The sequence below is a fragment of the Bradyrhizobium sp. RDM12 genome (assembly GCF_051917485.1).
Taxonomy (GTDB): domain Bacteria; phylum Pseudomonadota; class Alphaproteobacteria; order Rhizobiales; family Xanthobacteraceae; genus Bradyrhizobium.
On the sequence record NZ_CM133064.1, the window covers coordinates 6,185,978 to 6,243,648 of the forward strand.

General features: G+C 63.6%; 50 protein-coding genes and 11 pseudogenes (2 of these 61 running past the window's edge). 28 read left to right on the top strand and 33 right to left on the bottom strand.

Annotation, left to right across the window (positions count from 1 at the left end; all coding sequences use genetic code 11):
- Positions 1-198 (top strand): IS630 family transposase gene (locus ACTGJ9_RS30345; protein ID WP_456674052.1) (it extends 764 nt beyond the left edge of the window). Within the gene, positions 1-198 belong to an annotated coding region that runs on past the window's edge; the region does not span the whole gene.
- A gap of 7 nt (positions 199-205) precedes the next feature.
- Here ACTGJ9_RS30345 and ACTGJ9_RS30350 read toward each other — a convergent pair.
- Together ACTGJ9_RS30350 and ACTGJ9_RS30355 are read right to left on the bottom strand one after the other, a co-directional pair.
- Positions 206-829 (bottom strand): hypothetical protein, encoded by a 624-nt coding sequence (locus tag ACTGJ9_RS30350; RefSeq protein WP_456674053.1) that lies wholly within the window; start codon positions 827-829, stop codon positions 206-208.
- Between the two features lie 15 nt (positions 830-844).
- On the bottom strand, positions 845-1,720 hold the full coding sequence (locus ACTGJ9_RS30355) for an alpha/beta hydrolase (RefSeq protein ID WP_456674054.1): 876 nt from the start codon (positions 1,718-1,720) through the stop codon (positions 845-847).
- A 217-nt stretch (positions 1,721-1,937) separates the two neighbouring features.
- Here ACTGJ9_RS30355 and ACTGJ9_RS30360 point away from each other — a divergent pair, with 217 nt between their 5' ends.
- A complete protein-coding gene (locus ACTGJ9_RS30360; protein ID WP_456674055.1) occupies positions 1,938-2,657 on the top strand; it encodes a FadR/GntR family transcriptional regulator in 720 nt (239 codons plus the stop codon).
- A 14-nt stretch (positions 2,658-2,671) separates the two neighbouring features.
- Here the strand turns inward: ACTGJ9_RS30360 and ACTGJ9_RS30365 are convergent, their stop codons facing one another.
- From ACTGJ9_RS30365 to ACTGJ9_RS30455, 19 genes and pseudogenes are all read right to left on the bottom strand, one after another.
- Entirely contained in the window at positions 2,672-3,532 is an 861-nt protein-coding gene (locus ACTGJ9_RS30365) for an ABC transporter permease (RefSeq protein ID WP_456674056.1), read from the bottom strand.
- A gap of 8 nt (positions 3,533-3,540) precedes the next feature.
- Positions 3,541-4,485 (bottom strand): ABC transporter permease, encoded by a 945-nt coding sequence (locus ACTGJ9_RS30370; RefSeq protein ID WP_456674057.1) that lies wholly within the window; start codon positions 4,483-4,485, stop codon positions 3,541-3,543.
- 81 nt (positions 4,486-4,566) lie between these two features.
- Positions 4,567-6,159, bottom strand: a complete 1,593-nt coding sequence (locus ACTGJ9_RS30375) for an ABC transporter substrate-binding protein (protein WP_456674058.1) — start codon at positions 6,157-6,159, stop codon at positions 4,567-4,569.
- An 82-nt stretch (positions 6,160-6,241) separates the two neighbouring features.
- Complete coding sequence (locus ACTGJ9_RS30380) at positions 6,242-6,700, bottom strand: RidA family protein (RefSeq protein WP_456674059.1); 459 nt, start codon at positions 6,698-6,700, stop codon at positions 6,242-6,244.
- Positions 6,693-7,679 (bottom strand): NAD-dependent epimerase/dehydratase family protein, encoded by a 987-nt coding sequence (locus tag ACTGJ9_RS30385; RefSeq protein WP_456674060.1) that lies wholly within the window; start codon positions 7,677-7,679, stop codon positions 6,693-6,695. The genes ACTGJ9_RS30380 and ACTGJ9_RS30385 overlap by 8 nt, the downstream gene beginning before the upstream one ends.
- Positions 7,660-8,643: an ABC transporter ATP-binding protein gene (locus ACTGJ9_RS30390; protein ID WP_456678680.1), complete on the bottom strand. Its 984-nt coding sequence runs from the start codon at positions 8,641-8,643 to the stop codon at positions 7,660-7,662. The genes ACTGJ9_RS30385 and ACTGJ9_RS30390 overlap by 20 nt, the downstream gene beginning before the upstream one ends.
- Complete coding sequence (locus ACTGJ9_RS30395; RefSeq protein WP_456674061.1) at positions 8,643-9,656, bottom strand: ABC transporter ATP-binding protein; 1,014 nt, start codon at positions 9,654-9,656, stop codon at positions 8,643-8,645. The genes ACTGJ9_RS30390 and ACTGJ9_RS30395 overlap by 1 nt, the downstream gene beginning before the upstream one ends.
- Before the next feature lie 19 nt (positions 9,657-9,675).
- On the bottom strand, positions 9,676-10,809 hold the full coding sequence (locus ACTGJ9_RS30400) for a mandelate racemase/muconate lactonizing enzyme family protein (RefSeq protein ID WP_456674062.1): 1,134 nt from the start codon (positions 10,807-10,809) through the stop codon (positions 9,676-9,678).
- A 1,085-nt stretch (positions 10,810-11,894) separates the two neighbouring features.
- Positions 11,895-12,017, bottom strand: a pseudogene (locus ACTGJ9_RS30405) (mandelate racemase/muconate lactonizing enzyme family protein); the annotation flags it as partial.
- Between the two features lie 39 nt (positions 12,018-12,056).
- Positions 12,057-12,701: a hypothetical protein gene (locus tag ACTGJ9_RS30410; RefSeq protein ID WP_456678681.1), complete on the bottom strand. Its 645-nt coding sequence runs from the start codon at positions 12,699-12,701 to the stop codon at positions 12,057-12,059.
- Positions 12,641-12,997: pseudogene (locus ACTGJ9_RS30415) on the bottom strand (tagatose 1,6-diphosphate aldolase); the annotation flags it as partial. The gene ACTGJ9_RS30410 and the pseudogene ACTGJ9_RS30415, both read right to left, overlap by 61 nt.
- Positions 12,998-13,090: 93 nt before the next feature.
- Positions 13,091-14,050 (bottom strand): sugar kinase, encoded by a 960-nt coding sequence (locus tag ACTGJ9_RS30420; protein WP_456674063.1) that lies wholly within the window; start codon positions 14,048-14,050, stop codon positions 13,091-13,093.
- A pseudogene (locus ACTGJ9_RS30425) lies at positions 14,047-15,124 on the bottom strand (ABC transporter ATP-binding protein). The gene ACTGJ9_RS30420 and the pseudogene ACTGJ9_RS30425 overlap by 4 nt, the downstream one beginning before the upstream one ends.
- Positions 15,125-15,130: 6 nt before the next feature.
- A complete protein-coding gene (locus ACTGJ9_RS30430; protein ID WP_456678682.1) occupies positions 15,131-15,907 on the bottom strand; it encodes an alcohol dehydrogenase catalytic domain-containing protein in 777 nt (258 codons plus the stop codon).
- A complete protein-coding gene (locus ACTGJ9_RS30435) occupies positions 15,810-16,106 on the bottom strand; it encodes an alcohol dehydrogenase catalytic domain-containing protein (protein WP_456674064.1) in 297 nt (98 codons plus the stop codon). Before ACTGJ9_RS30435 ends, ACTGJ9_RS30430 begins: the two co-directional genes overlap by 98 nt.
- 37 nt (positions 16,107-16,143) lie before the next feature.
- On the bottom strand, positions 16,144-16,629 hold the full coding sequence (locus tag ACTGJ9_RS30440) for a carbohydrate ABC transporter permease (protein ID WP_456674065.1): 486 nt from the start codon (positions 16,627-16,629) through the stop codon (positions 16,144-16,146).
- A gap of 14 nt (positions 16,630-16,643) precedes the next feature.
- Positions 16,644-16,970, bottom strand: coding sequence for a hypothetical protein (locus tag ACTGJ9_RS30445; protein WP_456674066.1), 327 nt, complete (start codon positions 16,968-16,970; stop codon positions 16,644-16,646).
- 4 nt (positions 16,971-16,974) lie between these two features.
- Positions 16,975-17,862, bottom strand: a complete 888-nt coding sequence (locus tag ACTGJ9_RS30450; protein WP_456674067.1) for a carbohydrate ABC transporter permease — start codon at positions 17,860-17,862, stop codon at positions 16,975-16,977.
- Between the two features lie 59 nt (positions 17,863-17,921).
- Positions 17,922-19,187: an ABC transporter substrate-binding protein gene (locus ACTGJ9_RS30455; protein WP_456674068.1), complete on the bottom strand. Its 1,266-nt coding sequence runs from the start codon at positions 19,185-19,187 to the stop codon at positions 17,922-17,924.
- Positions 19,188-19,215: 28 nt separating this feature from the next.
- Here ACTGJ9_RS30455 and ACTGJ9_RS30460 point away from each other — a divergent pair, with 28 nt between their 5' ends.
- Together ACTGJ9_RS30460 and ACTGJ9_RS30465 are read left to right on the top strand one after the other, a co-directional pair.
- Complete coding sequence (locus tag ACTGJ9_RS30460; protein WP_456674069.1) at positions 19,216-19,872, top strand: substrate-binding domain-containing protein; 657 nt, start codon at positions 19,216-19,218, stop codon at positions 19,870-19,872.
- A gap of 192 nt (positions 19,873-20,064) precedes the next feature.
- Positions 20,065-20,616, top strand: coding sequence for an SDR family NAD(P)-dependent oxidoreductase (locus ACTGJ9_RS30465; RefSeq protein WP_456674070.1), 552 nt, complete (start codon positions 20,065-20,067; stop codon positions 20,614-20,616).
- A gap of 887 nt (positions 20,617-21,503) precedes the next feature.
- On the opposite strand, the gene ACTGJ9_RS30470 is transcribed toward ACTGJ9_RS30465, so the two are convergent.
- The 9 genes and pseudogenes from ACTGJ9_RS30470 to ACTGJ9_RS30510 form a co-directional block, all read right to left on the bottom strand.
- Positions 21,504-21,707 carry a hypothetical protein gene (locus ACTGJ9_RS30470; protein WP_456674071.1) on the bottom strand — a complete coding sequence of 68 codons (204 nt, stop codon included), beginning with the start codon at positions 21,705-21,707 and terminating at the stop codon, positions 21,504-21,506.
- A 142-nt stretch (positions 21,708-21,849) separates the two neighbouring features.
- Positions 21,850-23,520 (bottom strand): sulfatase-like hydrolase/transferase, encoded by a 1,671-nt coding sequence (locus tag ACTGJ9_RS30475; protein ID WP_456674072.1) that lies wholly within the window; start codon positions 23,518-23,520, stop codon positions 21,850-21,852.
- 144 nt (positions 23,521-23,664) lie between these two features.
- A complete protein-coding gene (locus ACTGJ9_RS30480) occupies positions 23,665-24,243 on the bottom strand; it encodes a pyridoxamine 5'-phosphate oxidase family protein (protein ID WP_456674073.1) in 579 nt (192 codons plus the stop codon).
- Positions 24,244-24,311: 68 nt separating this feature from the next.
- A complete protein-coding gene (locus tag ACTGJ9_RS30485) occupies positions 24,312-24,890 on the bottom strand; it encodes a histidine phosphatase family protein (RefSeq protein ID WP_456678683.1) in 579 nt (192 codons plus the stop codon).
- 55 nt (positions 24,891-24,945) lie between these two features.
- Positions 24,946-26,033: pseudogene (locus ACTGJ9_RS30490) on the bottom strand (ABC transporter ATP-binding protein).
- Positions 26,034-26,041: 8 nt separating this feature from the next.
- Positions 26,042-26,875: a carbohydrate ABC transporter permease gene (locus tag ACTGJ9_RS30495; RefSeq protein ID WP_456674074.1), complete on the bottom strand. Its 834-nt coding sequence runs from the start codon at positions 26,873-26,875 to the stop codon at positions 26,042-26,044.
- A 10-nt stretch (positions 26,876-26,885) separates the two neighbouring features.
- Complete coding sequence (locus ACTGJ9_RS30500; protein WP_456678684.1) at positions 26,886-27,803, bottom strand: carbohydrate ABC transporter permease; 918 nt, start codon at positions 27,801-27,803, stop codon at positions 26,886-26,888.
- A 171-nt stretch (positions 27,804-27,974) separates the two neighbouring features.
- Positions 27,975-29,237 (bottom strand): ABC transporter substrate-binding protein, encoded by a 1,263-nt coding sequence (locus ACTGJ9_RS30505; RefSeq protein WP_456674075.1) that lies wholly within the window; start codon positions 29,235-29,237, stop codon positions 27,975-27,977.
- A 1-nt stretch (position 29,238) separates the two neighbouring features.
- Positions 29,239-30,183, bottom strand: coding sequence for an N-acetylmuramic acid 6-phosphate etherase (locus ACTGJ9_RS30510; protein WP_456674076.1), 945 nt, complete (start codon positions 30,181-30,183; stop codon positions 29,239-29,241).
- Between the two features lie 119 nt (positions 30,184-30,302).
- Between ACTGJ9_RS30510 and ACTGJ9_RS30515 the strand changes: the two are divergent.
- The 5 genes and pseudogenes from ACTGJ9_RS30515 to ACTGJ9_RS30535 all read left to right on the top strand — a co-directional run bounded on the left by ACTGJ9_RS30515 (position 30,303) and on the right by ACTGJ9_RS30535 (position 35,204).
- Positions 30,303-31,153: pseudogene (locus ACTGJ9_RS30515) on the top strand (glucosamine kinase nucleotide-binding domain-containing protein).
- Positions 31,154-31,191: 38 nt separating this feature from the next.
- Positions 31,192-31,899 carry a GntR family transcriptional regulator gene (locus ACTGJ9_RS30520; RefSeq protein ID WP_456674077.1) on the top strand — a complete coding sequence of 236 codons (708 nt, stop codon included), beginning with the start codon at positions 31,192-31,194 and terminating at the stop codon, positions 31,897-31,899.
- The gene (locus ACTGJ9_RS30525; RefSeq protein WP_456674078.1) at positions 31,896-32,921 is read left to right on the top strand and encodes an SIS domain-containing protein; all 1,026 of its coding nucleotides are present in this window, start codon (positions 31,896-31,898) and stop codon (positions 32,919-32,921) included. Before ACTGJ9_RS30520 ends, ACTGJ9_RS30525 begins: the two co-directional genes overlap by 4 nt.
- Positions 32,921-34,057, top strand: coding sequence for an N-acetylglucosamine-6-phosphate deacetylase (gene nagA, locus ACTGJ9_RS30530; RefSeq protein ID WP_456674079.1), 1,137 nt, complete (start codon positions 32,921-32,923; stop codon positions 34,055-34,057). Before ACTGJ9_RS30525 ends, nagA begins: the two co-directional genes overlap by 1 nt.
- 112 nt (positions 34,058-34,169) lie before the next feature.
- On the top strand, positions 34,170-35,204 hold the full coding sequence (locus ACTGJ9_RS30535; protein WP_456674080.1) for a Gfo/Idh/MocA family protein: 1,035 nt from the start codon (positions 34,170-34,172) through the stop codon (positions 35,202-35,204).
- Here ACTGJ9_RS30535 and ACTGJ9_RS30540 read toward each other — a convergent pair.
- From ACTGJ9_RS30540 to ACTGJ9_RS30550, 3 genes and pseudogenes are all read right to left on the bottom strand, one after another.
- Positions 35,123-35,596 (bottom strand): PfkB family carbohydrate kinase, encoded by a 474-nt coding sequence (locus ACTGJ9_RS30540; RefSeq protein WP_456674081.1) that lies wholly within the window; start codon positions 35,594-35,596, stop codon positions 35,123-35,125. The genes ACTGJ9_RS30535 and ACTGJ9_RS30540 overlap by 82 nt on opposite strands.
- A 115-nt stretch (positions 35,597-35,711) precedes the next feature.
- Entirely contained in the window at positions 35,712-36,167 is a 456-nt protein-coding gene (locus tag ACTGJ9_RS30545; RefSeq protein ID WP_456674082.1) for an RbsD/FucU family protein, read from the bottom strand.
- 78 nt (positions 36,168-36,245) lie between these two features.
- A pseudogene (locus ACTGJ9_RS30550) lies at positions 36,246-36,519 on the bottom strand (aldehyde dehydrogenase family protein); the annotation flags it as partial.
- Between the two features lie 274 nt (positions 36,520-36,793).
- Between ACTGJ9_RS30550 and ACTGJ9_RS30555 the strand changes: the two are divergent.
- The 19 genes and pseudogenes from ACTGJ9_RS30555 to ACTGJ9_RS30645 form a co-directional block, all read left to right on the top strand.
- On the top strand, positions 36,794-38,044 hold the full coding sequence (locus ACTGJ9_RS30555) for an ABC transporter substrate-binding protein (protein ID WP_200468655.1): 1,251 nt from the start codon (positions 36,794-36,796) through the stop codon (positions 38,042-38,044).
- Positions 38,045-38,175: 131 nt separating this feature from the next.
- Positions 38,176-39,002, top strand: a pseudogene (locus tag ACTGJ9_RS30560) (AraC family transcriptional regulator).
- A 177-nt stretch (positions 39,003-39,179) separates the two neighbouring features.
- Entirely contained in the window at positions 39,180-40,190 is a 1,011-nt protein-coding gene (locus ACTGJ9_RS30565) for a branched-chain amino acid ABC transporter permease (protein ID WP_456674083.1), read from the top strand.
- Position 40,191: 1 nt separating this feature from the next.
- Complete coding sequence (locus ACTGJ9_RS30570; RefSeq protein WP_456674084.1) at positions 40,192-41,280, top strand: branched-chain amino acid ABC transporter permease; 1,089 nt, start codon at positions 40,192-40,194, stop codon at positions 41,278-41,280.
- Entirely contained in the window at positions 41,273-42,055 is a 783-nt protein-coding gene (locus tag ACTGJ9_RS30575) for an ABC transporter ATP-binding protein (protein ID WP_456674085.1), read from the top strand. The genes ACTGJ9_RS30570 and ACTGJ9_RS30575 overlap by 8 nt, the downstream gene beginning before the upstream one ends.
- On the top strand, positions 42,048-44,264 hold the full coding sequence (locus tag ACTGJ9_RS30580) for a Tm-1-like ATP-binding domain-containing protein (protein ID WP_456674086.1): 2,217 nt from the start codon (positions 42,048-42,050) through the stop codon (positions 44,262-44,264). Before ACTGJ9_RS30575 ends, ACTGJ9_RS30580 begins: the two co-directional genes overlap by 8 nt.
- Before the next feature lie 3 nt (positions 44,265-44,267).
- Complete coding sequence (locus ACTGJ9_RS30585; protein WP_456674087.1) at positions 44,268-45,101, top strand: phosphoenolpyruvate hydrolase family protein; 834 nt, start codon at positions 44,268-44,270, stop codon at positions 45,099-45,101.
- A 26-nt stretch (positions 45,102-45,127) separates the two neighbouring features.
- Positions 45,128-48,032: pseudogene (locus ACTGJ9_RS30590) on the top strand (flotillin family protein).
- Between the two features lie 10 nt (positions 48,033-48,042).
- Complete coding sequence (locus ACTGJ9_RS30595; RefSeq protein ID WP_456674088.1) at positions 48,043-48,480, top strand: SRPBCC family protein; 438 nt, start codon at positions 48,043-48,045, stop codon at positions 48,478-48,480.
- A 5-nt stretch (positions 48,481-48,485) separates the two neighbouring features.
- Positions 48,486-48,929: an SRPBCC family protein gene (locus ACTGJ9_RS30600; protein WP_456674089.1), complete on the top strand. Its 444-nt coding sequence runs from the start codon at positions 48,486-48,488 to the stop codon at positions 48,927-48,929.
- Positions 48,930-49,745: an FAD binding domain-containing protein gene (locus ACTGJ9_RS30605; protein ID WP_456674090.1), complete on the top strand. Its 816-nt coding sequence runs from the start codon at positions 48,930-48,932 to the stop codon at positions 49,743-49,745.
- A 6-nt stretch (positions 49,746-49,751) separates the two neighbouring features.
- Positions 49,752-50,227: pseudogene (locus tag ACTGJ9_RS30610) on the top strand ((2Fe-2S)-binding protein).
- A 12-nt stretch (positions 50,228-50,239) separates the two neighbouring features.
- Positions 50,240-51,835 carry a xanthine dehydrogenase family protein molybdopterin-binding subunit gene (locus ACTGJ9_RS30615; RefSeq protein WP_456674091.1) on the top strand — a complete coding sequence of 532 codons (1,596 nt, stop codon included), beginning with the start codon at positions 50,240-50,242 and terminating at the stop codon, positions 51,833-51,835.
- Positions 51,836-52,855 carry a xanthine dehydrogenase family protein molybdopterin-binding subunit gene (locus tag ACTGJ9_RS30620; protein ID WP_456674092.1) on the top strand — a complete coding sequence of 340 codons (1,020 nt, stop codon included), beginning with the start codon at positions 51,836-51,838 and terminating at the stop codon, positions 52,853-52,855.
- Positions 52,856-52,867: 12 nt separating this feature from the next.
- Positions 52,868-53,748: pseudogene (locus ACTGJ9_RS30625) on the top strand (AAA family ATPase).
- Positions 53,745-54,865: pseudogene (locus tag ACTGJ9_RS30630) on the top strand (vWA domain-containing protein). The pseudogenes ACTGJ9_RS30625 and ACTGJ9_RS30630 overlap by 4 nt, the downstream one beginning before the upstream one ends.
- Positions 54,862-55,743 carry an amidohydrolase family protein gene (locus ACTGJ9_RS30635; RefSeq protein ID WP_456674093.1) on the top strand — a complete coding sequence of 294 codons (882 nt, stop codon included), beginning with the start codon at positions 54,862-54,864 and terminating at the stop codon, positions 55,741-55,743. The pseudogene ACTGJ9_RS30630 and the gene ACTGJ9_RS30635 overlap by 4 nt, the downstream one beginning before the upstream one ends.
- Before the next feature lie 29 nt (positions 55,744-55,772).
- Positions 55,773-56,621 carry an MBL fold metallo-hydrolase gene (locus ACTGJ9_RS30640; protein WP_456674094.1) on the top strand — a complete coding sequence of 283 codons (849 nt, stop codon included), beginning with the start codon at positions 55,773-55,775 and terminating at the stop codon, positions 56,619-56,621.
- 21 nt (positions 56,622-56,642) lie between these two features.
- A protein-coding gene (locus tag ACTGJ9_RS30645) for an isochorismatase family protein (protein ID WP_456674095.1) crosses the window boundary here: on the top strand, positions 56,643-57,671 show its 5' portion. The gene runs 549 nt beyond the window's last position; 1,029 of the gene's 1,578 nt are visible here — the first part of the coding sequence; it begins with the start codon at positions 56,643-56,645; its stop codon lies beyond the right edge, outside the window.

The following is a 57,671-nucleotide window of genomic DNA, read 5'->3' on the forward strand; positions in this document are numbered from 1 at the left end:
CCGCCCTACAGCCCCGACCTCAACCCAATCGAGAATGCGTTCGCCAAGCTCAAAGCAAATTTGCGAAAGGCCGCCGAACGTACGGTCAATGGTCTCTGGGACGCTATTGGTCGCATCGTCGACACCTACACACCCACAGAATCCACAAACTACTTCGCAGCCGCAGGATATTTGCAACCTGATCGGCTAACGCTCTAGAGTGGCTTCAGATGACGCGCTCACCGAACAATCGCACGTTTGCGGCGCGAGGCTTCGCAGCGTCTTCCGAGGTTGCCGCGATGAATGAGCTACGCCCGCCAGCCAGGTCCGACGGCAGGAGCATGACGCGAATGAACGCGTTGCCCCCACCGCTAATGTTAAGTCCAACGACGGTTTCCTGACCGGATTCGAACCAGGCTTGGCCCGCCTCGATCCGATCGATGCGATCACCAACCTGGGCCAATAGTTGGCCACGCTCAAGCCGTCGAATACCCGGCCCACGATGTCGATGGGCCGGCGTCTGGGCACCCGAGGGCGACTCGACGCGGTCGGCCCGGATCATGCAGCCGCCCCGCGGAACGACGACGAGACGGGACAACAGGATAAACAGGCCCGTTTCGCAGCGCGTCGCCGCCGTGCCCCCCACGACCTCGTAAATCCAAGCAGGATGCGAGCTTTCGATAATGTCGCCCTCGCTGGCAAACGCTCCTTCTCCGGTGGCGATATCGGTGCCGGCAACGGTCACGGCGCCACCTGCCGCGTAGACGAAGGCATGGCCGCCTGGGGCGACCGTGCATCGCGACGCGGGAGCGAGATCGTAGACAGTCATCCGCCACGACTGGCTGCTCATAGTCTTCTCCGAAACTCAGGCTTGCTTCGCCTTTGCCATCACGCTGCGCAGGATCGGGCTTCCCGCCTCCGTGAATTCATTCAGGATATCGAAATGTCCCCAACGCGGCAGCGTGTGGACTTCGGGATTGAGGTGGCTGCGATGAAGATGGTGCGAATAGCGGTAGGTTTGCTCGATCCAGTGCCAGGGCTCGAGGCCGCCGACGAACAGCGTCGTCGGGCAGTTGGCGAAGACTGGCCGGCGCTCGACGTCTCGTCGCACCGCGACGTCTTCGGTCAACCGGACTTCGGCGTTGACGCTGGTTCCCATGACCGGACGCGGATTGTAGATGCCGCTGATCATGACGGCTCCGATGATGAAGGTCGGGTCAATGCCTGCGGCCGCCCAATCATGCGCCATGCATTCGGCGGTGAGATGCGCGCCGGCTGAGTGCCCCGACAGGCTGATCCGGCGCGGGTCGCCGCCGAAGCTGGATGCTTCGCGCCGGACCCAGTCCACGGCAGCAATGGCCGATTCGGCAACACCGTCGAGAGTCGAGGCAGGGCAAAGCTCGTAATTGGCGATAACGGTGGTGATCCCGGCGGCAACCAGCGGCAGGGCCACGAAGGCAAAATTTTGCTTATCTTGTGCTCGCCAGTACCCCCCGTGAAAGAAGATATGGACAGGCGCGGGCGTGTCCCCGGCTGGGGCTGGATAGACATCCAGCTTCCGCAGCGCATGCTCGCCATAGGCCCGATCCGCGTGCCGCTCCAGGCTCGTCAATGCCATCGCGTTGATCGTTGCCCGGCTTGCTTGAGCATCTTTGAAGTTCGGAAATGCCGCCTGCGGGTTGTATTGAAATTCATGCTCGGTCGGGGAGAGTGATGACCAGGACGGCTTTTCGGCGGACATGGGACTTCCTTATTCTCAATCACGATGCTGGCCGGTTTCTTCGCCGCGACGCGAGAAATCAGCCATTGCGCCCTACGCACCCTCCATTCTACTATCAACCAATACTACCCAACTGCAACCAATTCTGACCCGACGCCGACGACTTCTTGCACTTTCAATATGGTAGGCCCGAATGGCATATCCGCGGCTTACGGCAGCAGGACCAAATTAGACCAAAATGATCGAGACGCTGGCCAGACATTCGGACGAAGCGAGCGCGCGTATCAAATCCGATTCCGATAGCGCCGCCATCTACCAGAGCCTGAGAAGTTCTATCGTTGAAGGACGGTTGCGGACTGGCACCCGGCTTCCGACCGAACGTGCACTGGCATCGCGCTTCGGCGCGGCACGCAATACAGTGCGCAAGACGATGAACCTCCTTGTCGATGAGGGGCTGATTGTGCGCCATGTCGGGCGCGGCACATTCGTTGCCCGCAGCCGGGACAAGGGCGCGCCGGCGACGACCGAGGATTCGGAATTCGGCCTCGGCGAGCTACTCGAGGCCCGTCTCATGTTCGAGCCGGCGCTGGCGGAGTTGGTTGCAGAAAGGGCGAGCGAGGAAGACCTTGCCACCCTAACGACCTACCTTCACGCGCTTCGCGACGCCATGACCTGGAGCGAATTCAAAGAAGCCAAATATGCGCTTCATCTCGCGATCGTCCGCGCCTCCCGCAACAGTTTTCTCATTTCGATCTTTGAACGGATCTTGGAGTCGCGACGTAAAGCCGGTTGGAGCCGGCCCTTAAGTCACCCACTTCCGATGAGTGCCGTCCGCGAGGCGGCGGCGCGCGACAATGCGGCAATCGTCGACGCCCTCACCCGGCGAGACGCTGCAACCGCGCGCGAACTCATCCGCAGCTATCTGCTGCGGACGCTGATGTCAGTCAGCGAGAGCTAAACGACTCATAAACGTCAGCGCTGATCCATTCTTCGCTGCAAGCCGCGGCCGACCAGCGTGAGCGCCAGCGCGGTAATCAGGATCGCCAGCCCTGGAAAGGCCGACATCCAGGGCGCCAGCAGAATGTAATCCTTGCCCTGCTGAAGTATCGCGCCCCAATCGGGGGTCGGCGGCTGCACACCAAGGCCAAGAAATCCAAGTGCAGACTGAATTTGCAGCACCAGGGGAAACAGCACCATGCACTGGACCAGGATGAGCGGCAGAACGTTGCGGCTGACGTGGCGGAACAGGATCCAAGGCTCGGACAGCCCGATGCTGCGCGCCGCCTCCACATAGGTCAGCGCGCTCTCGGACATGGCGCCGGAGCGGGCGATCCGAAAGAACACAGGGACGTAGACCACCGTCAGGGCAAAGACGAGGTTGACCGTCTTCGGACCGAGAATGCCGGTCACCATGACGCCGAGAATGATCGGCGGAAAGCTCAGGATCACATCAATGAGGCGGCCCAGCAGCATGTCGATGCGCCCGCCCACGAATCCCGAGATCAGGCCCAAGCTGCCGCCGATCAGCGCTGCCGCGATCAAGGAGGACGCACAGATCGACAAAGTGATGCGCGCGCCATGAAAGACCCTGGCGAACACGTCGCGGCCGACATCGTCCGTGCCGAACAGATGTAGCGCGGATGGCGCCTCCATTGCGCCCTGGACATCGACCGCGGTTGGCGACTTTCCGGTGAACAGGTCGGGAAACAGCGCGATCAGCAGCACAGCGGTAAGTATCACAACACCCAACGCGAGATCCGGCTCGCGGCGCGCGCGACCGACGATCCAGGAGAACCGGCTGGGGCTGGATTGAGCGATGGAGGAAGCATTCATGGCAAAGCCTAGCTCAGGCGGACACGTGGATCGATTATCCGGTAAAGAAGGTCGACGACCAGGTTGACCAGCATCGCGATGACGACGACGACGAGAAGCCCGGCCTGAAGCACGGGATAATCGCGCGTCTCGATCGACGACAGCAGAAGCCTGCCGAGGCCGGGCAGCGCAAACAGGCTCTCGATGATGACGGCACCGCCGAGAATCTGGATCAGGATCAATCCCATGAATGTGATCAGCGGTATCGCGATGTTGCGCAGCACATGCTTGAAGAACACGATCCGCTTCGGCACGCCCTTGGCGACGGCCGTACGCACGTAGTCCTGCCCGAGGGCGGATACGACGCTTTGCCGCACGAACTGGCTATAGGCGGCGGCCTGCAGCAAGGCAAGGCTAAGCACCGGAAGCATAAGTATCGATAGATTGTCGGTCAGCGATTGCGTCGGCGGAGCGTAAACCAAAGGCGGCGACCAGTCGAAAGCAACGGAGACGCCAACCAGCAGCATCAGGCCGATCCAGAAGACCGGCGCCGCGAGGCCAAGCAGATTGAAGGTCTGGATCAGGCGGTCGAGCGCCCGGCCTTCGTAAATCGCCGCGACAACGCCGAGCGGCACGCCGACAAGCGTCGCAAGTAGAAGCGTCGCGGTCGAGAGCTCCAGTGTCACGCCCAGCGCCGACCCAATCATGCCAAGGACCGGCTGACCGCGTGTCCAGCTCGTGCCGAAATCGGCCGTAACGACATGTCTCAACCAACCGAGGTATTGCTGCCACGCAGGCTGATCGAGCCCGAAGAACTCGCGCAGCGCCTTGGCAGCGACAGGATCGCTGGTCTGCCCGAGCATCTGCCCGACGACGTCTCCAGGCACTGAACGCACCAGCAGAAATATCACGATCGATGCGAGCAGAGCCGTGAATATGGATGCGGACAGTCGTTTCGCGAGGTAGTTGGCCATCGAATGCGGCTCTTGAGCCCGGTTGCTTAGCTTCGTATCGGGACGCAAGCAACGGCGCACGCCGCCGCTTGCGTTTCATCATCAGGCGATCCAGGCCCGCGCCAGGCCGTAGTACCACCCGGTCGGATGCTGCTCGTAGTTCCGGACCTTCTCGTTCCGAACGACGATATGGTCGGCCGAGAACAGCATGATCGTCGGCACGCTTTCGGCCATGATCTTCTGGAAGTTGTTGTAGATCTCCCGGCGCTTCGCGGGATCATTTTCGATGCGGCCGTCGTCGAGCAGCTTGCTCGCCGCCTCGTTGTTCCAGTTGCGGAAATCAGCACCTCCCGGCGCTTTGTGGAAGTGCCGATAGAAAAGCAGGTGCGGGTCAGGCACCGTCGCCCAGTCGTTGAACGTGAAACCCATTTGCTTCGACTGGAAGTTCTTCACCCAAACACCGAGCTCGATGCGCTGGATTGCGAGCTTGATGCCGATCTTGGCAAGCTGCTCGCGGAGCGTAACAGCGGCGGCATCCATCCAATCGTATCCGATGATGGTGGTCAGCGTCAGCTCGAAGCCATCCGGATGACCGGCTTCCGCCAGAAGCTTCTTGGCAGCGACAATGTCGACTGACCGGTTTGGCAATTGGTCGAGTGGAACGCCCCAACTCTGCTGCATGCCGGCGACCATGGTTCCGATGACCTTGCCGAGACCGCCGACCGAAGCCCGCATGATCTCCTGTTTGTCGACACCGAGCGCGATGGCCCGGCGCACCCGCTCGTCGTCAAGTGGCTTGAGCTCAGAGCCGAGGTCGATTGCTTTCTGGTTGAACGAGAGCGAGCGCTCGACGACGAGTCCGGCCACGCCTTCGACCTGCTTGAGATCTTGCGGGCGGGTCAGCGTCGCGATGTCGACCCGCTTGTTTCTCAATCCGACCAGGAGGCTCGCCGCATTCGGGACGAACACGAAGTTGATGCGATCGAGATAGGGCAGGCCCAGCTCCCAGTACTCGGGATTGCGTACCAGCGTCGCACTGCTGTTCGGCTTGAATTCGGAAAGCTTGAACGGCCCGGTACCGACGCTCGCCTGGTTGAGTTTGGTCCTGGCATCTGCGTCATCGAAATAACCGGCCGGCACCACGCCGCCATACTTGTTGCCGAGTGTCATGGGCAGCGCCGCGTTGGGCGACGAGATGCTGATCTTGACGGTCGCGTCATCGATCGCCTCGATGCCGGAGATGATGGCGAAGTCACCAGCACCGGGTGAGCCGTTCTTGGGATCCCGGATGTAGTTGTAGCTATAGGCCACATCCTTGGCGGTCATTAACTGACCGGTGTGGAATTTGACGCCCTCGCGCAGACGCACCGTATAGGCGAGCCGATCGCTGGATAAATCGAAACCCTCGGCCAGCAGCGGCATAGCCGTTCCATCCGGGCTTTCGTAGAACAGGCCCTGATACATCAGGACAGTCAGCCGGATACGCGCGTCCGCAGCCTGATGAAAGGGGTCGAGCCCCGGAGGCTCCACCAGCAGGCCCATGCTCAGAGTGCCGCCCGATTTCGCGTCGGACGCCTTGGGACCGTACAGATCACTCGCGCGAGCGGGCCTCAGGATGGCCGCGACTCCGGCCATGCCACCAAGCGCCAGCAATGTGCGTCGGTCCATCAAACCGAAAGCATCGAAACTGACCATTATTTTTGTCCTTCTCGCCAGGAGCTGTGACTTCGAACTCGGGTTTTTCATTGCGCGTCGCCGCCCTCGATTGTCGACCGGCTCACTCGCGGTAAGCCACAACCATCTCGATCTCGACGGCACAATTGCGTGGCAACTCGGCGACACCGACAGCGGAGCGCGCGTGGCGTCCCGCATCGCCGAGGATCTTGCCGAGTAGGTCGGATGCGGCGTCGAGAACCTTCGGCTGGTCGTTGAAGCCGGGCGCGGACGCCACGAACCCCGTGACCTTCAGGACGCGCTCGATACGGTCCAGATTTCCCAGCACCTGTTTCAGGCAGGCGAGCCCCTGCAGAATGCAAATGCGCGCCTCACCGCAAGCTGTATCGAGCGAGACTGCGCCGCCCACCTTGCCCTGCACCCTCACCTCACCGTCGACCTTGGGAAGCTGCCCCGCGACATGCGCAAGGCCGCGATGGAGAGTCACCGGGACGTAGTTGAAGGCGGGCGACGCCGCTTCGGGCAAGCTAATGCCGAGTTCGGTGAGACGCTGTTCAATCATGAGCTTGCTCCAGCTTTGGAACCAGGAGATCGTGGACAAGAGCGCCGAGATCGTAACGAGGCGAAAAGCCCGTCGCCGTCTCGAGCCGTCTGCCGCTGATCAGCGGGAAGAGAAGCGCAGGCGCGATGCGCTCGAACGAGATCCGGGCACCGGGCTTCGCGCGGCGGAGCTCATCGATGACATCGACAATGCTCGCCTCGAAGCCCTTAAGATTATAGACCGGTTCGAGCGACCCGGAATGGCGCAAAACGGCCAGAACCGCGCGGGCGACATCGCCGACGTGCATCAGATCGACCGGTTGATCGTGGAATGCGACCTCTGCGTCCCGGCCATCGCGTGCTGCGGAGAACAGGTCAACGATCGCACTTGCCGCGCCCTGGTACCAGAGTCCCTGCCCGAGCACCAACGGAAGACGCAGGCCGACGATCTCGATGCCGTGCCGCCTCGCCATGAAGACAGATAATGCCTCCGCCAACTGCTTGGTCAGACCGTACCAGGTGGTTGGCGCAGGCTTGTCGTCTTCGTCGACGCGGGCCGCATCGTAATCCGACACCGGCCCGTAAATGACAGTCGAGCTGGTCCAAACGATGCGACGGACGCCGGCGGCGCACGCCGCCTCGATGAGCGTGCCGTGGCCCGCGACGTTGATCGCGAGCGCGGCATCGGCCTCACTCTCGCCGGACCGCATTAGACCAAGCCTGCCGACACTATGCGCGACACAGGATACGGCAGCTTCAGGCTTGAATCGCGAGAAAACTGCGTCGAGCGCAGCCCGGTCGCCGATCGACCCCTCGACTGTCTGATACCGACCGACCAAATCCGAGAGCCTGTCTTCCGCCATCGACGGTCCGAACAGCACCGGAGCGTATCCGGCCTGAACCAGTGCACGCACGACATGCGAACCCACGAAGCCAAGTCCGCCGGCGACCAGGACGGTCCGAACCGGGTGTGGCATCCGCTCAGAGGGAAAGGTCGTCACGGATGCAGGCCTTCCAATGACCGGGAGCGGTTTCGCGCAGCGGCGGGACAGCCTTGGCGCAATCGGGCAGAACGAAGGGGCAGCGCGTCCGGAAGACGCAGCCCGATGGCGGGGCGCTCGGGCTTGGGATCTCGCCCGAGAGTACGATGCGGTCGCCACGCGGCCGCGCTCCAGGCGCCGCATGCATCAACGCGGCCGTGTAAGGGTGAGCGGTCCGGCCGAACAGCGCCGAGTTCTCTGCGAGTTCCATCACCCGCCCGAGGTAGAGCACCATCACCCTATCAGAGATGACTTCCACGACCGACAGATCGTGACTAATGAACATCATTGTCAGCGACAAATCGCGCTGGAGACCCTGCAACAGGTTGAGCACCTCGGCCTGAATCGAGACGTCGAGGGCCGAGACCGGCTCGTCCGCGACAATGAAGCTCGGATTCGAGGCGAGCGCTCGTGCAATCGCCACGCGCTGCCGCTGACCACCCGAGAAGGCCCTCGGATAACGTTTGAGATGCTCGCGTGTGAGGCCAACTTTTTCGAGCAGCAACCCGACTTCCTCGAGCGCTTTCGCCTTGTTCAGACCGCGATGGAGGCGAATGGGCTCGATCAGCGCATCACCGATCGTCATACGCGGATTGAGGCTTGCGAACGGGTCCTGGAAGATCATCTGCATGTGCCGGCGGAAGCGCCGCAGGTCCTGGGGCGCGAGAGCACCCAGATCCTGCCCGGCGTAGCTCACCGTCCCGGCCGTCGGCGTCAGCAGACGCAACGCGAGCCGGCCAATCGTCGACTTGCCTGAGCCGGATTCGCCGACAACGCCGAGGACCTGCCCCTTGTCGAGGGTGAACGAGACCTCTTCGACCGCGCGAACGGCCGGACTGGTGCCGAAATACTTGGTCAAGCCTGTGACCGCCAACAAGGTCTGGCTGGACTTCTGATCATGGAGAAGTTCGGACCGCGCTGGCATCATGATACAAGCTCTCGCCAGCGGAAGCAGCGCGACACGTGGCCTGAACCAACGGCCTCCAATTCCGGCACCTTCTCGCTACACGCGGCGACGGCGATCCCGCAGCGCGCATGAAAGCGGCAGCCTGCCGGCGGATTCAGCGGCGTCGGCAACACGCCCGGAATGGGCGCGAGGCGTGCGCCATGGCCCGCTCCGTGAGGAGCACAGGCAAGTAGCGCCTTCGTATATGGGTGACGCGGATTGGCGAGAACCTCGCCTGCCGGACCCTGCTCCACGATCTGGCTCGCATACATCACCGCCACCTTGTCGGCGATCTCCTCGACGAGCTTCAGGTCATGGGTGACGAAGATCAAAGCCATGCCGCGCTCCTTCTGCAACCGCTTCAGGAGCCCAATGATCTGAGCCTGGACCGTCACGTCGAGCGCCGTGGTCGGCTCGTCGGCGATCAGCAGCGTCGGGTCGCAGGCAAGCGCAATCGCTATCATGACCCGCTGGCGCATGCCGCCGGACAGTTCATGGGGAAATGCATCGACACGCCGCTCCGGATCGCTGATGCCGACATCGCGCAGCAGGGTGATCGCCATCTGTCGCGCCGTGCGGGGGTCGAGCTTCTTGTGGATGCGGATCGGCTCCGCAATCTGATCTCCGATCGGGAACACCGGGTTGAGGCTGGACATCGGATCCTGAAAAATCATCGCGATGTCTCGACCTCGGATACCGGCCATCTCGGCGTCGGACGCAGCCGCAAGATCGAGAGATCGGCCGTCGCGATTGCGGAAGCGGATCTGACCACCCTCGATGCGTCCACCGGTTCTCGCCTTTTGCCGCCCGAGCAGACGCATGACGGTCAGGCCGGTAACCGACTTGCCCGAGCCGGACTCGCCGACGATCGCCAACGTCTCGCCATGGACCACGGAGAGCGTCACGCCATTTACAGCCTTGACGATTCCGGCGTCGGTATAAAACCAAGTCTTCAGGTCATCGATTTCGAGCACGGGCTGGCGCTTGGCCATTCCGCCGTGTTTGATATCCTCAACGGACGGCATGACGCTCGACCGCATCCCAGTCCACATCAATGCCGAGACCAGGAGCATCCGGAACGGCGATGGCACCATCCTCTGGAGTGGGCGGATTCTTCAGGACGGAATCGCGCAGCGGATTCGTTCCGACATCGTATTCGAGAAGCGTCGGCCGCGGAATGTTGTTGGAATGCGGGTAGACCGGCAGTGACGCGACGAAATGGACAGCGGCCGCAAGTCCGACCCCGGTGCCCCAGACATGGGGCGACACGCGTAGATGCTCCATCATAGCTAATTGTGCGACCTGCTTTCCTTGCCAGAAGCCGCCGCAAAGAGATAGGTCTGGCTGCACCACGTCCACGGCACGCTGGTCGATCAGCCTCTTGAAGTCGAAGCTCGTATAAAGCGCCTCACCTGTCGCCAGTGGCACCGGACTCCAGCGCTGGAGCAGTTCGTAGCCGGCGAAATCCTGGGGCGCCAGCGGCTCCTCGACCCAGCCGATTTTATAGGGAGCGATCCGAGTAATGCTCTCTCGCGCGAGGTCGAGCGTATAGTTCGAATTGATATCAACCAGGATTTCGACCTTTTCGCCGAGGATCTGGCGAGCACGAGCGACGCGTTCCTCGTCGTTAGCGGGCGACACACCGATCTTGATCTTGATGGAGCGGTGGCCCGCCTTTGCCATCGCCTCAATCTGCGGCTCGAAATCCCGCGCGCTATTCTCGGTCAGATAACCACCCGAAGCGTAGATCGGAACACGTGCGCTGTGCTTGCCCCCGATCAGCCGGTGGACCGGCTGCCCAAGCTTCTTGCCCGCGGCGTCCTTTGCGGCCATGTCGACGCCGGAAATGCACCAGGTGAGCGGCCCCTGCACGCCGAAATGATAGTGACGCGCCTGCATCAGGGCGAAGCCGGCCTCGACATCGAGTACATGGGTTCCAACCAGATAACCCTTGAGCAACGGCAACATGGCGAGATTGACCTGCGGAATGCCCCAGCATTCGCCGATACCTTCGGTGCCGTCCTCAAGTCGAAGTCGGACCAGCGTTGTAGCCCGTGCGGTCGCAAGCGACTTCGACATGCCGTAGGCTTTGCCCGCTGGCAGCTGCACTTGAACCGCGATGAACTCGATATCGCTGATAAGCATGGCCGACCCTCGCGCCCCGTAGAGCGCGCCCAATTCCGATCAATTCAAGCCAATCGTGAACCAAGTCGGCAACCAATGCAACATCCAAACTGACATCGCACGACAGCGTGGACGCTGTCGCGGCGCCAGAGTTGGTCGTCGCTCGAGGCGACTGCCGCTGGCGGGGATCCGACTGCATTCCTCGCGAGCTTGCGCTCCCTTGGGTTGTCGATCGATCCAAGACTTGCAATGAGCATACGAGGCCTGAACAAGCTTCGGCCGTGGAGCACCGCGGTGCTCCTCCTTATAGCGCTGGTGGCGTCGTCTATCGAAATCACCAGACTCAAAACCAAGATCAGCGAGATATCTCGCCACACGTTTCGCGACCGATGCCGACACTCGTCATCCACTCCGCCCTCGTAGATGCCGGCCCGCCTATTGCGGTTATCGGAGACAGCGTCACAGAAATGGCTCCGCTGCCCGCTCAAGTTTGCGGCCACCTGGTCAATAACGCCGGGATCGGCGGACTAAGCACATCGCTCTTGGCGCAATTTATCTGCCATTGATACCAAGTCGCAAGAGACGATCTACGGCGCATCCGTGCGGGCTAAGGCCGAGAGAGCGGCTGAGGCACGCAAGGCGGCCGACCAGCTTTCTTGCCAGGGTGGGAGCCAGGATGCTTGCATTCCAGGGATCCGCCCAACCGTGCCTACGCTGGGCGACCCATCGAACGCCGGCTACGGCTTCCTCGAGGTGAAGTGCATCGGCTGCGGCACGCACCAAACTGTAACTCGCAGACCGAATTTTATGAATTTTTGTTCACTGATAAGCTTTGTGCATTTTCCTTATCAGTCCGCCAACCGACTCCATGTGCGGCCAAAGGTTAGCAGTGAGCAACTAGACCTAAGTTTCAGGTTGCGTGGAGCATGTGCTTGGTCGCTAACACGCCTCGCACCTCTACCCACAACCGGCCGCCTTGACCGATGTTTATGATCTGAAGTTGGCTTTAGCTAGAGGACGCGATAATTCACAATCATGGAGAGGTCGGGCGAAAGGTCGAGCCCCGGCCCCTCGCCCAGATTTATCGTTCCGCTTTTCACGCTGGCAACACCATCTTCGTCGACAGCGCGAACGAATACGGCGGGACCGAACGAGGTCATCACGGGCGCAGCCAGCGGATAGCGATAGCAGAATGCCTCGATCGAACGGATCGTGAAGCTGTCAGTCATGTTGCTGACCCTGCGAAACCACCCGGAGCTGCCACCATCTCAGTAGCCGCGCGCGAAGTCACCTTCCTGCTTGATATCCGAGAAAACAGGAAAGCGCGCCTTCCATGGGGTGCCCTTGGCCGTGGTCAGCTGGTTGAGCCGTTCGAGCACGGCGAGGCCATCGTGGCGCAGGCTTGCCGAAACTGCCGCACGGTCCGGGAAATTCTTTAGGACCGCATTGAGCCAAATTGTGCGGCCGGCGAGGAAGCCGCTCGCGCCCGCGGCATAGGAATAGCAGAGGACGCGTTCGAATTTTTCCGGCGCTGCGCCGCCCGACAGCAACACCCAGGGAATGCTGCGGTCGCGGCAGATGTCACCGATCGCATCGAACTCCTTCTGGGCGGCCTTGGCTGCCGCGCTGCCGTCGCGAACAGGCAGGCCGTTCGCCGCGAGCGGACTCTCCAGCTTGAGGAGATCGACACCGTATTCGGGCCTGGAGAACTCGCGCACGCTGTCGATGACGAGGCTGGGAGCTTGCCCTGCGATTCCACGTAATCGGCGGTGTGATTGGCACTGCCGAGGAACGGATAGACCAGAAGCTCCAGGACATAAGGAATGTCGTGGCGGGCACAGTCCTCGCCGATCTCTCGCACGAACCGCTTCTGATGCTCGTTCACTGCCGGATCGGCGTCCGGCCGGTACCACGCCAGCACCTTCACGGCGTCGCCGCCCATGGCGCGGATCTTCTCCACGCTCCAGTTGGTAATCGCGCGCGACTTGCGGCCGCCGGCCGTCTCCTCCACGCGGTGCTCTTCCAGCGTCATGATCAGGCCGCAGCGTGGCGGCAGCAGATCGATCGCGGCGGGCACTGCGAAATTTGGGTCGAACAGCATCGAGCTGCAATGCGGAGCGAGGTTCTCGACCAGGAGGCGCTTTTGCCGCCGTGACGTCGGAATATTCGACCTGGTCCCGCGTGATGCCTTTTGCTTTCGCGATAGCATCGAACAATGGCGGCCGCTGATCCAACGCGACCATGCGGAAGTGGCCGTCCTAGTCAGCGAGCCGTGCCAGGCCGCGGTTCTTTCCAATCGTTCTCATGGCTTCGTCCTCATGAATGCGAGACACTCGTTGATATCGGGGATTCCGTTGCGGCCACCGGAGTGGCGGCATTTCATGCCGGCCGCCGCCGCCGAGAACGCCATGGCGGCGCGCACGTCGAGGCTGGCACCGATCGCGAGCGCATAAGCGCCATGGAATACGTCGCCCGCGCCTGTGGTGTCGACGACATCCACCGCGTAAGCCGCCTGCCGGTGCAACTGGCCGTTCTCGTACCAGTTCACGCCGCCCTCGCCGCGCGTGACGGCGATAACGCGGCAGCCGAAGCGCGCAAGGGCTGCGAGAGATTTATCTTTGGCGGAGCCGGCAAAGGCGGCGAGCGCGGGCTCGGAGAAGATAGCGTGATCGGTCAACGGCAGCAGTCGCTCGAATACGTCGGCATCAGCCATGTCACCGTCGAGCACCGTCGGAATGCCGCGCAATTGCGCTTCCCTAAACAACGTCGCGGCACCTTCGACCCAGCGCGGATCGGCCAGCACGGAGGATGCGCGCGCCACGGCTTCGAGCGGAAGCCAGTCTGGGGTTTCCGGGTAAAGACCGCGAAAGTTGACGATCTGCCGCTCGCCGCTGCTATCGACGATAATCCCGGAGACCGACGAGCGGCCATTAGGAAACAGCCGAAAATTCTCGACATCGACGCCTTCGGCGGCGAAGGCGGACTTCATCTCGTGGCCGGCGGCATCATTCCCGGCCCGCCCCCAGAACGCGACGGACGCCCCGAGCTTCGCCACCGCCACGCTCGCATTGGCGGCCATGCCGCCGCCCAGCGTGCCGTACGCGACGGCCTTGATCTTCTCGCTTCCACCCGCGAACGGCCGATCGACGCGCCAGACCTGATCGAGGGCCGAGAGCCCGAGGCAGATCACATGCAGGGGCCTGGCTTTGGACCCGACGTCCGCCAGCGCTATGAGATCGCCGATGTTGGCTGACGTACTCACCGCAGGACCTTTCCGCTGGTGGCATCGAACAGATGCGTCTTGCCCGGCTGCGGGCACAGCGCGACGCGATCGCCGACTTTCGGCCGCAACGACGGGTCGACCCGCGCGATCGCGGAAACACCGGCGAGATCAAAATGGATCAGCGTATCGGAGCCGAGCGGCTCGACCAGCTTGACATCGATGGCAATGCCATCGGCAGCACCGGTGGCGACAGCGAAATGTTCCGGACGAATGCCGAGTACGGCATTGCCGGCCTGGCGCAGGCTACTCGCGGTCTCGCCGTCCACCAGCACCGGCACCACCGTTCCACCTTGCGACAGGATCGCGCGCTCGTCGCGCCACTCGACCGCGAAGAAATTCATGGCGGGCGAGCCGATGAAACCGGCGACGAACTGGTTGGCGGGCCGCTCGTAAACCGTCTCCGGCGTGTCATATTGCTGGATCGTGCCGCTCTGGAGCACCACGATCCGGTCGGCCATGGTCATGGCCTCGATCTGGTCATGGGTGACGAAGACCATGGTGGTCCTCAGCTGCTGCGATAGCGCCTTGATTTCGGCCCGCACCTGCCCGCGCAGCTTTGCGTCGAGGTTGGACAGCGGCTCGTCGAACAGGAACGCCTTGGGATTGCGCACGATAGCGCGGCCCATGGCGACGCGCTGACGCTGGCCGCCGGACAGCTCCTTCGGCTTGCGGTCCAGATAAGGCTCGATGTGCAAAAGCGCAGCGGCGCGCTTCACCCGCGCGTCGATCTCCGCCTTTGGCGTGCCGCGCAGCTCCAGCGCAAACGACATGTTGTCGTAGACGCGCATGTGCGGATAGAGCGCGTAATCCTGGAACACCATCGCAATGTCGCGCTGCGCGGCCCGCACGCCGTTAACGCGCTTGTCGCCGATATAAAGGTCTCCCCGAAATGGGCTCGAGGCCAGTGATGATGCGCAGCAAGGTCGACTTACCGCAGCCGGACGGGCCGACGAACACGACGAATTCATGGTCCGCGATCTCCAGATTGAGATCTGGGATTACGGTGAAATTGCCGTAGCGCTTGGCGAGGTTGCGGATCGAGATCGAGGCCATGATCGCTCAGTCCAGCGCCAGCACAGGCTTGATCAGCTCGCCCTTGGCGAACCGCGCGAAGTTTTCCGGGAGAGCCGAAAGACCGAACTCGCCGTCAACGAGGACGCGGTATTCGTCCTTGTACTTGCGCAGCAGCTCGACATTCGGCTCGAAGTCCGAGACCGGGAAGTAGAAGGTCCGGATCATGTAAAAATCCTTGCGGCGGAACACCTTGCCTTCCTCGATGGTCCAGGGCGCGGCGTTCTCGCCGACCAGCACCAGCGCGCCGCGCGGCAGAACCAGCTCGATGCCGAGATTGCGCGCCGCATGCGCGCCCGAGCATTCCATGATGAGCGCAGATCGCTTCGAGGTGTCGCCGACAGGGTGCGCCTTCGCGCCGAAGGATTGTGCGATCTTCAGCCGCGCCGCATTGGGATCAGCCACATGGATGTCGTTGTAGCGAAGCGCGCGGAGCGCCAGCACGACGCCGAGGCCGACCGGCCCCGCTCCCATGACCAGAACAGGTCCGGCCTCGTTCGCCGGCACTACGCGGCTGACGAAGCGCACGGCGTGGCCCGACGTGCCGATGGTGTCGAGCAGCAGCGGCGCGAGGCTGTCCTCGATATCATCTGGGACGGGCAGCAGGCAGTTTTCCGGCACCGGCACGTATTCGGCATAACCGCCCGGCCTGTTCCATCCGATCAGGCTAGAGATTTCCAGGCACATCTGGGTATCGCCGCGCTTGCACGCCGCGCAGTGTCCGCAATGCAGGGGAATGTAGACGGCGCAGCGGCGGCCGTGCAGGGCAGTGACCGGGCTGCTCGATGACGCCAAAGATCTCGTGGCCGGCGGTGAACTCGGCGCCCTTGTGCCAGAGCTTGAAATCCGAGCCGCACAGCGCCGTTCGCGAGACGCGTACCAGCACCTCGCTGGTGCCGATTTCGGGCATCGCCACACGCTCGATGGTGATGCGATCGTCGCCGTGAAAGACCGCGGCCTGCATAATCGAGTTCGGGCGGGGAGACAAATTCATCAGATACCTAGCCTTTCACCGCACCGAGCGTCAGTCCGGACACCAGCCAGCGCTGGACCAGGGCCGCCAGCACCAGCGGCGGCAGTGCGATCAGCGTTGCGGCCGCCATAAGGGCGCCCCATTGCGTCGAGCCTTCGCCGATGAAATTGAAGGCCGCCGCGATCAGCGTCTTGGTGTCGCCATTGGAGAGCACCAGCGCAAACAGGAAGTAGTTCCACGAGAAGACGAAGGCGAGGATCGCCGAGACCGCGACGCCGGACGCCACCAGCGGCAGCGCGATGCGCCAGAGGATGCGCGTGACACTGCATCCGTCGACTTGCGCTGCCTCGAACACGCTGCGCGGGATAGCATCGAACGACGGCAGCAGCACCCAGATCACGATCGGCAGCGTGATCACGGCGTGGCTGAGGATCAGCGCCGTGTAGGAGCCGATCATGCCGACCTGCCGGAACATGACGTACCATGGCAGCAGGAACAGCGTGCCGGGCGCCATGCGCGCGGCTAGAGTCAGGATCGCCGGCCATGAAATCCGCGTCCAGGAGACGGCGAAGGCGGCGGGGATTCGAACAGCAGTCCAAGCGCGGTCGAGCCAATTGTGACGATGAGGCTGTTGAGCGCGTAGCTCAGGAACGGCGTGGTCCTCGTCAGCTCGACATAGTTTTCCAAGGTCGGCGTGAAGATCAGCGTCGGCGGATAGGCCGTGACCTCGAAGGACGGCTTGAACGAGGACAGCACCATCCAGACCGTCGGCGCCATGATGATGATTCCGGCGAGCACGAGCTGCACCAGGTTGAGCCAGCGGATCCAGCGATCGGTATTGGCAGCGTCCGTCATCACATCACCAGGCGACTGCGCCGCGCAGGCGGTTGAAGGCGAGCACGGCGCCGAACACGATCGCCGTCAGCGTCAGCATCAGGGCGCTGGCATAGCCGATGTTGAAGAATTCGAAGCCGACCCGAAAGCCGTAGATGTTGAGCGTGTTCGAGGCGTTGCCCGGGCCGCCCTGTGTGGTGATGTAGATGATGTCGAAGAAGCGCAGCAGGTCGACGCTGCGCAGGATCGCCGCGGTGACGATGGTCGGCAGCAGCAGCGGCAGCGTGATGCGCTGGAACGTTTTGAACGGCGACGCGCCGTCGATCTGCGCCGCCTCATAGACGCTCGGCGGAAGCGATTGCAGGCCGCCCAGCACGATCAAGGCGACGTAGGGCGTCCACTGCCAGCTGTCGATCAGGGCAACCGTTGGAATGACCAGCGACGGCGAGGCCAGCCAGTCCGACGGCGGCAGGCCGAGTGATTGCAGGATGTAGTTGGCCGCCCCCAGCGAGGGATCGAGGATCACCAGCCACATCATCCCCGCCACCACCGGCGGCATCATGAAGGGCGAGATGAACAGCGAGCGCACGATCCCCGGCAATCGCTTGGCGTGAAACAACACCAGCGCGAGCCAGACGCCGAAGACGAGCTGCAGCACCAGCGACAGCACATAGAGCGCGATCGTGACCCACAGGCCGTGCCAGAACTCGTAGTCGGAGACCAGCTTGGAATAATTGGCGAGGCCTGCGAAGGACTGCTTGCCGGTCGAGGAGAAATTCTGGAAGCCGAGCCAGATCGTATAGACGACGGGAAACGCGATCATCGCGACCGTGAAGACCACAGCGGGCGCCGAGAGCGCCGACATTTCCAGCTTCTGCCGGTCCTGCGCGAGTGTGGCAGCCGCATCAGACATGCGTGCGTTTCCTTGGGAGTGGATGCCGGCAGACTAGAATCCTGCCGGCATGAAAGCCGTTACTTCTGGGCGATCAGCGCATCGAGCGCCTTGTCGGCATCGGCGCAGGCCTCGTCGATCGGCTTCTGCTTCAGGATCAGATCCTGCACCGCCTGGCCGATGAACTCGCGCGATTGCGGATTGGCGACGATGGGATAACCGACCTCGGAGGAGCCCTTGGTGGCGAGCACGTCGAGCGCGGCCTGCCATTCCTTGCGGACCGGCTCTTCCTCGATCCACTTGCGATAGTCAGGGTCCTTGGCGACAGACGGACGCGGCGGGGCAATGCCTAGCAGCGCCATCTTCTTCTGCACCTCGGGGCTGGTCGCCCATTGCACGAAGTACCAGGCCGCATCCGGCTGCTTGCTGTGCGAAGACACGGCCATGCCCCAGCCGATCGTGGTCGGCACCTGGCCGGCCTCGCCCGCCGGGAACGGCAACAGGCCGGTGTCCTTCAACCGCGCGCCGCCGTCCATCACCGTGCGCAATTCGTTCGAGGATTCGAACGCCATCGCCGCGCGGCCGCTGCGATAGAGCGCGGAGATCTGCTGGAAGCTGTAATTGACGACGCCGGGCGGTCCGAAATCGCGCAGCAGCCGGCTATAGGTGTCGAGCGCTTCCTTGCCCTTGGCCGAGCAGAGGTTCGACTTGCCGCTCGCGATATAGCTGCCGCCGATATTGTGCAGCATGTTGCTGAAGGTGTAGGCGACCGCGGGCTTGAGGCCGCGCGAGACGAACGGCGTCACCGCGCTGTCGCAAGCCTTGATCTTCGCGGCCGCAGCTTCGACCTCCTTGATGGTCTTCGGCGCCTCGAGGCCGCACTTCTTGAAGATGTCGGTGCGGTAATAGAAGATTGGACCTTCGATGTTCATCGGCATGCTGGTGAGCTTGCCGCCGAAGGTCGCGGCCTTCAGCAGCGCCTGGCTCAGCCCGGCTGGGTCGTATTCCTTGGCGACCTCGTTCTTGGCCATTGCCGTGAGATCGGCGTACCAGCCGCCGGCGGCGAACTGTTCGCCTTCGCGCGAGGGCAGCGTCATGAACACGTCGACCTCGTCGCTGCCCGCGTTCATGACGGTGACCAGACGCTGGCGCATCTGCTGTTCCTGATAGCCATCGACCTTCAGCGTCATGCCGGTCAGCTTCTCGAAATCGGCCTTGTAGGTCAGCAGCGCCTGCGCGACCGGATTGTTGTTGGCGAGAAAGGTGACAGTCTTGCCCCTGAACTTCATCCAGTCGAAATCGGCGGCGTGCGCCTGCGCGCTGACGGCAATCGCAAGAACGGGCAACGCGACATGCGTCGCGAGGATCCTGGCCTTGCTGCGCGGCGATTGCCATCACGACGGATTGCGCAAGCTGCTCGCCGATAATGCAGTGCCGTTCATCAATGTCGGCATCTACCAGCCGGACCGACCCTATCCCTGCGTCGGTACGGACAACGAAGCGGCGGCCCATCGCGCCGCGGCACATGCCATCGAGCTCGGCCATCGCCGCATCGGAATCGTCTCCGCGCTCCAGCGCAACAATGACCGCGCCAGCGCTCGCGTCGCCGGCTTTCGTCGCACGCTGAGGGAGAAGGGCCTCGACATTCCCGCACAATGGCACGTCGAGGTGCCCTATACGCTGGACGATGCGCGTGAGGCGGCCCGCTATCTCCTGAACCTCAAAGACCGCCCCACGGCTGTCGTCTGCGGCAACGACGTCATCGCCTACGGCGTGCTGCTCGAGGCGGAGCGCGATGGGTTCTCCGTTCCGCGCGACCTATCCGTCGTCGGCTTCGACGACCTCGACTGGAGCCGGCATTTGCGGCCAAGCCTGACCACGATACACGTTCCGACCGGAGAAACCTGGCAGCGCGCCGGCGAATATCTGGTCCGGAGCCTCGCCGGCGAGCAGACCATCATGCATCGCGAGATCGACTTCTCGCTGGTGGTCCGCGAGTCGACGGCTCCGCCTCCGAAATCCCTGAAGTGAGACCTGCCCGATGAATTCGAATTTCTCCCTAGCCCCCGGCTTTCATGCGATCGTGATCGGGGGCGCCGGCGATATTGCCGCAGCAATCAGTAACCAGTTTTGCGATCTCGGCGCGACGGTGACCGCAACCGGCGCCAACGACGCCGATCTCGCCCGCACACCCTCAAGCCGCGCGCGGGCCTCACGCTCGGGATGCTCGACGTTACAGATGATGCGGCCGTCAAATCCTTCGCCAACAAGCACAAGCGGGTCGACGCGCTCGTCAATTGCGCCGGGATTCTCGCACGCGACAAGGAATTCGAGATCGAGACTTTCGTGAAGGTCCTCGACGTCAATCTCACCGGCACCTTCCGGACTTGCATGGCGTTTCGCACAGTGCTTGCCCAGGCGAAGGAATCGATCGTCAACATCGCTTCGATGAACGCGACTTTGGCGCTGCCGCGTATCCCCGCCTATTGCGCCAGCAAGGGTGGCGTCGTGATGTTGACCAAGGCGCTGGCCTTGAAATGGGCCGAAGAGGGCATTCGCGTCAACGCGGTTGCGCCCGGCTATATCGAGACCGCGATCAACGCCGCCGGCCGAACTGATCTCGCGCATTACCAGCGCATTGCCGACCGCACTGCGTTCAAGCGGTGGGGGCAGCCGGCGGACATTGCCGGTGCCGTTGCGTTCCTCTGCATGCCAGCTTCGAGATATGCGACCGGCACCGTCGTCGCTGTGGATGGCGGGTTTCTCGCTGGATGAGCCTATGGGGACAGGACACAATATGCTTCGCAGCTCCGCGCCTTTGCGAACTTAGCTCATACGCGCCGGCGAGGCTCGTCGCCCCATAATCGATCTTTGCCCGCCAAGAGCGCGCGAGTTGGTCTCACAACACGCGGAACATCACAGGTTCCAATTGGCTGAAGCCAGATTTTCTTTGATCTCGCGGTGCACACGTCTTGCACGCGGCACCCTCTGAGCCATCATGGGCGCAATGCAAATCGGCGCGCTAACATATTGATGTTATCTCGCTTTATCGTCTCGTCTGGAACAGCTATTTTTTTTGGGCCGACACAAATTCAAGCCCGACTATTGGGGCATTTTCCAATTATTTCAAGTTCGTAAGTTGATCGCCTGTTCGTCCTTCGATGACGCCGAGTCCCTCTGGCCACGCCTAGGTAGAACGAGCGCCATCGCAATTCTCGCGGCGGTAGAGCAAAGAAACCTGCGGGCGGCGATCCCGAGCTTACATAGCGCACGGCATCGCCATGTTCAGCCTCGGCATCACGGAGATCACAGAGGCGATTCGAACCTTCATCCGGGCCGACGAATCCGACTCGCTGCAGGTCTCGCGCTGGACCTGGCTTCCCGGCGCGGGATGAGCGTGCTCCTGATGGAGTGCCCCGAATGTACGCCTAATTGCGACGTCAATCGCCTGCGGAAGCCTCAAGGCAGATCGGTACTGCATTTGGTACTGCACGCCTCTTGGCTATCGCCAAGTTATTCCGCGGCTAATGCGCTGGCCCAGCTGAAGTCATAATGGGAACTCAATACTTTCATCACTACGACAGCGCCGAGGACGCAGGCGATCTGCACTAACGTCCTCGTCGAGAAAACCTTGTTAAACAGCGCCATATGACATCCCAACCCTAGCGCTGATGACCTAATCCAATTCCGAGCTTACGTGCCTTCTGGCGCAGCGAGCCTTCTGAACGCTTCGTAAGCTTCGCAATTTTAGCGACCGGCGTCTTTGCCTTCGAGTGCGCGCGCAACTCTTTGACATCCGCCTTCGTGTATTCACGACGCCCCGTGTTCTTGGTCGTCGCCTTAGTCCTCTTCTTTGCTTTCTTCACGCAGTGTTCCTTTTGTGAGGCGGCTTTACTAACACGGAAATGGCTTGCGGCAAGCTTAATGGCTCAGTGCGATCTTGGATTAGTTTTCGAGAACCGATTGAGACCTTTCCTGCGCGATTGATGATCCAAGCTGATCTCCAGGCTAGACTGTCCCGTGCCGGACATTTTGAACCAGGTCTATCAGGCCCATATCCACCAATGTGCGGTGGAATCGGCGTTTCCGTTCGGAGGCCGACGCAAAGTAGGTCTCCCCGCAATCATCAAGCAAGCTGGCGCGGGTCGAAAATATCGGATCAGAGAGGAGGCCTGCGCGTTGCAACGCCAAGGTGCCAAGAAAGGCGATGTCGAGGTCCGCCCCTCGTCCGGGCCTGAATTGCTCGGGAGGGGTATTCAAAGCCTCCATCGCATAAAATGTTCGGAACGAACGTCGCGCGTCGGCCGCGAGTTTTAGTTGCCGAGCGATTTGACGAGTCAATACCGGTTGGTGATCGCCATAGTGCACGACGAGAATTGGTCGCTGAGTCCTTTCCAGTTTCAGCTTGAGCTTTTGCCAGGTTGAAGCGGTCTCCGCGAGTCGTGCGTAATATTCGGCGTATCTGCAATCAGGGAGGCGCGCCATAGCGAAAGCGCGCTCGCTTTCAAACCGTCCAGGCGCAACAAGGCGCCTATCATGCGGCCCGTGATTGAAGTTGGTCAGCACGTACAGAAATCGAGGCGCCGCCGGATCATCAAGAATGCTGTTTGCATAGGCATCGATCACCGCCTCCAGAAATAACGTATCGGAGTTTGTCGCCTCGAAACGCCTGGTATCGAAAGGTGGCGGAATGTCGTCGATGAAAATTCGCTCATTCATGCCGATCGAGCTGTAAAATTGATCATAGTTGAGAAAACTGCGACGGCAGCTCGACATTAGCGTTGTCTTATACCCGAGCGAGGTCAGCGAGTGGGTGAGGCTGCTGTGGAATCGACCCGCGCCCTTTCTGAACAGCTGGTACGCACTTGACCCGAAGCTTGCACTTGAAAGGCCGGTCAGTAAGCTGAATTCAGACTGCCACGAACCGCCCCCGAAGATGTCCACATTGAGGCAGCCGTGTTGACCGGCTACCGGGGACAGGAAGCCCTCGACGATTGGCTCAACGGGCAAGCCAAAGATGCGCGGGTCAAAAACCGATTCGTGCTGGATGACGATAATATCGGGAAAGCGGGTCGAGCGCGCTGGCACCGGCTCCTTGAGCGGCAGTGGCTCCATCGCGATGTCACTCAGAGTGAGCCGGCCGAACTGCTGCCAGGATGCGGGGTCGATGAGCGAGGCCATGAACGCCGAGTAGAAACAGCGCGGCTGGGAAAGGTTCAGCCGCCAAGACGCCGCGCCCTTCGCTGCAAAGACGGCGGCGGAACAAATGAGAGCAAGGCCGAATAGGAGAATTCGAAGCTCGATCGAAACCGGCGATCCGGCGGCGTAGAGCAGCACCAAGGCCACTGCAAAAACAAGAACAAGGCTTCCCGTCAGCACACCCAGCATCATGCGTGGGTATTGCGACACAAAAAATGGCACCGTCCCCGCGAACGCGAGCGGCAAATCGGAAACGGTCAGTTTGAGTGCGCTGTGGTCGAATTTGACGATCGATAGTCCGGCAATCGCGATTGCCAGCACACAGGACAGCAGCACCGCCCTCTCAAAATCAGCAACGAAGATCAGCAACAGGGCGACGTTAAATACAAATGCGGTGATTGCAAACAGAAGGTGCTCTGCGCTCCGTTCTGCCAGCACAACGACGCCGATAGCTCCCACAATTGCCAAACCCAACATCATTGCTGCATGATGCTCTGAAAATGCGACTTCTTCAATGAGGCTGAAGTCCTATTGACCGACGCAGGAGATCGCGGCTGCGCCTCAAAACCCGCGGGCGAGGTCGCCCCCGAGCTCGCCCGTGCGGAATAAGCTCGGTCCGCGTGCTCACATCTTGACCGTCACCTTGCGGTTTTCACCGAGATTCGGTTGCTCTCCGGTCAGCCTCGCCTTGGCGAACTCGAACATCGTAGCGGCGGAGCTCGCCGGTCCGTCCCACAACTCCGCTGTGAACGGCTGTATCCGCAACAAAGATACGTCTGGATCGTTGGGGCCGCCCGGCCACCACACCTCGTCGGTCTTTCGCCACACCGCCTTCGTCTTGTCGGGATCGCGCATGACCGAGGCGCGACCGGTGATCGACAGGTAGGCGTTAGCGCTCGAATCGATGAAGACAAGACCGACATCGGGCGCGGCCTCGATTTCGTCCTCCTTGGGACTGTGGATGTCGGTTACGAAGAAAATTGCGCCGGCGTCGCGGTCGGGTCTTGCTTCAAGCGGCCGCGCACGCAGTCCGCCGCCGAACTGCGTCGTCAGCATGCACACGCCGACGTTTTGGATAATGTCCCAGATGCGGTCGACAGGATCTTTCTTGCTCATAATCAAATCGAGCTGCAGTACCCGGAAGTGATCCGTACCGGCGGTGCGCAGCCATTCGAGACTGCGTTGGAATCGGCGGCACGGCACATGACAACCCGGAAACGCCCGATCCGTTCCAAATTGTTGGAACTATCACTGGCTTCGCTTCGCGAAAGTCACAGTTCTTCGAGGCGACGCCACGCATGCAGCACGCGACGGCCATGCGAGCTGAACGCAAAGAAGCAACCACCGCCAGCGGGTTGGTCATGCGCGCGATCGATCTCCAAACCGGAATAATGGCAGTACAAGAGAGTCCCAACGCCACCGTGGCCGACGAAGAGCACGTCTCCCGGCGTGTTGCGCGCCAACACGTGCTCGACCTCGCCGACAATGCGGAGCTGGGCGTCAATCGCTCGTTCCCAGCCACGAATGCTCACGTGGGGTTGTCCGAAGAATTGGTTGGCCGTCGCCTCGAACTGGTCGGGGACGAGAAAACCTGTGGCCGATCGGTCGTTCTCGTGCATTGCCTCGCGCACTTCCACCACGACGCCCAGCTTTGCGGCAATGATCTCAGCGGTCTCGATCGCCTTTCGCTCTCCGCTGGAGATGACCTGGCTGGTACCTGACAGCCTTCCCGCGATCGTCAGGGCTTCCGTCCGTGCTTTCCCGACCTCACTGAGGCCCCAGCACGGAACGGGAATCGACGGATCGATCTTCACCTGAGGATGGGTCAGATAGCGTACGACATTCGTCATCATTGAACGATCACGCCGTCAAACCAACTTGCAATCGGCATCGTATCGCCCCCAATCAATCGGTTTGCGTCGCAACACGAATGCCGGAGGCGTCGAAGACGTGTACGTCGGGAGCCGCCGCAACGAGCGTCACCGTCTCGCCTCGCGACGGCGTCCGGCGGCCGCGTACCTCCGCAACGAACATGCTGCCGTCGGCGCGGCGCAAATAGGCGAACGAAGCCTCGCCAAGCCGTTCGACGAGCTCGACGATGCCTTCGGCGGCGAAGGCACCGTCCACGCCCCGGACAAGATGCTCCGGGCGAACACCGAGCGTCAGCGCGGCGCCGACCTTCAGCGAGGCCACCGGCAGCTCGAGGCTGAGGAATCCGCCACCGGTTGCACGTGCGCGTCCGCCCTCGATGCTTTCGACCTTTGCATCGAAGAAATTCATCGCGGGCGAACCGATGAATCCGGCCACGAACAGGTTAGCGGGTTCATAGTAGAGATCGAGCGGTTTGCCGACCTGCTCGATGCGGCCCTTGTTCATCACCACGATACGGTCGGCGAGCGTCATCGCCTCGACCTGGTCGTGCGTCACATAAACGATCGTCGCTTTCAGCACTCTGTGCAGGTTGGCGATCTCGACGCGGGTCGAGACGCGCAGCGCCGCATCGAGATTGGAGAGCGGTTCATCGAACAGGAAGACGGCGGGCTCGCGGACGATCGCACGTCCGATCGCGACGCGCTGACGCTGGCCAGCCAGAGATCGCGCGGATACCGATCGAGCAGGTCTGCGAGCCGCAGCATGCGGGCGGCTTCCGCAACGCGCCGCTCGCGTTCGGCCGGCGCCACGCCGGCAAATTTCAGACCGAAGGTCATGTTCTTGCGCACATTCATATGCGGATAGAGTGCGTAGGACTGGAACACCATCGCGATGCCGCGCGCGGCAGGAGCGAGCGTATTGACGCATCTCTCCGCGATATGGATGTCACCGCCTGAGGCGCCATCGAGCCCGGCGATCATGCGCAGAAGCGTTGACTTGCCACAGCCTGATGGGCCGACGAGCACGACGAACTCGCCGTCTTCGATGCCCAGGTTGATGTCGTTGAGTACTGTCGTCGCCCCATAACGCTTGTTGAGACGCTCGATGCGCAGATTGGCCATTCAACACCCTATTTGACTGCGCCGGAGGTGAGGCCCGCAATGAGTTGGCGCGAGAGGATCACGTAGATTATGACGACCGGCAGGATCGCCATTGACAGCGCCGCGAGCACGGAATTCCAGTCGGTGATGTACTGGCCAAGAAACTGCTGCACCCCAAGCGTGACTGTATGCGTCGAGTCGCTCGACGTCAGGATCAACGGAAACCAGAGGTCGTTCCAGATCGGCACGATGGTGAAGACGGCAACGGTCGCGATCGCCGGGCGCAGCAGAGGGGCGACCACTTCGAAGAAGATGCGGGTTTCCGGCACGCCGTCGCAGCGCGCGGCGTCCCGCAAGTCCCTGGGGATCTGCTGGATGAATTCGCTCAAGATGAAGATCGACATCGGCAGGCCTTGCGCAACGTAGATGAGGATCAAGGCCGTCAGCGTGTCGTTCAGGCCCGCGGACCGCATCATGTTGAGAATCGCGACGGAGCCAAGCCGGATCGGCACCATGATGCCGAGCGACAGAAACAGAGCCAGCACCGTCGAACCACCAAAGCGGTATTCGGTGAGCGCCCAGGCTGCCATCGCGCCAAACAGCAGCACGAGTGCCATGCTGACGAGGGTCACGATCAGCGAATTTGAATAGTAGGTGAGGATATGGGAGGAGCGAAAAACCTTCTCATAGCCGACGAGGCTGAAGGTTGCGGCGTCCGGCGGAGCAAGCGGGCTGCCGAAGATGGCGCTGCGCACCTTGAACGAATTCATCACGACGAGCAGGATTGGACCGACCGCCAGCAGGCTGTAGGCGATCAGGACGAGATGGACACCAAGGCTCCTTGCGCGCTGCTCCGCCGTCACGCCGCTCCCCTCAAAAAACATAACGGCGGATGCGCCGCTGCACGAGGAAGAGGTAAAGGCAAAGGCCGACGAGAATGATAAAGAACATGACGGTCGCAACCGCAGCGCCCATCGTCGGGTTGCCGAGCTGGAGCTGATTGCCGAAGAAGGTCCGGTAGAAAAACGTGCCGAGAATGTCGGTTGCGAAATTCGGCCCCGCGAGCGCACCCTTGACCGAATAGATCAGATCGAAAGCGTTGAAGTTGGCGACGAAGGTCAAGACCGAGACCAGGCTGATCGTCGGCAGGACGAGCGGAAGCTTGATGTGGAAGAAGATGCGGAATTGTCCGAGCCCGTCGACGCGTGCCGCGTCGATCAACTCTTGTGGGATGTTGAGCAGCGCGGCATAGATCAACATCATCGGGATGCCAACGAATTGCCAGACCGAAATGAGCGACAGGGTTACGAGTGCGCTGGATTCGAGGCCCAGCCAGGGCGCGAACAGTGAGCCCAACCCCACGGACTTCAAGGCGCCGGCAGCCACGCCCCAGAGCGGGGACAGGATCAGGTTCCAGGAGAAGCCGACGATGACCACCGAGAGCATCGTCGGTAAGAACATGACGGTGCGATAAAAGCCCTTGAGCCTCAGGCCCGGCAGGCTCAGCAATCCTGCGAGCGCGATACCGATCGGATTCTGTACACACATGTGCACGGCGAAGAATATCAGATTGTTGCCGAGGGCATTCCAGAATGGCTTCGACCAGAGCGCATCACCGAGCAGCGTCTCGAAGTTGGCCAGCCCGACGAAATACCGGGCTCCAGACGGATCGCTCGTGTAGGTGGAGAGCGCCATCGTCGCGACGAGAGGATAGATCGAGAACAGGGTGTAGATCACGACCGCCGGTCCGAGAAAGAACAGCAGAAGGCCCGCGAGTTTTGCGCGAGGCATCTGGGCCGTGATGTTCGAGACCGATTCAGGCATGACGGAAAGAGGTTGAACCTAGCGTGCGTTATCGTCGCTCTCCGCGCCTGCGGCTCGTGCCGCGAGTCAGCGGAGTATGCAGCAACTATCGAACAGGAAAGTCCCTCTCCCCGCCAGAGCGGAGAGAGGGGACTGGCTTCACTTGGCGGGCTTGTACCACTTGTCGAGGCCGTCCTGCAGCTGCTTGCCGGCAGCATCGGGCGTCAGCTTGCCGTTGACGACCTGCGCGGACACGTTCCAGAGCTCGTTTTCCAGATTCGGCGTACCGCGCGACAGTATCTGATAGGAGTTGCGGATCGTCGACTTGCAGGTCTGGCGCCATCCGACCATCGTTGCGGCGACGTCGTCGTCGACCTTCACCGCGGTCTTGCCGAGGGGGAAGAAGCCGGGAAGCGCGTTGGCGTAGATCGTTGCGAATTCCGGCGTCGTCAGCCATTCCAGGAATTTGTTTGCGTCTTCCTTGTTCTTCGACGCTGCGTTGACGCCCATCGCGATGTCGGTGTGATCGGAGATATAGCAATCCGTCGTGCCGGCCGGCTGCGGCGGCGGGAATGCACCCATGGCGAATTTCGCCTGGCCGCGGAACGTCGAGATATCCCACGAGCCAGCCGCATAGATCGCGCCCTTGCCGAGCGAGAACAGGTTCTGACTGTCAGCGTAGGTCTGCGCCTGGAAGCCCGATCCGAGGTAGGGCGCCCAGTTCGCGATCTCCTTGAAGGCCGCGACGTATTGCGGGTCGGTGAGCTTCTCCTTGCCGGCAATGAGATTGGCGCGACCGGTCTCGCCCTTCCAATAGTCGGGGCCGACGTTCTGGAATCCCATGGTCGCGGCCTCCCACTGGTCGGCCGTGCCCATCACCAGCGGGACATAGGTCCCGTCCTTCTTGAATTTCTCAAGCACGGCGTGGAATTCATCGAGCGTCTTTGGCTCGGACACGCCGACTTTGGCAAACGCTTCCTTGTTGTAGATAAACCCCGCGATGACGGAGGCGATCGGAACACAGAAGGTGGTTTTGCCGTCGTCGGTTTGCCATGCGGCCTTCGCAACATCGGAGAAATTGTCCATCCCCTTGAGGCCATCGACCGCGTCGAGCTGATGCTTTTGATAGAGCGCGAGCGAGGCGTCGAACGGACGGCACGTAATGAGGTCGCCGGCGGTGCCGCCATCAAGCCGTGCGTTCAGGGCGGCGTTGTATTCCTTGGGCGCCGAAGGCGCGAATTCAATCTTGATGTCGGGATAACGCTTGTTGAAAGCGGGAATGATCTTCGAGTTCCAGATGTCAGCGTCGTCGTTGCGCCAGCTCTCGATCTTCAACGAGCCTGCCTGGGCCGACGCAAGCCCCGCAAGCAACGCCAACGCGGCAGCCTCAGCTCCCATTGCAGCCTTGAATGTCCGTCTCATGCTACGCTCCCTTGTTCGGGCCTTCGCCCTTGATCCCGTGGCTAACGCCTGCGCGGCGCAACGCATCGTCTATCCGGCCTTCCGCAGCAGCGAGACACGTGACCGCCTCGCTCCTGATGACGACGCCGCAGGCAATCAGGATCGCCGGCTTGACCTCGCCGCAGGCCTCGCGCAGCGCCGCTTCCGCTTTGGCATCGCTGACGCCGGCGATCGTTGCGACGATCCCACGCGCCCGCTCGCGCAATCTGGCATTGTCGGCCTTCAGATTGACCATGAGGCCCTGATAGATGTGACCAAGCTCGAACCCCATCAATGACGAGAGCATGCCTAGCGCGGCCTTTTGCGCAGTTCCGGCCGCGAGCCGTGTCGATCCGCGCAGCGCCTCCTCCCCGCTCTCGAGCAAGATCGACGCGTCGGCACCGACGAGCAAAGGCGCGCCCGGACGATGCGCGATGCCGATCACGAAGGCGCCGCGGCGGCGCGCCTCTGCGGCTGCAGCGACGGTGAACGGCGTCGAGCCGCTCGCCGATACGACGATCACGGCATCACGAGAGAGATCACCGAGCCCGGTCATCGCCTGCTCGCCGGCTGCGGCATCGTCCTCCGCGGCGCCATCGATGCGGAACAGCTCGGTGGTCCCGCCGGGCAGGACAATCGCGATGCGGCTCTCATCGAGGCCGAACGTGCCGGGAAGCTCGGCGGCGTCTTCAGCGGCCGCAAGACCGGAAGAGCCCGCGCCCGCATAGATCAGCCGTCCACCTGCTCGCCAGATCGCAGCGAGGCGAAGCGCGGCGGCGCGGATGTCGCCGGCGGCGGCTGCGACCGAAGCGATCGCCCGGCGGTAGGATGCGAGCACCGCCTCCGCGAACATCGCGTCATCGAGGATCACGACACCACCGGTGTCGCAGCACCTTTCGCCGTCTGTCTCCAGCCTCGGCATCGACATCGTAAATACCAATGGTAGATACCTCTTGTATTTGTTCTAGCCGCGTGACATACCACTTGTCTAGGGGCGTTAAGGACTTTTAGGGAGGCTCCTTGGCGACGGCCCAGTTCTTCCTCGGTGTGGACGGCGGCGCGACCCGGTGTCGCGCGAGACTTCGGGATTCCTCGGGCCGCGAGCTCGGGCGTGGCCTCGGGCCGGCCTCGAACATCTATCTCGATTTCGACGAAGCCATGCGAGTCGTCCGTGAGACGATCGAGTCCGCCATCCCAGCCGGAGCACCAAGGCAGGAGATCGCAGTCGGCCTTAGCCTTGCCGGGCTTTCCGACGAGGAGGAAGCAGGGCGCGTCTCTGCCGCCCTGCCCGGCTTTGCGCGCATCGCCGCCGTGAATGATGCTGTCGCCGCCTGCGTCGGTGCCAATGGCCTCGGCGACGGCGGCCTGATCATCGCGGGCACGGGCTCGGCGGGCATCGCTCGCGTGGGAGCTCGACGACGATCATCGGCGGGCGCGGGTTCTGGCTCGGCGACGACGGATCTGCTGCCCGCCTTGGCGAGTCGGCGTTGCGCGCGACGCTGCGTGCGATCGATGGCCTCGAGCCGATGAGCGGCTTGGCGCAAGCGCTCGGGCGCCATTTCGATGGCGATCCATTGCGCATGAGCCGCTGGGCGGCGGACGCAAGGCCAAGCGACTACGGCGCCTTCGCACCCCAGATCCTGGACGTCGCCAGGTCCGGAGATATGCGCGCGCGCGAAGTCGTCGGCGAAGCAGCCAGCGCGATAGCCGCGCTTGCGAACGCCCTGAATGCACTTGGCGCCGAGCGCATTGCACTCGCCGGCGGCTTCGGTGAGCCCATGCGCCCATTTTTGCCGGCTGGTGTGGCCACGCGCCTCGCACTGCCACGGCGCGACGCGGTCGACGGCGCGATCCTGCTCATCGGCGGAACGCTCGCGGAGGACGCCGCATGTCCATGACGGTCGAAACCGCGCCGGGCCAGAAGCTCTATCGTGCCGTGGTCGACGCGCTTCGGCACGAGATTGAGACCGGACGCTTCGCAGAGACGCAATTGCTTCCGGCCGAGCGGGTATTATGCGAGCTGCTCGACGTATCGCGCACAACCCTTCGCAAGGCGATCGCCGATCTGATCGCCGAAGGCGTGCTGTTTCACCGCCACGGCGCCGGCACCTTCATCCATCGGGCGACGCCGCGCGTCGAGCAGCCCTCCTCGCGCCTAACGAGCTTCACGGAAGACATGCGGCTGCGTGGATTGGAGGCGAGCTCGCGCGAGCTCGAGCGCGGCGTGTTCCTGCCGACGCCGGAAGAGTCCATGATGCTTGGCGTACGGCCGAACGAACGCGTGTTCCGGCTCGGCCGCCTGCGCCTGGCTGACGGTTCGCCCATGGCGATCGAACGCGCCGCCGTGCCGATACGCTTTCTTCCCGAACAGGACTCGGTCGGCGGCTCGCTTTATGAGGCGCTCTCCGCGCGGGGCGTCAGGCCCGCTCGTGGCTTGCAGCGCTTGCGTGCGACCCTCGTCGATCATGCGGATGCGGAACTGCTCGGCGTCGCACCGGACAGCCCCGCCCTCTATATCCAGCGCATCGCCTATCTTGCCGACGGATCCTGCGTCGAATTCACGAAATCCTGGTACCGGGCGGACGCGTATGACTTCGTCTCTGAACTCACGCTGTCGCCGCCGGCCCGAAAGGCGCACCGATGACGACCTGCATGCTTCAGGAGATCGGCGAGGCAGGCGAAGCGGCCGCGCGCCAGCTTGCCCAGAACGCGGAGCGGCTCGCTGAACTTGGCGCGCGTCTGCGCATGCTAGGTCCGTCGCTCGTCGCGACCATCGCCCGCGGCTCCTCGGACTGCTGTGCGCTCTATCTGAAATACCTCGTCGAGATTGTGTCGGGGGTGCCTTGTGCCTCAATCGGTCCTTCCATCGCGACGCTTTATCGTACGCCGATGCGGCTCGAAGGCGGTGTTTCGATCGCGATCTCGCAATCGGGACGCAGCCCGGACATTGTCGAGATGCAGCGCGCCGCACGAGACGGCGGTGCACTGGCCGTCGCAATGGTCAACGACGTGGCCTCGCCGCTCGCGCAAGAGGCCGAAGTGCTGCTGCCATTGTGCGCCGGCGCTGAAAGCTCAGTCGCAGCGACCAAATCGATGGTTGCCGGTCTGGTCGCGGGCGCGAGCCTCGTCGCGGCCTGGCGCGAAGATCGGCAGCTCGCGGACGTCCTCACCGGCCTGCCCGAGATCCTGCGCGGACAAACGGCGCCGCCGCCCGCGGCGTTGCTCGGGCAGCTCGCGAATGCCCGCAGCGCTTTCGTTCTCGGTCGCGGTGCGACGCTTGCGATCGCTGCGGAGGCGGCGCTGAAGCTCAAGGAAACCTGCGCGATTCACGCCGAAGCCTATTCCGCGGCCGAGGTGCTGCATGGCCCGGCCGAACTCGTGGACTCCGGCTTTCCCGTCATCGCCTTCGTTCCGTCCGACGCAGCGCGCGAAGGCATGCTGCCGACACTGGCCGCGCTGGCGAGTGCCGGTGCAAGGGTGATTACAATCGAGGCCGGAGGCGCCGACGACACGGATCGTCTCGCGACCGCAAAAGTCGAGGCGACGCTGCTGGAACCCATCGTCATGATCCACCGCTTCTACCGCCTTGCCGAGGCGCTTGCGCTCCAGCTAGGGCGAGATCCCGACCGCCCGCGCAACCTGCGCAAGGTGACGGAGACCCTTTGATGATCGTTTTGACCGGCGCACGGATTTTCGATGGCGAGCGCTTTCTTTGCGACCACGTCGTCGTTATCGAAGGCGACCGCATCGCCGCAATCCTCCCCTACGCCGAGAGACCGCATGGCGCGGTACGCGATCTCGGTGGCGGCTTGCTCGCGCCCGGCTACATCGATGTGCAGGTCAACGGCGGTGGCGGCGTCTTGTTCAACGAGGACCCGACGCCGGAAGGCATCGCCCGCATCGCCGCTGCGCATCGCAAGCACGGCACCGTCGGGCTGCTGCCGACGCTGGTAACCGATGCCCCGCAAGTGATGGCGGCGGCAATCGCCGCAACGCGCGAAGCACGGCAACTGACCCCGGCAACACTCGGCATCCATCTGGAAGGACCCTTCCTGGATCCGGCTCGCAAGGGCGCGCATGAGCTCAGATATATCCGCGACCTCAAGCTGGGCGACATTGCGACGATCGTCGAGGCGAATTGCGGCGCCGTCATGCTGACGCTCGCGCCCAATCGGGTCGGTGCGGCGAGCATTGCCGAACTCGCGCGGCATGGCGTGCTCATTTCGCTCGGCCACTCGAATGCAAGCTATGCACAGGCGAGCGCGGCCGTCAAAGCCGGCGCACACGCATTCACGCACCTGTTCAATGCGATGAGCGCGCCGGTCGGACGCGAGCCAGGCATGGTTGGCGCAGCGCTCGACCTCGACGAGGCCTTCGTCGGAATCATCGCGGATGGTCATCACGTGCACGAGGCGAACATTCGTATCGCCTTCGCGGCCAAACGGCATGACCGCTTCATGCTGATCACCGACGCGATGCCACCGGCCGCCGGCGGTCCCGATCAGTTCGATCTACAGGGCCGCCGCGTGACCCGCGCAGAAGGCAGCCTGCGGCTCGAAGATGGAACGCTCGCAGGGTCGGTTCTGACCATGGACGAAGCCGTACGCTTTGCCGTCGAGGTAACACAGCTCGAGCTCGGTGACGCACTCGCGATGGCCTCGCGCGTTCCAGCAACGTTTCTGCGACGCGAGACGGAGCTTGGCCGCATCGCGCCCGGATATCTTGCGAGCCTGGTGCATCTTGACGACGATTTGCGCGTGCGCGAAACCTGGATCGAGGGCCGGCCATCTGGCGGCTCCTGATGCACGGCTCTGGCGGATGTTGTTTCGATTGAAGGGGCGCGGTTGAGCCATGTCTTCCTCATCTGCGTCGACAATTCAGCCAATCCGCGTTCTCGTGATTGGGCTCGGCACCATGGGAACCAGCCACGCCCGCGCCTACGCCGCGATCGATGGCTTCGAGCTCGTCGGCCTCTGCACCCCTCGCGCGGCCGCTCGCCATGACCTCGACGCGGAGTTTCCCGGTCTGCCGCGCTTCGAACGATACGACGAGGCACTGACGGCACTGCGTCCCGATGCGGTCGCGATTTGCACCTATACCGAACATCACGCCACGATGGCCCTTCAGGCTTTCGCGGCAGGTGCGCATGTATTCTGCGAAAAGCCCCTTGCCGCGACGCTCGACGCAGCCCGGCACGTCGTCGACGCAGCGCGATCGAGCGGAAAGGCGCTGCTGATCGGCTATATCCTTCGCGTCCATCCGTCATGGTCGCGCTTCGTCGAGATCGGCCGCACGCTCGGCAAGCCGCTCGTGATGCGCATGAATCTCAACCAGCAATCGGCCGGCTCCTTCTGGGAGGTTCACAAGAAGCTCATGCTGTCGACCTCACCGATCGTCGATTGCGGCGTGCACTATGTCGATATCATGTGCCAGGTGACGCGCTCGCGCCCGATCGCCGTGCACGCGGTCGGGGCGAGGCTCACGGACGAGATCGCGCCTAGCATGTACAATTACGGCCATCTTCACATCGTGTTCGAGGACGGATCAGTTGGCTGGTACGAGGTTGGTTGGGGACCGATGATGAGCGAGACTGCTCACTTCGTGAAGGACATTATCGGGCCGAACGGCAGTGTGTCGATTGTTGCGCGGGAAAGTACCGATGCGACTGCGAGCTCGACGGACCATGACACGCATACGCGCACCAATGCACTCCGGATCCATCATGCAGCCCGCAACCTGGAGGGCCACTTCGCAAGTTCCGACGAACTCCTCTCGACCGAGGACGAACCGGACCACCAGGAGCTCTGCGAGCGCGAGCAGCGGCTATTTCTCAGCGCCATTCGTGGCGAGATCGATCTGTCCGAGCATCACGAGGCTGCGATCAACTCGCTGGGCATCGTCCTTGCCGCCGACGCCAGCGTTCGAAGCGGCGAAGTCGTACGCATGTGACACTGATTTTTCGAGGTCGTGTCAGGAACAGAAAGCTGAGCGCCGGCGTGGGCAGCAGCAAGGCCACGCGAAACAGCCGTTCGCCCGAAATGCGCGTTCAGCGCGAGCGCAACGCCAAACCCGATCGCGTAAATTCCGGCCGTGGCCAAACCGAACCGCGCCGCTTCCAGCGGATCGGCGCCGCCCGCAAGCGCTGCTGCGAAGCCGCCGACGAATGCACCGCCCGCCCCTGCGGTTTCGACCACCTTGCCGGTGGCGAATAGCGGCACGTGCAGCGAGCGATCCCGCCCGTGAAACAGCGCGCCGCGTTCGCCGAGCGTGATCAGCGCGGTCCCCGCTCCCTTCGCCAGCAACGCGTCTCCGGCGCCGCGGGCGCCGGCTAGATCGCTCACCGCGATTCCCATCAGCGTTCCGCCTCGGTCTCGTTGGGAACGATGTAGTCACATAATGCAACCAGATCGACGACGAAGATGCCGAGCACCGCGACGCCAGTCTTGCTCATCGTCGTCACTCTCCGTCCGGCGCGATGACGCCCTTGGAGAACAGGAAACAGCCATAGAAGCGCCGCTCACCGGTGGCGATCACGCAATAGGCCGTCTTGGCCTTTTCATAGAAGGCATGGCGCTCGACCCCGACCAGCGGCCAGGACCGTCCCTCGGCGTGGTCGATCACGGCCTGCACCTCGCGCTGCACCGGCGGCACCTCCTGGGGCTGGCCGACGATCTCCATGCGCATCGCGGCATCGTCGACGAACGTATCGAGCGGCATTACCGAGAGGATGGCCTCGATCGCCTTTGCCGCACTGACGTTGTCGATGCGAAGCAGCTCGCCGAACACGGTCTGGCGCGCGATGGAGTCGGCAGGGAAATTGGTATCGCACACCACGAGGCGGTCTCCGTGCCCCATTGCGCGCAAGGCATAGAGCACGTCGGCATTGAGCAGTGGATTGATGCCCTTGAGCATGTTGCGTTCCTCCCTTGTCTTTCAAAATTGCCCGAACTCTGATGGTTCGCATGCCAACAAGTATCACCGCAAGGTAGTCGGCTCGTGCATGGCAAGCGCCACGCCGCGCAACACCGGTGCATGGATCGTCCCCTCGTATTTGTCGGCCCAGACCCCATAGCTGAACAGGCGCTCGATACCGGCCTCGACCTCTGCGCGCGCCTTGGCGGGTGAAACGCCGGTCATGTCACCGATGCGCCGGGCGAAACTCGTCGACGCGCGCGGACAGATTTTCGGCAAGGTAGTAGAGGATTTGGGCGCGATTATGCGTCGTCCCCCGCGCCCACCCCTCGGCCGTGCGCGCGCCGGCCACCGGCATCAAGGCACTGCCGTGAAGCCGCGGACGCTGTTGCTTTGTTGACCTCAATGTCGAGCACGTGCGCGACGTTGCACCGCGGAACGATTTGCGACGCACCATTCAAAATGAGACTGCCCGTTAAGCCGCGCATGGCTCGGATGCATGCGCCGCATCCGAGTTCGGTTAGCCTCCGCCTCAAGAACCGTTTGCCTTGCAAAGCCGTCGCACCGCGGCGGACGTGGCAGGATGCGGTGAAAAACAACGACAAGAACGCCCCAGGAGGAGAGCAATGTTGAAAGGCAGTCTAGGACTGATCGCGTTGAGCAGCCTGTTGTTGTCGGGCACCGCCTTCGCGCAGGAGAAGATCAAGGTCGGCGTCACCGCGACGCTCGAAGGCACCTACACCGTCCTCGGCGAGGACGGCATTCGCGGCTTCCAGACCGCGCTCAACGTGCTTGGCAAGAAGGTCGGCGACAAGGAGCTGGAATTCGTCATCGCCTCGACTGACGCAACCCCGGACTCTGCGGTCCGCGCGGTGCGAAAGCTGATCGAGCAGGACAAGGTGCAGATCCTGCTGTCGCCGCTGTCAGGCGACGAGGGCATCGCGGTCAAGAATTTTGCAAAGACCCATCCCGAGCTGACCTTCATCAACGCGGCCTCCGGCGCCCAGGAAACGACCTATGTCGATCCGGCCCCGAACTTCTTCCGCTACAACATGGACGGCGCGCAGTGGCAGGTTGGCCTCGGCAAATACGCCTATGACGAGAAGAAGTATCGCAAGATCGCGACCGTCGGCGAAGACTATTCCTTCATCTACACCCAGGTGTTCGGCCTCGTGCTCGAATTCTGCGGCGCTGGCGGACAGGTCACCAACCGCCAATGGGTGCCGCTCGGGACCAAGGATTTTGCCTCGGTCATCGCCGCCCTGCCCGACGACGTCGACGCAATCTATCTCGGCCTCGGCGGCGCCGACGCCGTCAACTTCCTCAACCAGTACCAGCAGGCCGGCGGCAAGGCGCATCTGATGGGCGGGTCGATCATGATCGACCAGACCATCCTGTCCTCCAAGGGCAATGCCAAGAACGCGCTGGTCGGCACGCTGGCCGCAAGTGGCCAGGCCGACACCTGGGAAGATCCGGGTTGGCAGAAGTTCGTGAAGGACTATCAGGACGCCTTCCCGCCGAACAAGCGCTTCCCGAGCCCGTCGCTGCTCGCCACCAACTACTACGGCTCGACCATGGCGCTGATCCTGGCGCTGCGTCAGGTCAATGGCGATCTCAGCGACAACCAGTCCAAGTACAAGGCCGCGCTGGCGAAGATCGAGCTCGATGCGCCCAACGGCAAGATCAAGCTCGACGCCAACCGCCAGGCCATCGGTACCAACTTCGTTACCGAAGTCGTCGACGACGGCAAGGGCGCGCTGTTTTCGAAGGTCGTGAAGGTGATCCCGAACGTAAACCAGACGCTGGGCTACGACCCCGCCGTGTTCGCCAAGATCGGTCTGCCAAGCCGTACAGTGCCGGAATGTAAGAAGTACTGACGTAGTCGTATCAGCGACGCCATGACTGACCGGGGAGAGATTTGCAAAGTGCGCGACACGTGCGCCCTTGCAATCTCTCCCCGGTTGTTGAACGCTATCAAAAAAAGACAAGAGCTTCTGGGAGGGAAGGCATGAGCCGGGCGCTCGCCGTCTTTCACGGCCGCTTCGGCCGGGCGACGGTCTATCAGTTGAACCGCCCTTTCAACATCCACGCACATCGCGAAGGTCATTTGATCTTCCATGTCGGGGGACGTCCCGCATGCATCGATGTCAACGATGGACGTTACGAGCTCACTGAAGGCTCCGTGGTCGCTGTCAATCCCTGGGAACCGCACAACTTCCTGCCGTCCGATCTCGACGGCGGCGCCGTTTTCTTCGTGCTCTATGTCAATGCGGAGTGGTTTGCACCCGATGCGCCCGGCGCCGACCGCCTGCGCTTCGGCCGCACCCAGCTCACGCGGTCGGTTGCACTGGACAAGCATATCCGGCACGCAGCCGCCCTTGTGTGCGGCGCACCCTCGCTCAACAGCCTCGACGGCGAGCTGAGACGTCTGATCGACCTCTGCTACGACGAGAGCTGGCAGCAGGCTGAAACCTCGCCCGATCCGCGCGCGAACGGCTCCGTCACCGATTTTCGCGTGCGCAAGTGCATCAAGATGATGTCGGAGAGCCCGGGCGCCGAGATCGAGCTCGACACCATCGCGCGCGAATCCGGTCTGTCGCGGCCGCATTTCTACCGGCTGTTCCGCACCCAGACCGGCGTTACCCTCACCTCTATCTCAACACGCTGATGATGGAGCAGGCGCTGGAGGCGCTGGTGGCGAGCGAATCGCCGATCGCCGATATCGGTTTCGATCTCGGCTTCTCCTCGCAAAGCGGCTTCACCCGTTTCTTTGCCGCCAATGTCGGGATGGCGCCGACCGATTATCGACGCGCTGCCAAGGTTTTGCGCGGCTGACGAGCACGCGAAAAGATACTCACGATCAAATGCGCTCCCGTGCACCCCATTAGGATGAGCGGAACGCGATCCCGACAAGAGGATCGCGGTCGCCAGGGAGCGTACGTTCATGTCAGGGCTTGCGGCCGGTAACGGTCTGCGTGCGACCTCGCCCACAAGCGGGCACGAGGTGAAGCCATGACCCGCTTTGTCGAGCGCCATCCTGCATGGGCGCTGATCGTCATCATCGCTGTCGCAGTGGGACTGTGGCTGATCTTCGCGGTATGGCCGGCTGGGCTTGAAGAGGCGATCGGCCGCAAGCGGGTGTTCCTCAACGCGCTCTTCAACGGCATCACGCTCGGCGGTCTCTATTTCCTCGTCGCCAGCGGTTTTACGCTAATCTTCGGCCTGATGCGCAACGTCAACCTCGCGCACGGGTCGCTCTATCTGTTCGGCGGCTATGTCGGCTACGCCATCAGCGCCTCGACCGGATCCTGGATTCTTTCGTTTATCGCTGCCTTCATCCTGACGGCGCTGGTCGGCGTTCTGCTTCAGGTCCTTGTGTTCCGCCGCATGGAGGGCCAGGATCTGCGCCAGACCATGGTGACGATCGGGCTTTCGATCGTGTTCGCCGATCTCATGCTGTGGGCCTGCGGCGGCGACTTCTACCAGATCCAGACACCGAACTGGCTGATCGGCCCGATCGAGCTGCCGCTGATCACCGCGGTGAGATCCTCCGGTGAAGCTGTCTACCTGCGCTATCCGCTGGTGCGGCTTGTGATCTTCCTGGCCTCCGTGATCATCGGCGTCGGAATGTGGCTCGCGCTCAACCGCACCCGGATCGGCATGATCATCCGCGCCGGCGTCGACGATCGTGACATCCTTGCCGCAACCGGCGTACGCATCCAGATCGTCTTCGTGCTCGTCTTCGCGCTCGGCGCCGGGCTCGCCGGCATCGCGGGCGTCGTGGGCGGCACCTTCCAGTCACTCTCCCCCGGCGAGGACATCCGCTTCCTGCTCGCGTCCCTCGTGGTCGTGATCGTCGGCGGCATGGGCTCGATCCCGGGTGCCGCGCTCGGCGCGCTGATCATCGGCCTCGCCGAGCAACTCGGCTCGGTCTACATCCCGACCTACGCCATCGTCGTGACCTTTCTGATCATGGTGCTGGTGCTGGCGCTTCGGCCTCAGGGCCTGCTCGCGAGGCGCTGACATGTCCGTGACCCACGACGCCGGCATTCGGGTCCGCACCGCCGTCCCAACGGCACAGCGTCCGATCGCGCGCGGCTGGCCCGACGTCAACAATCCCGCGGTCTGGATCGTGGCGGCCATCCTCCTGATCATGCCGCTGATCGCCAACGGCTTCTTCCTGATCGAAATTTTTGCGACGACGCTGATCCTCGGCACCATCGCGCTCAGCCTGATGTTCCTGGCCGGTTACGGCGGCATGGTCAGCCTGATGCAGCTCACCATCGCGGGCTTTTGCGCCTACATGGTCGCTGTGTTCGGCGTCAGCGGCAACGCCAATATCAGCCTGGGCTGGCCGTGGTGGCTTGCGGTGCCGATGGCGCTGACGCTGGCGACGGTCTTCGGCACGCTCGGCGGCGCGCTCGCGGTGCGGACCGAGGGCATCTACACCATCATGATCACGCTCGCCATTGGCGCGGCCTTTTACTACTTCACCAACCAGAACTGGGCGATATTCAACGGCCACACCGGCATCAACAATGTCTCGACGCCGCATTTCTGGGGCGTCGACTGGCGCTGGGACATTCCCTTCTACTATGTCGTGCTCGCGGTTGCTGCGCTCTGTTATTTTGCCGTCGACTACGTCGCGCGCGCGCCGTTCGGCCTGGCGCTGCAGGGCGTGCGCGACAATCCGCGCCGCATGGCCGCGCTCGGCTTCAACGTCAATGCGCACCGCGTCGCGGCCTATGCGGTGACATCCTTCATCGCAGGCCTTGGCGGCGTGCTCCAGGTCTGGAACTACCGCCAGATCTCGCCGGGCTCGGTTAGCGTCGGCGCCTGCATCGACATTCTCATTATCGCCGTCGTCGGCGGCATTACCCGGCCGATCGGTCCCTATATCGGGGCACTGGTCTTCGTCCTCCTGCGCACGTTTGCGCTCGATTTCCTGGTCAAGATCGGACTCGACGGCAACCGTTTCCGGCTGCTGATTGGTCTCGGCTTCCTCGCCATCGTGTTCTGGTCGTCAGATGGCGTAATCGGCCTGTGGCAGCGCTGGCGCCAGAGGCATCGTCCGCAGTCAGACCGCCCGGGCGGAGGGCGCGGCCATGGATAGCGTCGCCCGTCGCCTCTCCGCGGTCGGTGCCGGTGCAGCACTTGAGCTGCGCGGCGTCACCCGGCTGTTCGGCGCGCTGGCGGCGCTGACCGACGTCACCATCACCGTGCGCCCCGGCGAGCGGCGCGCCGTGCTGGGCTCCAACGGCGCGGGCAAGACCACGCTGTTCAACTGCATCACCGGCGACTTCCCGCCGACATCGGGCACGATCCGCTTCTTCGGTGAGGACGTTACGCACTTCCCGCCCTATGAGCGCATCCGCCGCGGGCTGAGGCGGACCTATCAGATCTCCGCGCTGTTCCCCGGCCTCACCGTCCAGGATAACGTCTATCTCGCCTGCCGTGGCGTCTCGCGCGGGCGCTTCTCGTTCCTGCGTCCCGGCCAGAACGATGCGCTGATGCACGCGGCTGACAGTCTGGTCCAAGCTGTGCACCTCACCGCGGTGAAGGATCAGCGCGTCGCCGAGCTCGCTCACGGTCAGCAGCGCCAGCTCGAAATCGCGCTGGCGCTGGCGGGCGCCCCTCGGCTCGTGCTGTTCGACGAGCCGGCCGCCGGCCTTTCGCCGACCGAGCGGGCCGAGCTAGTCGAGATTCTGACCTCATTGCCGGCGCATATCGGCTACATCATCATCGAGCACGACATGGACGTGGCGCTGCGCGTCGTCGAGAGCGTGACGATGATGCACAACGGCCGCATCTTCAAGGAAGGCGTGCCGGAGGAGATCCAGTCCGACCCCGAGGTGCAGGAGCTTTATCTCGGAGGCGGCCATGAGTGAGATCCGGCGCTCCCCCGCGGCGCTCGAGGTCCGCGGCCTCGACGTCTATTACGGCCATTCGCACGCGCTGCAGGGCGTCGACCTCTCGCTCGACAGCGGCGTGTTTTCCGTCGTCGGCCGCAACGGCATGGGCAAGACCACGCTGTGCAAGGCGATCATGGGCCTGGTGCCGGTCAGCGGCGGCTCGATCCGGTTCCGCGGCGAGGACATCACACGGCGGCCCCCAGCGCATATCGCGCGGCTCGGGGTCGGCTATGTGCCGCAGGGCCGGCGGCTCTGGCGCTCGCTCAGCGTCGACGAACATCTGCGGCTGGCCGGCGGGATGCGGTCGGGTGCCTGGACCGTCGAGCGCATCTACGACACCTTTCCGCGGCTCGCCGAACGCAAAGACCATGGCGGCGGTCAGCTCTCCGGTGGCGAGCAGCAGATGCTCGCAATCTCGCGTGCGCTGCTGACAAATCCACAGTTGCTGATCATGGACGAGCCGACCGAGGGGCTCGCGCCCGTCATCGTCGCCCAGGTCGAGGAAATGTTGCAGCAGCTCGGCGAAGACGGCGACATGTCCGTGCTTGTGATCGAGCAGAACATCGGGGTTGCCACCGCGATCTCGCGCAACGTCGCGATCATGGTCAACGGTCGCATCAACCGCATCATCGATTCCGGTAGATTGTCCGCCGACCGCGAGTTGCAGCGGCGCCTGCTGGGCGTCGGACTGCACGCCGAGCTCGAACCCGACATCGATGGGCCCGCGGCCGGCGGCGACGCAAAGCCTGCCCCTCAGCCTGCACGCACCAGCGGCCCGATCCGGATCTACATCTCCAATCCGACACCGCCGACACGGTGGTCGCAGCCGGTCCCGATCGGGCGCATCGAGGCCGCCGCACGCACGCTCTCGACGCAGGTTGCCCGCCTCGACGACACCGCGCGGCGCAAGCGTGAGCCGGTGACGGCGCAAACCTCCGGCCCTCCGGTCGTATTGGTCGTCGGCACGCTCGACACCAAGGGCACGGAACTTCGCTTCATTCGCGACATCATCATGGAAGCCGGCCTGCGTACGCGGCTGGTCGACGTCTCCACCAGCGGCAAGCACGCAACCTGCGATGTCTCCGCCCAGGAAATCGCGCTGAACCACGGTCGCGGCGGCTCCGCCGTGTTCGGCCCGGACCGCGGTGCTGCAGTCACCGCGATGGCTGAGGCGTTCTCCAATTGGATCAAGCGGCAGGGCAATATTGCCGGCGTGATTTCCGCTGGCGGCTCGGGTGCGGCATCTCTCGTCGCACCCGGCATGCGCACCCTCCCCGTCGGTGTGCCGAAACTGATCATCTCCTCGGTCGCCTCAGGTGACGTCGGCCCCTATGTCGGTCCGGCCGACATCACGATGATGCACTCCGTCACCGATGTGCAAGGCCTCAACTCGATCTCGCGCGCGGTGCTATCGAACGGCGCCAATGCCATCGCCGGCATGGTCAAGGCGCGGCTCGATCAGCGCGAGAGCAGAGAGCGAGCGGCGAGCGCCGGACTGCCGTCGGTCGGCATCACCATGTTCGGCGTCACCACACCGGCCGTGCAGAGGATCGCGGCCGATCTGCGCGAGGATTTCGAATGCCTCGTCTTCCACGCCACCGGCGTCGGCGGCCGCTCGATGGAGAAGCTGGTCGACTCCGGCCAGATCGCCGGCGTGATCGATCTCACCACGACCGAGATCTGCGACCTCCTGATGGGTGGCGTATTTCCGGCGACGGATGATCGCTTCGGCGCGATCATCCGCACCCGCCTGCCCTACATCGGCTCGGTCGGCGCGCTCGACATGGTCAATTTCGGCGCGCCCGACACCATCCCCGAGCGCTATCGCGGCCGCAAATTCCACGTCCACAATCCGCAGGTCACGTTGATGCGGACGACTGTGGAGGAGAACGAGCGCATGGGCCGCTGGATCGGCGAGCGGCTCAACCAGATGGACGGACCGGTGCGCTTCTTCCTGCCCGAGGGAGGCGTCTCCGCGCTCGATGCCCGCGGCCAGCCGTTCTGGGATGGCGAGGCCGATGCCGCCCTGTTCCGCACCCTGGAGCGCACGGTGCGTGCGACAGGCAACCGCCAGCTGATCCGCGTCAAAGAAAACATCAACGATCCCGAGTTCGCCTCGACCATCGCAGCTGCGTTCCGATCGCTGTTCGGACGCGCCGGGGCGCGCCGGAGACTAGCGAGGTGACCGATGGCCCGGTTTGAACGCGCACCATTGTTGAAACGGTTTCGCGAAATGGCGAAACGCGGCGAGCCGATCGTCGGCGGCGGCGCCGGCACTGGCCTCTCGGCCAAATGCGAGGAAGCCGGCGGCGTCGATCTCATCGTGATCTACAATTCCGGCCGCTACCGCATGGCCGGCCGCGGCTCGCTCGCCGGGCTGATGGCCTATGGCGACGCCAATGCCATCGTGCTGGAGATGGCCGGCGAAGTGTTGCCCGTGGTCAGCAAGACGCCGGTGCTCGCCGGCGTCAACGGCACCGATCCATTCCGCGATATGGATGTGTTTCTCGATCAGCTCAAGGCGCTCGGCTTCGCCGGCGTGCAGAACTTCCCGACCGTAGGCCTGATCGACGGCGTGTTCCGCGCCAATCTCGAAGAGACCGGCATGTCCTACGCGCTGGAGATCGACATGATCGCAAAGGCGCGCGAGAAGGATTTGCTGACGACGCCGTACGTGTTCAGCGAGAAGGAAGCCGCCGCGATGGCAATCGCCGGCGCCGACATCATCGTCTGCCATCTCGGACTCACCACCGGCGGCACGATCGGCGCGCAGACCGCGCCCAAGCTCAAGGACTGCCCGGCGCGCATCGACACCTGGGCGTCCGCCGCGCTCAGCGTCAATCCGGACATTCTCGTGCTTGCCCATGGCGGCCCGATCGCGGATCCGGCGGATGCCGATTTCATCATGAAGAACACCCGCTACTGCCACGGCTTCTACGGTGCCTCCTCGATGGAGCGGCTGCCGGTGGAGCGGGCGTTGACGGAACAGGTACGCAAATTCAAGGCGATCGGCGCGCGCTAACGCCTGTAAGATTGAGGGAGGGAAACATGTCAGGGATCCTGGTCGGCGAACTCATTCTCTGGCTGGTCGTCGCCATCGTCGCGATCGTGGTTGGCGTCTATATCGTCAACTGGCTCTACCACCGCTCCTCCAAGGAGGTGTCGTTCGTCCGGACCGGTTTCCTCGGCGAACGCGTCGTGATCAATGGCGGCGCCTTCGTGCTGCCCTTCATTCACGATTACACGTCGGTCAACATGAACGTGCTGCCGATGGGCATCGTGCGCTCCCGACAGGACGCCGTGATCACACGCGACCGCATGCGCGTCGATATCGAGGCCGACTTCTATGTCCGGGTCCAGGCCACCCGCGAAGCCGTCTCGATCGCCGCCGCAACGCTCGGCCGCCGCACCATGGAGCCGGAACAGCTCCATGCGCTGCTGGCCGGCAAGTTCATTTCCGCGATCCGCTCGGTCGCGTCCGAGATGACCCTGGAAGAGATGCATGAACGTCGCGGCGACTACGTCACACGCGTCAAGACCAATGCGGCCGAAGCTCTCGCCCAGAACGGTCTTGAGCTCGAGTCCGTCGCCATCACCGATCTCGACCAGACCGACCTCGAATTTTTCAACCCCTCGAACCGCTTTGACGCCGAAGGCTTGACCAAGCTGATGGAGGACATCGAGGCGAGGCGCAAGCTGCGCAACGACATCGAGCAGGACTCGATGATCAAGATCCGCACCCGCAATCTGGAGGCCGAGCGACAGGCCCTCGAAATCGAGCGCGAGAGCGAGACGGCGCGGCTGGAGCAGGAACGCGACATCGAGATGCGCCGCGCGCTCCAGCGCACGGAAGTCGCCCGCGAACGCGCCCTGCGCGAAACCGAGGCCGAGCAGGCGCAGATTTCCGCACGCGAGGCAATCGAGCGCTCGCGAATCGCCAATGAGCAAGCCATCGCCGAAGCCCGCATCGCCTCCGAGCGCGAGACCCGCCAGAAGGAGATCGAGCGCACCCGGACCATCGAGGAGAAGGAGCTGCTGGCGCGCGAGGAGATCGAGAAGACGCGGATCGCCAATCAGCGCTCGATCGACACGACGCGGATTGCGTCGGAACGCGAGGTCCGCCAGCGCGAGATCGAGCGGATGCGCACCGTCGAAGAAGCCGAAATCGCCGCGCGCGAGGCGATCGAAAAGGCCCGTATCCAGCAGGACCGTGTCGTCACCGACGCCCGCATCGCCAATGAGGAGGAAACGCGCCGCCGCGAAATCGAGCGCAGCCGCGCCGTGGACGAGGCCGAGATCGCTGCCCGCGAAGCTACCGAGAAGGCGCGCATCGCCCAGACCCTGATCGTCAACGTCGAGCGCATCGCCTCGGACGAGCGCACCCGCGCGCTGGAGATCCAGCAGGTCCGCACCATCCAGGAGGCGGAGATCGAGGCACAGCGCGCGGTCGAGGCCGCCCGCATCGCGCGCGAGCGGACTCTCGCCGCCGAGCGCATCGCCGCCGAGCAGAATACGCGGCAGCTCGAGATCGAGCGCAACCAGACCCTCGAAGTTGCCGGCATCGCCGCACGCGAGACGACGGAAGCAAGCCGCATCGCTCAGGAGGAACGCGTCCGCTCCCTGGAGATCGCGCGCAATCGCGCTGTCGAGGAGGCCGACATCGCCTCGCGCGAAGCGATCGAAGCGGCCCGCATCGCGCAGGAAAAGACCGTCGCCGCCGAACGTATCCAGGCGGAGCGCGATACCCGCTCGCTGGAAATCGAGCGCACGGGCGTGCTGGAGGCCGCCGAACTGAAGCGGCGCGACGCCATCGAGCGCCAGCGGATTACCGTCGATCTCGCTCTTGAAGCCGAGCGGATCAACTCCTCCAAGAAGCGCGAGGTGCTCAATATCGAACAGAAAAAGGCGATCGAGATCGCCGACGAGGACCGCGTCATCGCGCTCTCCGCGAAGAAGTCGGAGCGGATCGATGCCGATCGCCAGGTCCGGCAGGCCGAAATCGTGGCCCGCAAGGAGGTCGAGACTACGGATGTCTCGCGCGAGCAGGCGCTCGAAGCGGCTCGCCTGGAGCGCCGTCGCGCGATCGAGCAGCTCGAGGTCGCCCGGGTCCAGTCGTTGCAGGAGGCCGAGATTGCCTCCCGCGAGGAGGTCGAGCGCGCGCGCATCTCCTCCGACCGCGGCCTAGACGAAGCCCGCGTCGGCCGCGAGCGCGAGTTGCGCAAGCTCGAGGTCAACCGCGAGAAAGAGGTCGAGACCGTCTTGATGGAGAAGGCAATCGCCATCCATCAGAAGTCGCTGGAGGAGTCTGCCGCCAAGGCGCTGGCGGAGGAAGCGCGGATGCGGGCCACCGAAGCAACCGAGCGTGTCATCACCGCCCGCGAGAGCGAGATTGCCAAGCGTCGCAAGACGATCGAGGTACTGCTCGCCGAGAAGCAGGCCGAGGAGACCCGGATTGCCGCGGACGCAGAGCGTGTCCGTGCCACCGTCGAAGCCGAAGCGCAGCGAATGCTCAACGAGGCCGAGAACGTGCTCACCGACCAGGCGCGCTACTCGCTGTTCCGCAGAAAACTGCTCGACCGTATCGAGGGCATCGTGCGCGAGAGCGTCAAGCCAATGGAGAAGATCGAAGGCATCCGCATCCTCCAGGTCGACGGCCTCAACGGCAATGGCCACGGTGGCAATGGCGGCCGCAGCGCCACCGACGAGGTGATCGACTCGGCGCTGCGCTACCGCGTACAGGCGCCGCTGATCGATCTCGCTCCTAGCGGATATCGGGGTCGAGGGCGGCAGCCTCGCCAAGATGCCCGGTCTGATCCGCGAAGCGCGCGACATGCAGGGCATCAAGGAGTCCGCGCGCAAGGGCGGCGGAGGTGACAAGCCAGCTGCGTCCCCGCCCGTGGCTGAGGGCGGCGGCGAACCGGCGGCCGAGCGCGGTCCGCGGAAGAAGAGCTGAGGTCTGATCCATGCCACGCGTCTACGTCTCCACCGTCGTCAACGCGCGCAACGACCGCGTCTGGGCGCGCGTCCGCGACTTCAATGGCCTGCCGAACTGGCACCCCGCGATCGCCGAAAGCCGCATCGAGGGCGGCGAGCCCTCGGACAGGATCGGCTGTGTCAGGGATTTTCGCCTGCGCAACGGCGACCGCATCCGCGAGAAGCTTCTGGGCCTTTCCGACTACGACATGTTCTGCACCTACTCGATCCTGGAATCCCCGATGGGCGTCGAGAACTACGTCGCGACCTTGCGGCTGACGCCCGTCACCGACGGCGACCAGACCTTTGTGGAATGGACCGCCGAGTTCGACTGCGCGCCGGAGCGGGAGACCGAGCTCGTCGGCAATATCGGCGGCGGTGTGTTCCAGGGCGGATTCGATGCCCTCAAGCGCGTGTTCGGAGGCTGAGAGCCGTGCCGCATATCGTCAAAAGCACGATTTTGGACGCGCCGACCGATGCCGCGTGGTCGATGCTGCGCGATTTCAACGGGCATGACCGCTGGCACCCGGCGGTCGCGACCTCCTCGATCGAGCGCGCCCATTCGTCGGACAAGATCGGCTGCGTCAGGCGGTTCAAGCTGAAGGACGGCGCCGAGCTGCGCGAGCAGTTGCTGGCGCTGTCCGACCTCGAACAGAGTTTCAGTTACTGCCTGCTCGATACTCCGATCCCGATGTTCAACTACGTCGCCCATGTCCGCCTGCTGCCGGTCACCGACGGCGACCGCACGTTCTGGCATTGGGAATCCCGTTTCACGACCAAGCCGGAAGACCGGGACCGCATCACCCACATGGTCGCCGAAGACATTTACCAGGCCGGGTTCGAGGCAATCCGCCGCCACCTGAAGGAGGCCGCCTAGATGGCCGTGACAGTGAAGACTTACACCAGCGCCAGTGAGGCGGCCGGCGCGCTGTCCTCGGACCGCACCGCTCGTTATCTCGGCGGCGGCACGCTGGTGATGCGGGCGCTGAACGAGGGCGACGTCTCGATCTCGACCGTCGTTCGCGCCCAGGATCAGGCGTTGACCCGGATCGATGCCTCCGGCCCGCGCATCACGCTGGGCGCCGGCGTCACTTTCGCGCGCGTCCTCGCCGAACGCGACCTTGCCTTCCTGCATGCCCCTGCCCGTTCGATCGGTGGCCCCGCCGTACGCAACATGGGGACTGTCGGCGGCAACCTCTTCGCCCCGAACCCGTACGGCGATTTCACTGTCGCACTGCTGGCGCTTGATGCCACTGTGGCCGTGCAAGGCAGCTTCGGCTCGCGCGACATCCCGATCGAGGAGTTTTTGCAGGCGCGCGAGCGACAGGCCGGGACATTGGTCTTGTCGGTCTCCTGCACTCGACCGGCAAGCAGTGAGGCATTCCGCTATCGCAAGATCGCGCGCATCAAGCCGAAGGGCGGCTCCGTCATTACGCTGGCCGCGCATCTGCCGATCAGCGGCGGTCGGATCGCAGGCGCGCGGATCGCACTTGGCTCGATGGCACCGACGCAGATCCGGGCCCGCGCCGCCGAGCGGGCGCTCGAGGGCCGCTCACTGGATGCCGCGACCATCGCGGCCGCATCCGCGGCCGCCGAGGGAACATCGCCAGCCGACAATGCGCTCGGCAGCGCATGGTACCGCCGCGAGATCGTCGGCGTCCATCTGCGCCGTCTGCTGTCGGGACAGGAATAAACGGCCATGTCCAAGATCCCCCTGCAATTTCGTCATAACGGTCACGATGTCGCGATCTTCGTCGACGGCGGCACCAATCTGCTGGTTGCGCTGCGCGAGCTGATCGGCGACATGACGCCGAAATTCGGCTGCGGCCAGGGCGGCTGCGGCACCTGCAGCGTGCTGATCGACGGTGAGCTTCACCTCTCCTGCCTGACGCTGGCGGAAACCGTCGCTGGCCGTTCGGTCGAGACGCTCGATGGCATGAAGCAGGGCCCGAACCTGCATCCGCTCCAGCGTGCCTTCGCCGACAATTTTGCCGCTCAGTGCGGCTATTGCACCCCGGCATGCTGATGGCCGCAAAAGCCTTGCTCGATCGCAATCCGTCGCCCAGCCGCGACGAGGTCATTGAAGCCATCTCCGGCAACATCTGTCGCTGCACCGGCTACGAGCCGATCATCAATGCTATCCTCGCCGCCGCCGGCGGCCGGGTCAGCGCCTAAGGGAACGCGACCATGCTGGAACTGCGCAAGGACATTTTCGCCGACGAGCGCGACGACAATCTGAAGGAGATCGGCAAGGGCACCCAGCGCCAGGACATGCTCGGCCATGTCACGGGCACCTCGAGCTATTTCAACGATCACAAGCTGCAGGGCATGCTGCATCTCAAGGTCGTCCGCTCGACGCAGGCGCATGCCAGAATTCGCCGCATCGACACCACCGAGGCCGAGCGCTCCGCCGGCGTCCGCCGGATCATCCGCGGCACCGACGTGCCTGTTAATCTCAACACGCTTCTCAGCCTGATCAATTTCGGCAAGGACGACGAGCCGTCGCTCGCGGTCGACAAGGTCCGCTACAAGGGCGAGCCGATCGTCGCCATTGTCGCCGACAGCGAGCGCGAGGCGTTCGAGGCAATCGCAAAGGTCAAGATCGACTACGAGCCGCTGGCGGCGGTGTTCGACGTCGAGGATGCGCTGAAGCCCGGCGCGCCCGTCGTCAACGAGACCTATCCCAAGAACACGTTCACCTATCACGAGACCTACGATCACCAACAACTGCGCTTTGGCGACGCCGACGCGGCGCTCGCGACCGCCGATCACGTGCTGGAGCAGCGCTACCAGATGTCGCCGATCGAGCACGCCCCGACCGAGACCAACGGGGCGATCGCGGCCCCTGACACCAACGGCCGTTACGTGGTCTACACCTCGACCCAGGCGCTGTTCTTCTCGGTCGACACCTGCGCCAAGATTCTGGACGTGCCGTCCAACACCTTCCACTTCATCGGCGGCACGGTCGGCGGTGGTTTTGGGGGCAAGGTCGATACGCTGACCGAGCCGCTCGCCATCCTCGGCGCGATGCTGACCGGGCGGCCCGTGCGCTATGTGTTCGGGCGCGAGGAGGAGATGCAATACGGCCCGCCGCGCGGCGCCGAGCGCATCTACATCAAGGATGGCGTGATGCGCGACGGCCGCGTCGTCGCGCGCAAGATCCGCTGCTACTTTGACAGCGGCGCCTATACCCGGCTGTCGAGCTATGCCGCCGTGAAATGCGCCGCGCATCTGCCGGGCCCCTACACCATTCCCAACGTCTATGGCGACGTCTATTGCGTCTTCACCAACCGCACCCCGGCGACCGCCATGCGCGGTTTCGGCGTGACCGCGATGGACTTTGCGATCGAGTGTCAGATGGACAAGCTGGCGCACCTCGTGAACATGGATCCGATGGAATTCCGTATCCTCAACGCCTATCGCGACGGCGACATGAAGGCGCACCGGCGTGAGGCCAAGAACACCGCGCTGATCGAATGCGTCCAGGTCGCGGCAGAGAAGGCCAAGTGGCCGCTCCGTGAGGAGTTCAGGCGAGCATCCTCGCGCAAGGACGGCGGCGGCAGCCGCGCCGTCATCCCGCCGACCCCGACAGATTCTTCGCGCACGCGGCCCACCGCTCCGGCGCAGCAGCGCACCAGCTACGACCGTCTTCCGCCCACCGTCACCCGCGAACCGCCGCGCGAACCGCCACCGCCGGCTCCTCCGCCGCCCTCTCCACGGCCGGCTACGCCGTCGCATGGCGCGACCCGTTTTTCCTCCGTCTTCGGCACCAGGAGGCGCTAGATGACCCGGCATCGCGGACGCGGCATCGCGTCGATCAACTATCCCATCGGCATGAACCTCGGCGGTGACCCCAGCCAGGCGCTGGTGCATTCCAACCCGAGCGGCAAATTCACGGTGGCGCTGTCGTCCATCGACTTGGGACAGGGCATGAAGTCAGTGACCCGACAGATCTGCGCGGAGACGCTCGGCGTGCCGGTCGAGGACGTCTATGTCGACACCGCGGATTCCGACACCGGCCCGCATTGCATGGGCTCGTTCGCTTCGCGCGGCACGCATCGCGTCGGCAACGCGGTGATGGCGGCGGCCCGCGAGGCGCGCGGCGTCATGATGGAAGCCGCCGCCGAGGAGCTCGAGGTCAACGCCGCCGATCTCGAGACCGACGGGCGAGGCAACATCCACGTCAAGGGCGCGCCGCACCGCTCGATCTCGACCAAGGACGTCGCGATTGCCGCCCAGTTCAAGCAGGGCAAGACCATCTCGGGCCGAGGCATCTTCCTGGTGCCGCTTTCTGAAGTGAATCCGGAGACCGGCGAGATGTCGCCCGCGACCTGCTATGCACACGCCTGCCTAGTCGCCGAGGTCGATGTCGATGACGAGACCGGCGAAGTCGCGATGGTGCGGATGGACTCGGCCTATGAGCTCGGCCGCGCGCTCAATCCGCGCCTGGTCGAGCAGCAGCTCGTCGGTGGCGCCTGGATGGGCGTCAGCCACGCGCTGTACGAGACCCCGGAGCCGTACTATCCCGAGCCCGTGCACGGTCCGCGCGACTTTGTCGAATATCTGATGCCCGGCCCCGGCGACATCTGCCCGCATGACATTGCGGTGCTGGAGCGCCCTGCCCCAGACGGTCCATTCGGCGCCAAAGGTCCGGGCGAGATGTGCGAATCCGTGCTGCCGGCGGTCGCCAACGCGATCTTCAACGCAGTCGGCGTGCGCATCGATGAACTGCCGATAACGCCTGAAAAAGTGCTGCGCGCGATCAAGGCCCAGGGTGGCGCGCGGCCGCAGGCGCGGCGCTAGAGGTTCTGGTTCATGGCGGTCCGCAGCAACATCGTCGGCATCGATAGCCCGGAGTCGCTGGAGAGAGCGCTGCGCGCGGCCTATTACCTTGCCGACGAGGGCCTTGCGACCGCCGCCTATCTCGGCCTCGCACTCGGCAAGCCGCTGCTGCTCGAGGGCGCACCGGGTGTCGGCAAAACCGAGGCCGCAAAAGCCATCGCCGCCGTGCTCGGCCGCCGGTTGATCCGCCTGCAATGCTACGAGGGTATCGACGCCTCCGCGGCGCTCTACGAGTGGAACTACCCGCGCCAGATGCTCGCGATCCGCCAGGCCGGCGACGAGAATATCGATATCTATGGCGAGACGTTTTTGATCGAGCGTCCCATGCTGGCGGTGCTGCGTGCCCCAGACTCCACCGTGCTTTTGATCGACGAAATCGACCGCGCCGACCAGGAGTTCGAGGCATTCCTGCTCGAATTTTTGTCCGATTTTCAGATCTCGATCCCCGAGCGCGGCACGGTACGCGCCGCCGAGCGGCCCGTCGTCGTGCTGACCTCGAACCGCACACGCGACTTGCACGAGGCCTTGCGCCGCCGCTGTGTCTATCATTGGATCGACTACCCCACCGAAGAGCGTGAGGCGCGCATCGTCATGCTGCGGGCCTCCAGCGTTGCGGAGGCGACCGCGCGCGCCGTCGTCGCGGCCGTCAGCAGGCTCCGGCGCGAGCCGCTCAGCAAAGCGCCGGGCATCGCCGAGGCCGTTGACTGGGCCGAGGCCGCAACGCTCCTGCACAGGGCGGTGCGCGCTGGCCTGACGCGTTCAAGCGCTCGATCGGCGTGGCACTGAAGGATGAGGAGGATCTGCACTTCATCTCGCCCCGGCTCGACGCCATACTCGCGGAGGCGACCGCATGAGCACCGAGCCCCAGCTCCCGCGCGCCGCGCGCATTTTCGTCTCCTTCGTCGCACTCCTGCGCACCAACAGCTTTGCCGTCGCGCCGGAGCAAACCACCGCGTTCCTCACCGCGATCGAGTTGCTCGGCCCGCGTCACCTCGGGGATATCAAGCAGGCGGCACTGGCGACCCTCGCCCCGCCGCCGGAGCGACGCGCGACTTTTGACCGCCTGTTCGACCTCCACTTCCGCGGCAGCGAAGCGTTGGAGCGCGTCGATGACGGCGAGGACGACGAGACCGTCAGGCTGCAGGAAGAGGGTCGCGGCGACGAGGAGCCGCTGCTCTCCGACGAGGCCAATGAATCCGGCCTCACCGCGACCCGCACCGAGGCGCTTGTCGAGCGCCGCTTTGCGCAGCTTTCTACGACAGACGCACTGCGCCGCCTGTCGCGTGAGGCCCCCGGCGCCTGCCCCGGCGGCGTGGCCATCGCCGCATGCGCGCCCGTCGCGGGCCGTTTGCCGATCTGCGCCGCACCTTGCGCGACTCCGTCCGAAGCGACGGCGAAATTCTGCGGCTCGGCCATATGAAGCGGCGCCTGCGCGCTCGAAAGTTCCTGCTGCTGATCGACGTTTCCGGGTCGATGAAAAGCAGGACCGAGGAGAACATGAAGCTGGCGCACGCGCTGGTCCAGGCCGCGCCCAATGTCGAGGTCTTCACCTTCGGCACGCGGCTCACCCGTGTCACCCGCGCCTTGCGGCTGAAGCGGCGCGAGCAGGCGTTGAGTGCAGCCGCGCATCTCGTCAGCGACTGGGATGGCGGCACCCGCATTGGCGACGCGCTGCAGGCCTTCCTCGCAGTGCCGCGATTCGGCGGCTACGCGCGAGGAGCGGCCGTGGTCATCGTCTCGGACGGGCTGGAGCGAGGCGAGCCCGATGCACTCCGTGACGCCGTGGCCAAACTATCGCGACGTGCCTGGCGCGTCAGCTGGCTGACGCCGCTCGCGGCGGGACCGGGCTTCCGTCCGCAGACGGAAGCCCTGGTTGCCATCGAGCGCTTCGTCGACGATCTCGTCGACGGCGGATCGAGCGCGTCGATCGTCGCGCATGTACTGGCATTGGGACGAAGGAGAGTTGCGTGACCGCGATTGTCGACGGGCATCATCATATCTGGCGACAGGCCGACCTGCCCTGGCTGGTCGGCCCGATGCAGCCCCGCATTTTCGGACCCTACGAGGCCATCCGACGCGACTATCCGATCCAGGAATATCTCGATGACCTCAAGGGCAGCGGCGTCACCCGCTCGGTCTATGTCCAAACCAACTGGGCCAACGACCGCTTCGAGGACGAAGCCGCCTGGGTGCAGCGGACCGCCGACGAGCACGGCTGGCCACATGCGATCGTCGCCTATGCCAATTTCGCCGTCGACGACGTGCGCCCGCAGCTCGACCGCCTGAAGCGCTATCCGCTGGTGCGCGGCGCGCGGATGCAGCTGCACTGGCACGAGAACCCACTCTATCGCTTCGCCGCCAAGCCCGATCTCTGCATCGATCCCATGGTTCGCCGCAATGTCGCGCATCTCGCCGACTACGGCTGGAGCTTTGATCTCCAGGTGTTCACACCGCAGATGCCGGATGCGGCGCTGCTTGCGGAGTCCTGTCCCAAGGTGACCTTCATCCTTCAGCATGCCGGCATGCTCGAAGAGCTCGCCTGGGGGCGGGCCGCCTGGCGCGCCGGGATGGCCCGGCTCGCGACGTGTCCGAACGTGGTCTCCAAGCTGTCTGGGCTTGGCACATTCATTCACCGCAACGATCCCGCGCACATCGCGGCCGTGGTCGCCGACACCGTCGCGATCTTCGGCGCCGATCGCTGCCTGTTCGGCTCCAATTTCCCGATCGAGAAATTGTGGACCAGCTATCGCGAGCTCGTCGACGCATTTCGGACCGCGGCAGCCCCGCTGAGTGCCGAGCAACGGGATGCGATCTTCAGAGGCACCGCGACGCGCATCTATCGGCTTTAACGGATAAAGAGAGAACAGGGAGGAAACGAATGGCGCTGGAGATCAAGATCCTGGACTACGGCGATATCGAGCTGGAATCGAGCTTCCTGGTGCTGGGCCACGACTGCGGCCGCACCCGCCGCGTCCTCACGCTCGGCTTCCTGATCCTCGGCGGCAAATATCCGGTCGTCGTCGACACCGGCTATCGCTCCAACCAGATCATGGAGACGCTGGGCATGCGCGGGTTGCAGTACCACGAACATATGATCGAGAACCAGCTGGCGCGTCATGGCGTGCGCATGGGCGATGTCCGCTTCGTCTGCCACACCCATCTGCACATCGACCACGCCGGCAAGGACGATCTGTTCCCGATGAACACGACGGTCGTCCTCAACCGCAAGGAGCTGGAATATTCGGTGTCCGGCCTGATGCATCCGCAATATCCGGCCCCGGACATCAAGCACCTGATCGACCGCCTCCACACCAAGAGCGCGTTGCGTTTCCTCGACCTCGAAATCACCGGCCCGATCGAGCTGATGCCCGGCGTCTATTGCGATGCCGCCGGCGCCCATACCGAGGGCTCGATGAACATCATCGTCGAGACCGCCGACGGCATCGCCACCATCTGCGGTGACGTCATCTACGATTTCAACGACCAGATCGTCACGCCCTTCAACGAGATCCACGACTGGGAGCCGCGCACGACCGGCAATCACGGCACCAGCAAGCGTGCGGAGAAGGCCGCGATCAAGAAACTGCTCAGCAACTCGCGCTATCTGCTGCCGGTGCACGATCGCCCCGCCAAGATCGAAGGCGGCAACGTCGTGGGCCGGCTCCATGATCAGGTCCCGGGCCCGATCGTGCAGTCCCTGCCCGCGCGCAACTGGTTCCCGGCCTGAGATGATCTTGAGGACCGACCGATGACACACGTCACCTTGCGCTCCGAATTCGAAACCCTGATTGATCCCTATGCACCCGTTGCGCAGGTGGGCACAGGCTTTGACTTCACGGAAGGGCCGATCTGGCATCCGGCCGATCACTACCTGCTGTTCTCCGACATGCCGGGCGACGTTCGCCGGCGCTGGGATGCGCGGCGCGGTGTCGCCGAGGTCAAGCGTCCGTCGAACAAATGCAACGGCATGACTTACGACGCCGAGCTTAACCTGATCGTCTGCGAGCACGCGACCTCGTCGCTGATCCGCGAGCGGCCGGACGGACGACGCGAGGTGCTGGCCTCGCATTTCGGCGGGCAGGAGCTCAACAGCCCCAACGACGTCTGCGTGCACTCTTCCGGCGCGATCTACTTCTCGGATCCCTGGTATGGCCGCATGCCGGTCTATGGCGTCGAGCGGCCACGGCAGCTCGGTTTCCAGGGCGTCTATCGCGTGGTGCCCGGCAGCGAGCCCAAGCTGGTGGTCGATCGAACCCTGTTCGATCAGCCGAACGGACTGTGCTTCTCGCCTGACGAGACATTGCTTTATGTCAACGACACCGTGCAGGCGCTGATCCGCGTCTTCGACGTCAATGCCGACGGCACGCTGTCGAATGCGCGCGTGTTCGCAAGCGGCATCCGCTCCGAGCTGGAGCCGGGCCTGCCCGACGGCATGAAGTGCGACCAGCACGGCAACGTCTGGGTCACCGCGCCCGGCGGCGTCTGGGTCTATTCGCCGCGCGGCGAGCTGCTCGGAAAGGTTCGCGTGCCCGAGCTGGTCGCCAACCTCGCCTGGGGCGGCCCGGATTTCCGCACGCTGTACCTGACCTCGACGCATTCGGTCTACGCCATCCCGACCAGGACGGGACCGCGCCACGAGCCCTATATGAGCGGCAGGCGCAGTGGTGGCAACGCCACGAATGCCGGCCCTGCCGCCACGGCGCCGATCCTGGCCGACGGCGAGTTGCGCCTCGATCCCAACCGCTGCGCCATGATCATCCAGGACCTCCAGAACGAC

Coding starts and splice junctions, on each gene's coding strand:
- ACTGJ9_RS30575 (WP_456674085.1), top strand. CDS start 41,273: ATGGATAGCGTCGCCCGTCGCCTCTCCGCGGTCGGTGCCGGTGCAGCA.
- ACTGJ9_RS30450 (WP_456674067.1), bottom strand. CDS start 17,862: ATGTCTGATGCGGCTGCCACACTCGCGCAGGACCGGCAGAAGCTGGAA.
- ACTGJ9_RS30585 (WP_456674087.1), top strand. CDS start 44,268: ATGGCCCGGTTTGAACGCGCACCATTGTTGAAACGGTTTCGCGAAATG.
- ACTGJ9_RS30525 (WP_456674078.1), top strand. CDS start 31,896: ATGACGACCTGCATGCTTCAGGAGATCGGCGAGGCAGGCGAAGCGGCC.
- ACTGJ9_RS30500 (WP_456678684.1), bottom strand. CDS start 27,803: ATGCCTCGCGCAAAACTCGCGGGCCTTCTGCTGTTCTTTCTCGGACCG.
- ACTGJ9_RS30360 (WP_456674055.1), top strand. CDS start 1,938: ATGATCGAGACGCTGGCCAGACATTCGGACGAAGCGAGCGCGCGTATC.
- ACTGJ9_RS30350 (WP_456674053.1), bottom strand. CDS start 829: ATGAGCAGCCAGTCGTGGCGGATGACTGTCTACGATCTCGCTCCCGCG.
- ACTGJ9_RS30535 (WP_456674080.1), top strand. CDS start 34,170: ATGGGAACCAGCCACGCCCGCGCCTACGCCGCGATCGATGGCTTCGAG.
- ACTGJ9_RS30445 (WP_456674066.1), bottom strand. CDS start 16,970: ATGACGGACGCTGCCAATACCGATCGCTGGATCCGCTGGCTCAACCTG.
- ACTGJ9_RS30375 (WP_456674058.1), bottom strand. CDS start 6,159: ATGGTCAGTTTCGATGCTTTCGGTTTGATGGACCGACGCACATTGCTG.
- ACTGJ9_RS30545 (WP_456674082.1), bottom strand. CDS start 36,167: ATGCTCAAGGGCATCAATCCACTGCTCAATGCCGACGTGCTCTATGCC.
- ACTGJ9_RS30395 (WP_456674061.1), bottom strand. CDS start 9,656: ATGGCCAAGCGCCAGCCCGTGCTCGAAATCGATGACCTGAAGACTTGG.
- ACTGJ9_RS30365 (WP_456674056.1), bottom strand. CDS start 3,532: ATGAATGCTTCCTCCATCGCTCAATCCAGCCCCAGCCGGTTCTCCTGG.
- ACTGJ9_RS30615 (WP_456674091.1), top strand. CDS start 50,240: ATGCTGGAACTGCGCAAGGACATTTTCGCCGACGAGCGCGACGACAAT.
- ACTGJ9_RS30605 (WP_456674090.1), top strand. CDS start 48,930: ATGGCCGTGACAGTGAAGACTTACACCAGCGCCAGTGAGGCGGCCGGC.
- ACTGJ9_RS30370 (WP_456674057.1), bottom strand. CDS start 4,485: ATGGCCAACTACCTCGCGAAACGACTGTCCGCATCCATATTCACGGCT.
- ACTGJ9_RS30580 (WP_456674086.1), top strand. CDS start 42,048: ATGAGTGAGATCCGGCGCTCCCCCGCGGCGCTCGAGGTCCGCGGCCTC.
- ACTGJ9_RS30620 (WP_456674092.1), top strand. CDS start 51,836: ATGACCCGGCATCGCGGACGCGGCATCGCGTCGATCAACTATCCCATC.
- ACTGJ9_RS30595 (WP_456674088.1), top strand. CDS start 48,043: ATGCCACGCGTCTACGTCTCCACCGTCGTCAACGCGCGCAACGACCGC.
- ACTGJ9_RS30475 (WP_456674072.1), bottom strand. CDS start 23,520: ATGATGTTGGGTTTGGCAATTGTGGGAGCTATCGGCGTCGTTGTGCTG.
- ACTGJ9_RS30510 (WP_456674076.1), bottom strand. CDS start 30,183: ATGTCGATGCCGAGGCTGGAGACAGACGGCGAAAGGTGCTGCGACACC.
- nagA (WP_456674079.1), top strand. CDS start 32,921: ATGATCGTTTTGACCGGCGCACGGATTTTCGATGGCGAGCGCTTTCTT.
- ACTGJ9_RS30400 (WP_456674062.1), bottom strand. CDS start 10,809: ATGCTTATCAGCGATATCGAGTTCATCGCGGTTCAAGTGCAGCTGCCA.
- ACTGJ9_RS30565 (WP_456674083.1), top strand. CDS start 39,180: ATGACCCGCTTTGTCGAGCGCCATCCTGCATGGGCGCTGATCGTCATC.
- ACTGJ9_RS30465 (WP_456674070.1), top strand. CDS start 20,065: ATGCTCGACGTTACAGATGATGCGGCCGTCAAATCCTTCGCCAACAAG.
- ACTGJ9_RS30355 (WP_456674054.1), bottom strand. CDS start 1,720: ATGTCCGCCGAAAAGCCGTCCTGGTCATCACTCTCCCCGACCGAGCAT.
- ACTGJ9_RS30555 (WP_200468655.1), top strand. CDS start 36,794: ATGTTGAAAGGCAGTCTAGGACTGATCGCGTTGAGCAGCCTGTTGTTG.
- ACTGJ9_RS30505 (WP_456674075.1), bottom strand. CDS start 29,237: ATGAGACGGACATTCAAGGCTGCAATGGGAGCTGAGGCTGCCGCGTTG.
- ACTGJ9_RS30440 (WP_456674065.1), bottom strand. CDS start 16,629: ATGGCGCCCGGCACGCTGTTCCTGCTGCCATGGTACGTCATGTTCCGG.
- ACTGJ9_RS30390 (WP_456678680.1), bottom strand. CDS start 8,643: ATGCCAGCGCGGTCCGAACTTCTCCATGATCAGAAGTCCAGCCAGACC.
- ACTGJ9_RS30380 (WP_456674059.1), bottom strand. CDS start 6,700: ATGATTGAACAGCGTCTCACCGAACTCGGCATTAGCTTGCCCGAAGCG.
- ACTGJ9_RS30570 (WP_456674084.1), top strand. CDS start 40,192: ATGTCCGTGACCCACGACGCCGGCATTCGGGTCCGCACCGCCGTCCCA.
- ACTGJ9_RS30435 (WP_456674064.1), bottom strand. CDS start 16,106: ATGCAGGCCGCGGTCTTTCACGGCGACGATCGCATCACCATCGAGCGT.
- ACTGJ9_RS30485 (WP_456678683.1), bottom strand. CDS start 24,890: ATGACGAATGTCGTACGCTATCTGACCCATCCTCAGGTGAAGATCGAT.
- ACTGJ9_RS30640 (WP_456674094.1), top strand. CDS start 55,773: ATGGCGCTGGAGATCAAGATCCTGGACTACGGCGATATCGAGCTGGAA.